46 protein-coding genes and 12 pseudogenes (1 of these 58 cut by a window edge) are annotated in these 56926 nt (G+C 70.0%); 31 read left to right on the top strand and 27 right to left on the bottom strand.

Annotated features, from left to right (window positions below):
• The 4 genes and pseudogenes from AB0N14_RS26640 to AB0N14_RS26625 form a co-directional block, all read left to right on the top strand.
• A protein-coding gene (locus AB0N14_RS26640; RefSeq protein WP_366028219.1) for a hemerythrin domain-containing protein crosses the window boundary here: on the top strand, positions 1-103 show its end. Its footprint begins 488 nt before the window's first position; only the last 103 of its 591 coding nucleotides appear in the window; its start codon lies beyond the left edge, outside the window; its stop codon occupies positions 101-103.
• 413 nt (positions 104-516) lie between these two features.
• Positions 517-1038: a DUF2243 domain-containing protein gene (locus AB0N14_RS26635; protein ID WP_366028218.1), complete on the top strand. Its 522-nt coding sequence runs from the start codon at positions 517-519 to the stop codon at positions 1036-1038.
• A gap of 17 nt (positions 1039-1055) precedes the next feature.
• A pseudogene (locus AB0N14_RS26630) lies at positions 1056-1811 on the top strand (cytochrome c oxidase assembly protein); the annotation flags it as partial.
• Between the two features lie 307 nt (positions 1812-2118).
• Positions 2119-2475 carry a hypothetical protein gene (locus tag AB0N14_RS26625; protein WP_366028217.1) on the top strand — a complete coding sequence of 119 codons (357 nt, stop codon included), beginning with the start codon at positions 2119-2121 and terminating at the stop codon, positions 2473-2475.
• Positions 2476-3033: 558 nt separating this feature from the next.
• Here AB0N14_RS26625 and AB0N14_RS26620 read toward each other — a convergent pair.
• Entirely contained in the window at positions 3034-4203 is a 1170-nt protein-coding gene (locus tag AB0N14_RS26620; RefSeq protein ID WP_366028216.1) for a glutamate--cysteine ligase, read from the bottom strand.
• Between the two features lie 359 nt (positions 4204-4562).
• On the opposite strand from AB0N14_RS26620, the gene AB0N14_RS26615 reads away from it, so the two are divergent.
• Positions 4563-4868, top strand: a complete 306-nt coding sequence (locus AB0N14_RS26615) for a hypothetical protein (protein ID WP_366028215.1) — start codon at positions 4563-4565, stop codon at positions 4866-4868.
• Between the two features lie 309 nt (positions 4869-5177).
• A complete protein-coding gene (locus tag AB0N14_RS26610; protein WP_366028268.1) occupies positions 5178-6845 on the top strand; it encodes a SpoIIE family protein phosphatase in 1668 nt (555 codons plus the stop codon).
• 17 nt (positions 6846-6862) lie between these two features.
• Here AB0N14_RS26610 and AB0N14_RS26605 read toward each other — a convergent pair whose 3' ends face one another.
• From AB0N14_RS26605 to AB0N14_RS26590, 4 genes are all read right to left on the bottom strand, one after another.
• Positions 6863-7768 carry an NAD(P)H-binding protein gene (locus AB0N14_RS26605; protein WP_366028214.1) on the bottom strand — a complete coding sequence of 302 codons (906 nt, stop codon included), beginning with the start codon at positions 7766-7768 and terminating at the stop codon, positions 6863-6865.
• A gap of 108 nt (positions 7769-7876) precedes the next feature.
• Positions 7877-8290, bottom strand: a complete 414-nt coding sequence (locus tag AB0N14_RS26600; protein WP_366028213.1) for a hypothetical protein — start codon at positions 8288-8290, stop codon at positions 7877-7879.
• 155 nt (positions 8291-8445) lie between these two features.
• Complete coding sequence (locus AB0N14_RS26595; protein WP_366028212.1) at positions 8446-9003, bottom strand: hypothetical protein; 558 nt, start codon at positions 9001-9003, stop codon at positions 8446-8448.
• A 233-nt stretch (positions 9004-9236) separates the two neighbouring features.
• Positions 9237-9902 (bottom strand): hemerythrin domain-containing protein, encoded by a 666-nt coding sequence (locus AB0N14_RS26590; RefSeq protein ID WP_366028211.1) that lies wholly within the window; start codon positions 9900-9902, stop codon positions 9237-9239.
• Between the two features lie 275 nt (positions 9903-10177).
• Here AB0N14_RS26590 and AB0N14_RS26585 point away from each other — a divergent pair, with 275 nt between their 5' ends.
• The 3 genes from AB0N14_RS26585 (at position 10178) to AB0N14_RS26575 (ending at position 12197) form a co-directional block, all read left to right on the top strand.
• Positions 10178-11239 (top strand): 3-oxoacyl-[acyl-carrier-protein] synthase III C-terminal domain-containing protein, encoded by a 1062-nt coding sequence (locus AB0N14_RS26585; protein ID WP_366028210.1) that lies wholly within the window; start codon positions 10178-10180, stop codon positions 11237-11239.
• 21 nt (positions 11240-11260) lie between these two features.
• Positions 11261-11839: an isoprenylcysteine carboxyl methyltransferase family protein gene (locus AB0N14_RS26580; protein ID WP_366028209.1), complete on the top strand. Its 579-nt coding sequence runs from the start codon at positions 11261-11263 to the stop codon at positions 11837-11839.
• Between the two features lie 127 nt (positions 11840-11966).
• Positions 11967-12197 carry a DUF3072 domain-containing protein gene (locus AB0N14_RS26575; RefSeq protein ID WP_366028208.1) on the top strand — a complete coding sequence of 77 codons (231 nt, stop codon included), beginning with the start codon at positions 11967-11969 and terminating at the stop codon, positions 12195-12197.
• A 38-nt stretch (positions 12198-12235) separates the two neighbouring features.
• On the opposite strand, the gene AB0N14_RS26570 is transcribed toward AB0N14_RS26575, so the two are convergent.
• The 4 genes from AB0N14_RS26570 to AB0N14_RS26555 form a co-directional block, all read right to left on the bottom strand.
• Entirely contained in the window at positions 12236-12484 is a 249-nt protein-coding gene (locus tag AB0N14_RS26570; RefSeq protein ID WP_366028207.1) for a hypothetical protein, read from the bottom strand.
• A gap of 92 nt (positions 12485-12576) precedes the next feature.
• Complete coding sequence (locus tag AB0N14_RS26565; RefSeq protein WP_366028267.1) at positions 12577-12792, bottom strand: DUF6158 family protein; 216 nt, start codon at positions 12790-12792, stop codon at positions 12577-12579.
• 184 nt (positions 12793-12976) lie between these two features.
• A complete protein-coding gene (locus AB0N14_RS26560) occupies positions 12977-13516 on the bottom strand; it encodes a hypothetical protein (protein ID WP_366028206.1) in 540 nt (179 codons plus the stop codon).
• 191 nt (positions 13517-13707) lie between these two features.
• The gene (locus tag AB0N14_RS26555) at positions 13708-14688 is read right to left on the bottom strand and encodes an alpha/beta hydrolase (RefSeq protein ID WP_366028205.1); all 981 of its coding nucleotides are present in this window, start codon (positions 14686-14688) and stop codon (positions 13708-13710) included.
• Positions 14689-14984: 296 nt separating this feature from the next.
• On the opposite strand from AB0N14_RS26555, the pseudogene AB0N14_RS26550 reads away from it, so the two are divergent.
• Positions 14985-15968 (top strand): annotated as a pseudogene (locus AB0N14_RS26550) (beta-galactosidase); the annotation flags it as partial.
• 318 nt (positions 15969-16286) lie between these two features.
• Here AB0N14_RS26550 and AB0N14_RS26545 read toward each other — a convergent pair.
• Together AB0N14_RS26545 and AB0N14_RS26540 are read right to left on the bottom strand one after the other, a co-directional pair.
• Positions 16287-16468 (bottom strand): annotated as a pseudogene (locus tag AB0N14_RS26545) (RidA family protein); the annotation flags it as partial.
• 191 nt (positions 16469-16659) lie between these two features.
• Positions 16660-18438 (bottom strand): histidinol-phosphate transaminase, encoded by a 1779-nt coding sequence (locus AB0N14_RS26540; RefSeq protein WP_366028204.1) that lies wholly within the window; start codon positions 18436-18438, stop codon positions 16660-16662.
• Positions 18439-18741: 303 nt separating this feature from the next.
• Between AB0N14_RS26540 and AB0N14_RS26535 the strand changes: the two genes are divergently transcribed.
• The gene (locus tag AB0N14_RS26535) at positions 18742-19479 is read left to right on the top strand and encodes a flavodoxin family protein (RefSeq protein WP_366028203.1); all 738 of its coding nucleotides are present in this window, start codon (positions 18742-18744) and stop codon (positions 19477-19479) included.
• Between the two features lie 256 nt (positions 19480-19735).
• Positions 19736-20893: a low temperature requirement protein A gene (locus AB0N14_RS26530; RefSeq protein ID WP_366028266.1), complete on the top strand. Its 1158-nt coding sequence runs from the start codon at positions 19736-19738 to the stop codon at positions 20891-20893.
• Between the two features lie 96 nt (positions 20894-20989).
• Here AB0N14_RS26530 and AB0N14_RS26525 read toward each other — a convergent pair whose 3' ends face one another.
• The gene (locus tag AB0N14_RS26525) at positions 20990-21760 is read right to left on the bottom strand and encodes an AraC family transcriptional regulator (protein WP_366028202.1); all 771 of its coding nucleotides are present in this window, start codon (positions 21758-21760) and stop codon (positions 20990-20992) included.
• A 70-nt stretch (positions 21761-21830) separates the two neighbouring features.
• Between AB0N14_RS26525 and AB0N14_RS26520 the strand changes: the two are divergent.
• The 3 genes and pseudogenes from AB0N14_RS26520 to AB0N14_RS26510 all read left to right on the top strand — a co-directional run.
• Positions 21831-22639: pseudogene (locus AB0N14_RS26520) on the top strand (phytanoyl-CoA dioxygenase family protein).
• Positions 22636-22947: a hypothetical protein gene (locus AB0N14_RS26515; protein ID WP_366028201.1), complete on the top strand. Its 312-nt coding sequence runs from the start codon at positions 22636-22638 to the stop codon at positions 22945-22947. Before AB0N14_RS26520 ends, AB0N14_RS26515 begins: the two are co-directional and overlap by 4 nt.
• 240 nt (positions 22948-23187) lie before the next feature.
• Positions 23188-23361: pseudogene (locus AB0N14_RS26510) on the top strand (oxidoreductase); the annotation flags it as partial.
• Between the two features lie 166 nt (positions 23362-23527).
• Here AB0N14_RS26510 and AB0N14_RS26505 read toward each other — a convergent pair.
• Both AB0N14_RS26505 and AB0N14_RS26500 read right to left on the bottom strand, forming a co-directional pair.
• Positions 23528-24528 (bottom strand): annotated as a pseudogene (locus AB0N14_RS26505) (cyclase family protein).
• On the bottom strand, positions 24525-25202 hold the full coding sequence (locus AB0N14_RS26500; RefSeq protein WP_366028200.1) for a CGNR zinc finger domain-containing protein: 678 nt from the start codon (positions 25200-25202) through the stop codon (positions 24525-24527). Before AB0N14_RS26500 ends, AB0N14_RS26505 begins: the two are co-directional and overlap by 4 nt.
• Before the next feature lie 410 nt (positions 25203-25612).
• Here AB0N14_RS26500 and AB0N14_RS26495 point away from each other — a divergent pair, with 410 nt between their 5' ends.
• Positions 25613-26545: a 2-dehydropantoate 2-reductase gene (locus AB0N14_RS26495; protein WP_366028199.1), complete on the top strand. Its 933-nt coding sequence runs from the start codon at positions 25613-25615 to the stop codon at positions 26543-26545.
• Between the two features lie 143 nt (positions 26546-26688).
• Here AB0N14_RS26495 and AB0N14_RS26490 read toward each other — a convergent pair.
• Positions 26689-30787: pseudogene (locus tag AB0N14_RS26490) on the bottom strand (discoidin domain-containing protein).
• 945 nt (positions 30788-31732) lie between these two features.
• Between AB0N14_RS26490 and AB0N14_RS26485 the strand changes: the two are divergent.
• The 10 genes from AB0N14_RS26485 to AB0N14_RS26440 all read left to right on the top strand — a co-directional run bounded on the left by AB0N14_RS26485 (position 31733) and on the right by AB0N14_RS26440 (position 43319).
• A complete protein-coding gene (locus tag AB0N14_RS26485; protein ID WP_366028198.1) occupies positions 31733-33769 on the top strand; it encodes a glycoside hydrolase family 27 protein in 2037 nt (678 codons plus the stop codon).
• Positions 33770-33881: 112 nt separating this feature from the next.
• Complete coding sequence (locus AB0N14_RS26480; RefSeq protein ID WP_366028197.1) at positions 33882-35171, top strand: extracellular solute-binding protein; 1290 nt, start codon at positions 33882-33884, stop codon at positions 35169-35171.
• Between the two features lies 1 nt (position 35172).
• A complete protein-coding gene (locus AB0N14_RS26475) occupies positions 35173-36108 on the top strand; it encodes a sugar ABC transporter permease (protein ID WP_366028196.1) in 936 nt (311 codons plus the stop codon).
• Positions 36108-36992, top strand: a complete 885-nt coding sequence (locus tag AB0N14_RS26470) for a carbohydrate ABC transporter permease (RefSeq protein WP_366028195.1) — start codon at positions 36108-36110, stop codon at positions 36990-36992. Before AB0N14_RS26475 ends, AB0N14_RS26470 begins: the two co-directional genes overlap by 1 nt.
• On the top strand, positions 36989-39088 hold the full coding sequence (locus AB0N14_RS26465) for an alpha-galactosidase (protein WP_366028194.1): 2100 nt from the start codon (positions 36989-36991) through the stop codon (positions 39086-39088). Before AB0N14_RS26470 ends, AB0N14_RS26465 begins: the two co-directional genes overlap by 4 nt.
• Before the next feature lie 71 nt (positions 39089-39159).
• On the top strand, positions 39160-39933 hold the full coding sequence (locus AB0N14_RS26460) for an SDR family NAD(P)-dependent oxidoreductase (RefSeq protein WP_366028193.1): 774 nt from the start codon (positions 39160-39162) through the stop codon (positions 39931-39933).
• A 36-nt stretch (positions 39934-39969) separates the two neighbouring features.
• Positions 39970-40704: an FCD domain-containing protein gene (locus AB0N14_RS26455; RefSeq protein WP_366028192.1), complete on the top strand. Its 735-nt coding sequence runs from the start codon at positions 39970-39972 to the stop codon at positions 40702-40704.
• Entirely contained in the window at positions 40701-41846 is a 1146-nt protein-coding gene (gene dgoD / locus AB0N14_RS26450; RefSeq protein WP_366028191.1) for a galactonate dehydratase, read from the top strand. Before AB0N14_RS26455 ends, dgoD begins: the two co-directional genes overlap by 4 nt.
• 4 nt (positions 41847-41850) lie before the next feature.
• Entirely contained in the window at positions 41851-42663 is an 813-nt protein-coding gene (locus AB0N14_RS26445) for a hypothetical protein (protein WP_366028190.1), read from the top strand.
• 23 nt (positions 42664-42686) lie between these two features.
• Positions 42687-43319, top strand: coding sequence for a bifunctional 4-hydroxy-2-oxoglutarate aldolase/2-dehydro-3-deoxy-phosphogluconate aldolase (locus tag AB0N14_RS26440; RefSeq protein ID WP_366028189.1), 633 nt, complete (start codon positions 42687-42689; stop codon positions 43317-43319).
• A 147-nt stretch (positions 43320-43466) separates the two neighbouring features.
• On the opposite strand, the pseudogene AB0N14_RS26435 reads toward AB0N14_RS26440, so the two are convergent.
• The 3 genes and pseudogenes from AB0N14_RS26435 to AB0N14_RS26425 form a co-directional block, all read right to left on the bottom strand.
• Positions 43467-43910 (bottom strand): annotated as a pseudogene (locus AB0N14_RS26435) (glycosyl hydrolase-related protein); the annotation flags it as partial.
• 4 nt (positions 43911-43914) lie between these two features.
• Positions 43915-44493 (bottom strand): annotated as a pseudogene (locus tag AB0N14_RS26430) (glycosyl hydrolase); the annotation flags it as partial.
• 226 nt (positions 44494-44719) lie between these two features.
• The gene (locus AB0N14_RS26425) at positions 44720-46048 is read right to left on the bottom strand and encodes a glycoside hydrolase family 3 N-terminal domain-containing protein (RefSeq protein ID WP_366028188.1); all 1329 of its coding nucleotides are present in this window, start codon (positions 46046-46048) and stop codon (positions 44720-44722) included.
• A gap of 255 nt (positions 46049-46303) precedes the next feature.
• Between AB0N14_RS26425 and phoU the strand changes: the two genes are divergently transcribed.
• Positions 46304-46975, top strand: coding sequence for a phosphate signaling complex protein PhoU (gene phoU / locus AB0N14_RS26420; protein WP_366028187.1), 672 nt, complete (start codon positions 46304-46306; stop codon positions 46973-46975).
• A 141-nt stretch (positions 46976-47116) separates the two neighbouring features.
• Here the strand turns inward: phoU and AB0N14_RS26415 are convergent, their stop codons facing one another.
• A complete protein-coding gene (locus AB0N14_RS26415) occupies positions 47117-47245 on the bottom strand; it encodes a winged helix-turn-helix domain-containing protein (protein ID WP_366028186.1) in 129 nt (42 codons plus the stop codon).
• A gap of 126 nt (positions 47246-47371) precedes the next feature.
• On the opposite strand from AB0N14_RS26415, the gene AB0N14_RS26410 reads away from it, so the two are divergent.
• Positions 47372-47830: a PPOX class F420-dependent oxidoreductase gene (locus AB0N14_RS26410; RefSeq protein ID WP_366028185.1), complete on the top strand. Its 459-nt coding sequence runs from the start codon at positions 47372-47374 to the stop codon at positions 47828-47830.
• Here the strand turns inward: AB0N14_RS26410 and AB0N14_RS26405 are convergent.
• The 3 genes from AB0N14_RS26405 to AB0N14_RS26395 all read right to left on the bottom strand — a co-directional run bounded on the left by AB0N14_RS26405 (position 47827) and on the right by AB0N14_RS26395 (position 50246).
• A complete protein-coding gene (locus AB0N14_RS26405) occupies positions 47827-48801 on the bottom strand; it encodes a restriction endonuclease (RefSeq protein ID WP_366028184.1) in 975 nt (324 codons plus the stop codon). The two genes, AB0N14_RS26410 and AB0N14_RS26405, sit on opposite strands and share 4 nt — an antisense overlap.
• Positions 48802-49219: 418 nt before the next feature.
• Positions 49220-49783 (bottom strand): dihydrofolate reductase family protein, encoded by a 564-nt coding sequence (locus AB0N14_RS26400; RefSeq protein ID WP_366028183.1) that lies wholly within the window; start codon positions 49781-49783, stop codon positions 49220-49222.
• A gap of 310 nt (positions 49784-50093) precedes the next feature.
• A complete protein-coding gene (locus tag AB0N14_RS26395) occupies positions 50094-50246 on the bottom strand; it encodes a hypothetical protein (RefSeq protein ID WP_366028182.1) in 153 nt (50 codons plus the stop codon).
• A gap of 999 nt (positions 50247-51245) precedes the next feature.
• On the opposite strand from AB0N14_RS26395, the gene AB0N14_RS26390 reads away from it, so the two are divergent.
• The gene (locus AB0N14_RS26390; protein ID WP_366028265.1) at positions 51246-51530 is read left to right on the top strand and encodes a trypco2 family protein; all 285 of its coding nucleotides are present in this window, start codon (positions 51246-51248) and stop codon (positions 51528-51530) included.
• Positions 51531-51940: 410 nt separating this feature from the next.
• A complete protein-coding gene (locus AB0N14_RS26385; protein ID WP_366028181.1) occupies positions 51941-52411 on the top strand; it encodes an ATP-binding protein in 471 nt (156 codons plus the stop codon).
• Between the two features lie 805 nt (positions 52412-53216).
• On the opposite strand, the gene AB0N14_RS26380 is transcribed toward AB0N14_RS26385, so the two are convergent.
• The 5 genes and pseudogenes from AB0N14_RS26380 to AB0N14_RS26360 all read right to left on the bottom strand — a co-directional run.
• Entirely contained in the window at positions 53217-53390 is a 174-nt protein-coding gene (locus tag AB0N14_RS26380) for a hypothetical protein (RefSeq protein WP_366028180.1), read from the bottom strand.
• A 377-nt stretch (positions 53391-53767) separates the two neighbouring features.
• Positions 53768-54280, bottom strand: a complete 513-nt coding sequence (locus AB0N14_RS26375; RefSeq protein ID WP_366028179.1) for a hypothetical protein — start codon at positions 54278-54280, stop codon at positions 53768-53770.
• 189 nt (positions 54281-54469) lie between these two features.
• Positions 54470-55201, bottom strand: a complete 732-nt coding sequence (locus tag AB0N14_RS26370) for a FadR/GntR family transcriptional regulator (RefSeq protein WP_366028178.1) — start codon at positions 55199-55201, stop codon at positions 54470-54472.
• A pseudogene (locus AB0N14_RS26365) lies at positions 55176-56196 on the bottom strand (aldo/keto reductase). The gene AB0N14_RS26370 and the pseudogene AB0N14_RS26365 overlap by 26 nt, the downstream one beginning before the upstream one ends.
• Before the next feature lie 59 nt (positions 56197-56255).
• Positions 56256-56789, bottom strand: a pseudogene (locus AB0N14_RS26360) (hypothetical protein); the annotation flags it as partial.
• On the opposite strand from AB0N14_RS26360, the pseudogene AB0N14_RS26355 reads away from it, so the two are divergent.
• Positions 56740-56926, top strand: a pseudogene (locus AB0N14_RS26355) (transposase); the annotation flags it as partial. The pseudogenes AB0N14_RS26360 and AB0N14_RS26355 sit on opposite strands and share 50 nt — an antisense overlap.

Genomic DNA, 56926 nt, shown 5'->3' with positions numbered 1-56926 from the left:
TCCAGGAGTCGAGTCCGCCGTGGCCAACGTGGCCCTCGGACCGGTCGCGGCTCTCGTGGACCGCACCAAAGACGCCGTGCGCAAAGCCATGAGCAAGGACTGAGTCCCCGGGGCCCGGCCTCGCACGGGGCGGTGCAACAGGACCAGAGGTACTGACGCAGGACACAGTTCGGTGAATTTCGGTACATCGGCGTCGTCGGTCGGGTCCCCGGATTGGGGACCCGATGTCCAGCGGTGGGCGGGCAGGGTATGAGGACCCGCACTGCCGCCGAACAGCGGGCCCGAGCGGCGATGTCCTCATGCGGAAGCGCCGCTCGACCCTGACTCAGCGACAGGGCATGCCGTCCGTTGCGGGCAGCTGGGCACAGCGGTTTCAGGCCGAACCGGCCAGTGGTCTGCTGTCGGGCGCTCAGTGGGGAACGCGTGTGGTCCGGGGTCGAGGACCCGAAAGTGCGCCGACGACGGAGGAATACTGTGGCCACCACCACTGGAGAGACCCGGTTGGGCACGCCCCCCATGAGTCTTCAGCTGCCGGGCATCGTGCTCGGCGTGGGGATGGGCGGCTTCGTCGACGGCATCCTGCTGCACCAGCTCCTGCAGTGGCACCACATGCTCAGCAGCACCGACGACGACCGCATCGGCGTGAAGTACTACAACCCCCACACCGTCTCCGGCCTTGAGATGAACACCGTGTGGGACGGCATTTTCCACACCGTCTGCTGGCTGGCAGTCCTGCTGGGCCTGGCCATCCTGTACTCCCGCATCACGTACAACCGGCGCCGAGTGTGGACCTCCCGTGTCCTGTGGGGCTGGATGCTGGCCGGCTGGGGCCTGTTCAACATCGTCGAAGGACTCCTCGACCACCAGATCCTCGGCATTCACCACGTCCACGGGGGCCCTTACCGGATCTGGTGGGACATGGGCTTCCTCCTCCTGGGCCTGCTCCTGCTCATCGGCGGCTACGTCCTGCAGCGCAGCGGTCAGCCCTTCGACCCCGATCCCCCCGCCACCGGCGCCCATGAACCGCGGAGGACCTGATGGACCCCGCCATGCCGATGGACGGCCAGGCCACCGGTGCCGGCCTGCTGGAGACGGCGGTGCCCGTCCTCGCACTGCTGCTCGCCGCCGGTCTCTATCTGCATCTGGCTGACCGAGCCCGCCGCCGCAATCCGGTCCAGGGCTGGGGGTGGTGGCGGACGGCCGTCTTCCTGGCCGGCATGGTTCTGCTCGGGGTGGCATGGGTGCCGCCGCTCGCCCCGTTCGCCCACGCCGACTTCCGCGGCCACATGGCCCAGCACATGCTCGTCGGCATGTACGCGCCGCTGGGCCTCGTCCTCGGCGCTCCCGTCACCCTGCTGCTGCGCACCCTGCCCGCCGCGCGGGGCAGGCAGCTGACGGCTGTACTCCACAGCCGGCCCGCCCGGGTACTCGCTCACCCGGCCGTGGCGCTGCTGCTGTCCAGCGGCAGTCCGGCAGTGCTCTACTTCACCCCGCTGTACAACGCGGCCGCGGGCAACCCTGCGGACCACTGGGTGCTGCACGCCCACTTCCTGCTGTCCGGGTGCCTGTTCGCCCATGTCATCGCCGGGCCGGATCCCGCGCCCGCACGCCCGGGGGTACGGGCCCGCCTGGTCTGCCTGGGTGCGGCGATCGCCGTGCACGCGGTGATCGCCCAGCTGATGTACGGCGGCTTCCGGGTCGACATCCAGGCGCCCGTCGACCAGGTCCGGGGCGGCGCGGAAATCATGTACTACGGCGGTGACATCGCCGAGCTGCTGCTGGCCGCCGCCCTGGTCGCCACCTGGCGGCCCGCCCCGCGACCACGGCACCGCACGCTCGTCGCCGACCGTGGTCTTCGGCAAGCGTCGGTTCCCCGACCATCCGGGGGGTTGTGCGTGACGCGTGGTGCAGGACCGGACGTGGACGGGTACCTGTTGCGACGTGATGAAGCGCGCGCTGTGGCAGGGCCTTCTTGCTGGAACGGTCGGCGGCCTGGCGATGACGTTGGGGGAGAAGATCGAGCAACGCGTCACGGGCCGTCCTGACTCCCATGTTCCGGCGCGGGTCCTCGAACGCCTGACCGGCAGGGCTGAACGGCCGGGTCGGCAGCCGCTGGCGATGAACTGGACCATGCACTACGGGCAGGCAGCGGTGCTGGGCATCCTGCGCTCCGTGATGGCACACGCCGGCCTCCGAGGTCCGCTGTCCTCGGCGAAGTTCGCCGTCGTACGGCTCACCAACGACCAGATCCTGGAGAACGCCACCGGAGTGGGTGCCCCACCGCAGACCTGGCTCCGCAAGGAACTGTTGGTGGATGTCCTGCACAAGACCGTCTACGCCTTCGTGACCGGAGCCGTCGCCGACTCCCTGGCCGCCCGCACCGGTCTGGGCCCCGGCGAAAGCCACGCAGCCGTGCGACCCGGGCGGCACGCCGATGTCGGCCCCCTGCCACGAAAGGAATCCCCCCTCCCGTAGCCGCCTCGGCCCTGCAAAGGGTCCGGCGAGCCGCCGGTCTCAGCATCACTGTGGGAACGAGGCTGGATGCCTTGCCTCATCGGCCGCTGACTTACCCCTGTGTGGATTCCTCGGAGTCGCCCCCCGGTTCGGTGTCTGCCTCAGCGCGCCTCTCGGCGCCCGTCTCCAGGTAGCCGGGGTCGTCACCGGCGATCCGGCCCACGAAGATTTCGTTGGGTGTGGTTCCCGTCGTGCTGTGTTGGTCCGCTGCCGCGTCCTGCGACCTTCCGCCCGTGTCCTCCGACCTACCCGAATGGACCTCTGCGGTACCGGCAGGCGCGGAGAGCTCGGTCGAGGTGGCCCCGAGGCGTTCGCGGACCCACGACCACAAAGACATCGTGCCTCCCGATAAGGAGGTGAGTATCGAGGAAGTACGTACCGACGTCGACGGCGTACTCCTCAGTGCCGTCGGCATTCACCATTCAGTCTCCCACCCGGTTCGTGAGCGTGACGGGGCCGGCATGCCGCGCCGGTGGCGACTGCCGTATGTCTGCCGACTCGGGGCCGTGCTTTCGGTGTTCATCGGTCAGCCGCCCATGCCTCCCGGGACCGGGCTGGGGCGGCCGGTGCCGTGGGCCGGGGCCGGTGCGGACGCCGTGGGCCGACCGCGCCGCGGGTCTCCACGACCATGAGGTCGATGCTGGCGAGCAGGTCCTCGGCCTCCGCCGCCCGCCGCAGCCGGTGCGCTGCGCTGCCGGCGGCCAGGATCTCTGCCAGGAGCTCTTGCACGACTGCCCAGTCACCGGACGCTTCCAGCGCCGGGCGCAGCCGGACCAGCATTCGTTGCAGGGCCGTGCGGGCCGGGACTGCGCGGCGGGTGACCGGGTCGACCAGGGTTCCCTCGAGGCCGGAGCGGGCGGCCCGCCAGGCTGCGGCGCGCAGCCACTCATGGTGGCCGTCGCAGGCCCGGTCGCCCTCGCGGGCCCGCCGGTCGCAGGCATCCTGAACCAGCGCCCGGAAGAGCCCGCTGATCAACACGACCGTCTCCGCACGGGGGCAGGCGTCGCAGATCCGCAACTCAAGCGTCTGCTGGTGTGCGGAGGGGCGAACGTCGTGGTAGACCATTCCGGCGTCACTGATGACGCCCGAGCGGATGAGGTCCTCGATCGCGGCGTCGTATGCGGCGGCGTCCGGATAGCAACCGGCCGGGCCTGCGGTGGGCCAGCGCTGCCACAGCATGGTCCGCCAGCTCGCGTAACCGGTGTCCGTGCCGAGCCAGAACGGTGAGCTGGCCGACAGCGCGAGCAGCGGTGGCAGCCACGGCGAGACCAGGCACATGGCACGCACGGCGGTGTCCCGGTCCGGTACGTCGACGTGCACCTGCGCGCTGCAGATGAGCTGTTCGTCGGCGACTCTGCGGTATTCCTCCGCCATGCGCCGGTAACGGGGATCGGCGGTGACGCCTCCCGAAGTGATCCGTGCCAGGGGGACCGTACCGGCCGCCACCACCGCGAGGCCCAGTGAGGAGGCCGCCGCGTCCAGACGGCGCCGGGCTCCGGTCAGGTCCTTGTACAGGTCGTCCAGCGTGTGGTGCACCCGACTGTTGCTCTCCACCGCCGACCGATGGAGCTCGGTCGTGAACCCGCGTCGGCCGAGCCGCTCGAGTATGTCCCGGGCGCGCGGCACCAGTCGGCCGCTCTCCACGTTGACCACGTGGAATTCTTCCTCTGCCCCGATGCGCAATGCCACGGCTCTTCCCTCGCCCTGAGGCTTGTCCGATCGCCGCTGTTCCCATTCCTGTGGGTCGTGTGGTCTCTGGACACTCTCCAAGTGCCCCGTTGTCGCTTCCGCACGCCTCCTGACTGCACTCTCGTGGTGCGGAGTGCTCAAACGAGCAATCCGGGCCTCCAGTAGAAGGAGGCGCGCGAGGGAGTGCCCGGATGTGGAGGAGTGGGGGCGGTGTGTCAGTCGCGAACGCCCCCGGCATGCGCCTCTGATGAGGCGTTGCCGAAAGGGTCATCAGGGGCATTTTATGCCGTTCTGTACGATTATCGGTGGTTTCCGCCGGTTCGAGGTATGGCGCCCATCGCGAGGGGCACTCGTGCCGGGTGGCAAGGGCACGGCGTTACCGGGTGGCGGCTTCCGATCGCTGGTGGGACGAGGACGACGGCCGTTGGCTGCCCGGAGGCGAGGTGCACGCTTGGGAACCCGGAGCCAACCAGACGGTATGCGGCCGTTCCCTCCACCGGTCGCGGCTCGCCTCCTTCCACGGCGTCGACTGGCTCGACATCCTCCCGGAGACAGGCGGCGCCGCGGACGCCGTCCGCCGGGTCTGTCCCCGCTGCGCCTCCGTAGCGGGACGGCGTGACGTCGGCGCCGGCCGGGGCTGGCGGCGCACGAACCCCCGGCCGTGAGACCAGCGGGTCCTGTCCACGACGTCCCGCGCCACCCGTATGCCGTCCACGGAAGACGCGCCCAGGTTCGGCTCTACCGCCGTCCCGCTGACCCGTCGCATGACTGGCTGTGGTGATGCGGCTGGTTCACCTGCGGAGGGGGTATTCGGGGGAAGAATGCAGGAACGGGGTAGCACACCGCGTGCGGACGGCCGCGGGCGAGTGGCGCGCACGCAGATGACCAAGGAGGCGCAAGTGGCGGGGCCAGAGGTGACCGAGAGCGTCGATGAGCGGTACCCGCGGGGTGCTGAGTCGGCGTCGGCCGGGACGCTGGCCGCCATCGGCACCGCGGTGTATGTGGTGGACGACAAGGGCTGCATCATCGCGGTCAACGCCCGAGCCGAGCAGTTGCTGAACCGGCCCGCCGAGGATCTTGTCGGCCGTGACGCGCACGATCTGCTGCACAGGGACGCCCATGGCCAGCCGCTGCCGACCAGCCGATGCCGTATGCGGCAGCCCTTCCACGCCGGGCGCACCGCCCAGGTCGAAGAGGACTGGTTCGAGCGAGGAGACGGCTCCCTGCTGCCCGTCTCGTGGCTGATCACCCCGTACTACCTCGGCGACGACGAGGTGGGCACCCTCGTTCTCTTTCACACCCCCCACCACCTGGCAGAAACCGGTTCGTGGCCGGAGCAGGCCGCCGCGCCGCTGCCGGAGCTCGAACGGCTGGCCCTGCTCGCGGAGACCACCACACAGCTGACATCCACCCTTGATGTCGACGAGGCGCTGCGTCGGCTCGTCGCGCTGGTAGTGCCGCGGCTGGCGGACTGGGTGGTCATCGATTTGATCACGGAGCGCGACGAGGTGTGGCGCACCGCCGTGGTCCACGCCGAAGGCGACACTCTGGTGCACCGTGAGGACCTTCAGGGCCCGATGCCGCCGGTCCCGGCGGAATCCCCTATGCCGCTGTCCCGAGCCCTTCGCGGGGTCGCCTCCACCCTGGCCGGCCCGCAGACCTACCAACGGCCACCGGATTCCGGCATAGCGCTCGAACAGCGCCGCCTGTTCGAGGTCACCGGCATCCGCTCCGCGGCCATCGCCCCCATCCGCAGTACCCGAGAGGTCCTGGGTGCCCTGACACTGGGCCGCGCCGACCGGGCGGGGGACTTCACCACGGCGGACCTCCCGCTGATTGAGGACATCGCACGCCGCGCCGCGGTCGCCCTGGACAACGCCCGCCTCTACCAGCGTCAGCGCAAGGTCGCCGAGACCATGCAGAACCACCTGCTGCCCCAGCTGCCGCGCGTACCCGGGTTGCAGATGATCGCCCGCTATATGCCCGCACCCGACGCTTCACAGGTCGGTGGTGACTGGTACGACGCCTTCCGTCTGTCCGACCGCTCCACCGCCCTGGCCGTCGGGGACGTCGTCGGCCATGACCTGGAGGCGGCGGCCGGCATGGCACAGGTGCGCAACATGCTCCGCGCCTACGCCTGGTCGCAGCAAGAACCTCCCAGCCGGATCGTCGAACGGCTCGACGAGGCGGTCACGCACATCGCCGACGTGACCATGGCCACCATGATCTTCGCCCGGCTCGAAGAGGCGGAAGGCGGCCACTGGGAACTCTCCTGGACCAACGCCGGCCACCCTCCGCCCCTGCTGATCAGCCACGACGGACTGGCCCACTACCTCACCGACGGCCACGGCATTCTCCTGGGCGCCGGAGCCGGCAAACCCCGCCCCGACGCCACCGCGGTGCTGCCGCCCGGATCCACCCTTCTGCTGTACACCGACGGCCTCATCGAAGCACCCGGCCACTCTCTCGACGAGGGCCTGAACCGACTGCGCCAACACGCAGCCGCCCTCGCCCATCGCCCCCTCGCCTCCTTCACCGACCAGCTCCTGCGCCGGGTCCGCCCCGCCGAGAACGACGACGACGTCGCCCTGCTCGCCCTGCGGACTCCCACCCGAACGCCCGGACAGGGACGCAGCCGGTAGGTGACGGTCGGTGCGGTTCAGCCCAGGTAGAAGTCCTTGCGCGCGGCCACGAACGCCTCGATTGTCTGCGCGGGTGTGCCCGTCACGCGTTCTACGTCGTCGGACGCGCGGTCGTAGCGGTTCTCGCGGTGCAGTCGGGCCATGGTGGCGATGTGCTGTTCGGTGTGCGACGGCAGGCCCACCTTGGCGAGCACTTCCGTACGCCACTGCTCCAGTGGCACGTCCACATAGGACACCGGACGCCCCAGCGCTCGTGCGTACTCCTCGGCCATCTCGTCCATGTCGACCGTGCGTGGCCCCGTCAGCTCATAGATCTGCCCTATGTGCGGGGCCGGCTCGCGGAGCACCGTGGAGACCACTCGGGCGACGTCCCGCACGGCGACCGGTGATGTGCGCCCGGTCCCGAACGGCAGCTCGATCGTTCCGTTCTTCCGAATCGACTGCGCCGCCAGCGAGGTGAACAGCGGGTTGTCCAGGAACGATGTCGGGCGGATGTGCACCACCGGCAGAGCCGACCAGTTCAGGACCTGCTCCGCCAGCCAGTGCAGCCGCTGCTGGCGGGACTCGGCGGTGCTGGTGGCGGTCATCTGCGACACCGTCATCTGCGACATGTCCACCAAAGCGTCCAGCTCTCCGTGCTCGCGCGCCACGCTGGCCACCACGGCCGTTGCCAGCAGATGGTCCGGCGACACGGGCATGGCGAAGTACATGCGCCGGACTCCGGCCAGTGCGGGCGCGACTGTCTCAGGTCGGGTCAGATCGCCGATGACCACTTCCGCGCCGAGCGCACGCAGCTCGACAGCACGGTCGTCGTCGCGGCGAAGCATGACGCGCACCGGCACGTCCAGCGCGCACAGCTCCTCGAGGACCGTTCGGCCGACACCACCGGCGTTGGCGATGAGGACAAGGTCGCTGGCAAGCATGGTCGATCTCCTCATGTGTGACTGAGTAGCTGAATAGCGGTGCAGCTGAGTAGCTGAGTAGTGAGTGCCTGAGCAGGGCATGAGCAGCTGGTGGAGGTCGGCGTCGAGTCAGGCGGCGGTCGCCGTGCGCCGCCGCGTCAGGCGAGCGCGCAGGCCGAGCAGCAGCGCGGCGACGACGGCCCATAGAGCGAGTGTGACGACGGGTGCTGCCGCGTGCGAGCCGTCGAAGTAACTCAGGTCGGTGATCGCGCGGACGGCCGCGCCGGGCGGCAGCAGTGCGGAGACGGCTCGGGCCGCGGGGGGGGGCAGCAGGTCGGCGCCGATGGTGGCGCCACTGGTGGCGTTGCCGACGATGAGGAGCAGGAGGGTGGCGACGGGAAGCCCGATGGGGCAGAGGCAGGTGCCGAGCAGCTTGGTGGTGAAGGCGGCCGCACGGCTGCTCCGTGATGTCGCCGCACGACACCAGGGAAGGGTGCAGATCGCCGACGTGGCTCGCCGCCTGTGCCCCCACGGTGCCTTCACCTGGCAAGTGGACGGCGTACAGGTGCGCAGCGACGGCGTCCACCTCACCCCGGAGGGAGCGCGCCGACTGGAACCCTGGCTGACCTCCCAGGTCAAGCAGGCCGCAGGCCGCTGAGTGTCCGCGGGTTCACCGCACGGCGACACGCCTGGTCCGCTCAGTTCCCGGTGGGGCGTGGCTGCCCGCCGTCGGTGAGCAGGTCCTCCAACAGTGCGCGGTAGTGGACCATGGCGTTGCGCAACTGCTCGGTGTCGGCCTTGTGGCGGGTGCTGAGCTCGTCGATCGCGTGGGCGGCGCGGTAGCGCTCCAGCGTGCGGCCGTGCTCGACCGAGAGGTCCCTCAGCTGTTCCTCGAACTTCTCCGTCGGGTAGCCGCGCTCGTGCATGAGCGAGGTCACCAGGCGGTCCGCGTCATGAACGGCGTCCTCGGGACGGTCCACGAACTCTTCCTGCACGGTGGCCCACTCCCGGGTGTAGCGGTCCCGGATGCTGGTGGGCAGCGGTTTGACATCCAGTGCGTCGTGCCGCTGCTCACGCTCGATCAGTTCGCGCTCGGCGGCCCGCCGACTGCCGGCCTCCTCGACCGTCCGCTGGTACTCCGGGCCGAAACGCTCGCGAAGGCGGCGACGGCGCATGAGAAGAGATGAGCCGATCGTGATCAGGGCGATGACCACCACGACCGGGATGATGATCGCCAGAAGTGTCCCAGTTGTCATCGGGCCCACGTCCTTGCCAAGCGCCCGAATGGTTTCATTGATGCCATTTTCGGCGGTTTTCTATGAAACGGAAGGCGTCGGCCACGGTGACGTGACCCGCGTCCGGGGGTGCCGGTGGCGGGGGGTGACCTCCCGGCGCCGTACGCGCTGGGCAGGGCGATCCCGCCACGGTCGCGTGACTGAGAGGAACGTGCCGCGCACTGGTGCCGATGCGCGACCGCTCCTGCTGATCGTCAGGAGGCCATGCGGTGGCGGACGGCGTCCAGGGTTCGGTCGAGGGGGCCGAGGACTGGTGCGACCAGCTTGTTCGCGGCCTCGGTGTTGACCCAGCGGTGCGGCCGGGTCGGTGCGTACGCCTGGGTGAGCTTGACCTCGGCGCCGAGCATGCGCAGCCGGGCCGGGCTCACCGCCTTGCGCAGCGCGGCGAATTCCTCCCGTTCCTCACGTGCCGCGTGCCGGGCGACGGCGCGCCGGACCTGGTTCAGCCGCCGCAGATACCCGGCCCCGTTCGGACCGGTACGCCACAGCGCGACCAGCAGCTGCTTTGCTTCCTTCTCCTCGGTGAGGCGGCGCTGGGCCAGCTCGCCGCCGTGGCGCAGGGCCCGGCGCGCGACCGGGTGGACGTGCGCCTCTTCGGCGGCTTCGTGCACGGCGAGCAGGCGCATCAGCCGGTCGAAGTTCCGGCGGCGCCACGGCCCGGGCAGCGCGGCCTGCAGGAAGCCGAGCCTGATCTGCCGATGCTGACGTGTGAGCACGTCGACGACGTTCTCGCCGCCCAGGGTGCGCACCATCTGCAGGGACCGGGCGGGAACGGTCTTCGCGGCCTTCGCCGTGGCCTTTGCGGTGAGCAGTGGCTTCGTCACCGTGCTCATCCCCGCCGTCTTCCTGAGCATGCCCATGATCCCTCCTCACTCCTGATGTCAGAAGTGGCGGGTACCCCCCACGCTGTGACCCTCACGCGCTCCCGTGCGGACCGGCTGACGGTGAACTCGCCCCCGCACCGCATCGGCATCGAGGCTGCGCGCCGCAGCCGCCGAACCGCGGCGATCCAGACGCTGGGCTGGGTACTCGTGTTCCTGGGGCTGAGGTCACCAGTCCGCCCGCGCCCGCGACAACCATGTCTCTGGGCCAACCCAGCAGCCGGATTGCCGTCACACGTCGATCGGAACCTTGTATGAGCCACATCGTCGCCGTACAGAAGGTCCTGGCACCCCACCGGTACCGTCAGCGCGACATCACCGATCAGGTGCGCTCGAGCCTGCCGGGGGCGGACCGGTCCTTGCTCGACCGAGTGCACGCCGCGGCGGGAGTCCGGTTCCGTCATACCGTGCTGCCCCTGGATGCCTATGCCGATCTGGACGGCTTCGGTGCGGCCAACGACGCTTTCATCGATGCCGCGGAGCGGATGGGGGCCGAAGCGGTCAGGGGCGCCCTCGGCTCCGCGGGGCTGGCATCGGGCGCGGTGGATCTGATCGCCGTCGTCTCCACCACCGGCCTGGCCGCTCCCTCGGTGGACGCCCGGCTGATGGGTCCCCTGGGACTGCGAGCGGACGTCAAACGGCTACCGCTGTTCGGACTCGGGTGCGCCGCGGGGGCGGCCGGGCTCGCCCGTGTACACGACTACCTGCGGGGCTGGCCCACGCACACCGCCGTCCTGCTGTCCGTCGAGCTGTGTTCGCTGACATTCCAGCGGTCCGATCCCTCGCCGGCCAATCTGGTGGGCAGCGCCCTGTTCAGCGACGGTGCCGCCGCTCTGGTGGCCCAGGGGAGCAGAGCTCCGGACGGACCTAGGCCCCCGCTCGGCCCCGAGGTGGTGGCGAGCCGCAGCCGCTTCTATCCGGCCACCGAGCGCGCCATGGGCTGGGACGTCACCGACAGCGGGTTCCGTATCGTGCTGGACCCCGGAATCCCGGGCATCGTCCGCGCACACCTCGCGGACGACATCGACTCCTTCCTCTCCGGCCACGGCCTGGCCCGGCACGACATCGGAACCTGGGTGTGCCATCCCGGCGGCCCCAAGGTGCTGGACGCCATCGCGGACACGCTGAACCTGCCGTCCGGGGCACTGGACGCCACCTGGGACTCGCTCGCGGAGGTCGGAAACCTGTCGTCCGCCTCCGTCCTGCATGTACTCCAGGACACCCAGCGACGCAGGCGGCCCCCGCCCGGCACCTGGGGCCTGCTGCTCGCCCTTGGCCCGGGCTTCTGCGCCGAACTTGTCCTGCTCCGCTGGTGAAACGGAGGGAGGAATGACCGGGTGATCTGGTACACGCTGTTGATCGCGGCCATCGCCGCCGAGCGGCTGGCCGAGCTGACCGTCGCCCGCCGCAACACCCGCTGGAGCATGGCCCACGGTGGCGTCGAGACGGGCCGAGGGCACTACCCGGCACTCGTCGTACTGCACACCGGTCTGCTCATGGGCTGCCTGGTGGAAGCACGGGTTGCCGGACGGCCATTCCTTCCGGGTGTCGGCTGGCCGATGCTGGGCCTGGTCGTGGCCACCCAGGGACTGCGCTGGTGGTGCATCGGCACGTTGGGACGGCAGTGGAACACCCGGGTGATCGTCGTGCCCGACCTGCCCAGGGTGACGAAGGGCCCCTACCGCCTGCTGCGCCATCCCAATTACCTCGCCGTGGTCGTCGAGGGAGCCGCGCTGCCGCTCGTGCACGGTGCCTGGCTGACTGCGACGGCGTTCACGGTGTGCAACGCCGGGCTGCTGGCCGTACGCGTCCGCTGCGAGGAAGCCGGCCTCTCGGCAGCCGCTCGGTCGGCGCACCCCCCGGACGAGCGCCACGTTGTCCGACAGCGCGCCGGGGGCCGGGCCTCGCCGCGGTGACAGACCCACGGACGCGAGGCCTGGACGCAGCGTGCTCAGGACGGGGACGGAGTCGGACCAGCGCGCTCTCTTTCTGTCGACGTACGCGGGACTTTCATCGCACCGGTCAAAGGGGTAGTCGCACCTTATGAGCGACGAGAACCCGAAGAAGGACGTGAACGACTGGGTGACCGGGGACGAACCGGCCACCGGCCCCCAGCTGAGCTATCTGCAGACCCTGGCCCGGGAGACGGGTGAGGAGGTCCCACGGAATCTCACGAAGGCGGAGGCTTCGCGCATGATCGAGCGCTTGCAGCAGGCATCCCCGCGGACGGCCCGGCCAGGAGCTTCGCGAGAGGGCCCAGCTGACGGCCCCTGAGCCCCAGGGGGCGCCCTGCCCGGCTGCTGCGCTGGGGGTCAGGCGCCCAGTTTCCCGACCATGTCCCTGAGCGCTTGCGCGACGAGGACCAGATCGCGCTCGGTCGGCGCCGAGGTGCCCAGACGGTCCAGGAGCTCGCCCTTCGTCATGAGCACCGCCGCTCCCGCGTCACGCCATTCGGCATGTTTGGTGGCATTGACGACCTCGGCGCTGCCCTGTACCAGGATCAGCGCCGCATCAACGTCCTGCGCGCCGAGAAGCTCCCGGATATGCCTCTCTTCGATCACGTGTCAGCCTTTCCGGTCGTTTGCGGGTGTTTGGGCTCGCGGTCAGGGGCGTGCCCCGACCAGCGCCTATGCCGAGCAGCGGCACAGAGCGGTCATTCTTCGCGCGCCCGGGCCCCGGCACGGGTCCGATCCGCCGTCACGAGCCGCTGGGGATGGCGGCGGAGATACTCCTCCTCCAGTTCGGCCATCCGGCGGGTGTGAGCGTCCAGCGCGTCCTCGGAGCCGTGCAGGAAGGTGTCGTGGCGGGTGCGGTGCACGGTCTCGAGTTCCCGCATCAGGTGGTGATGGTCCAACGCCGAGGGGTCCAGGCCTGCCCGGTCGCCCTCGTCCCCTCCCTCGGCCTGAGAGGGCGTGGCACGCGGCGGTTCCCGGGGATCCGACCGGTGGGGTGTGCCGTGGCTCAAGGCCGCATCGTCGGTCGCGGAGCTCTCGCCCTCAGCCTGGGAGGGGGTGGTCTCACTCATCGGCTGCCTCCGACGAGAACCCATGTCCTCACCTTGTCTGCAACGCTTTCTCGGCATGCTGAAGACGCAGTTCCTCCAGCGTCCGCAGCTGCCGCTGGGCTCGTTCGATCAGGTCGTCGAGCTGCTGCCGGTCAAGACGCCCGTCACTCTCCGCCAGTCGGCGCAGCATCCGCCATCCGGCGGCCTTTCCCTCGACTCCGAGCTGGAGGAACTCGAGTTCGACCACCGAGGTCAGCGGAGAGCGGCGTAGGAGGCGGCCATTCGGCTTCAGGCGTCCGGCCCTCTCGGCCGTCTCCGCTGCCAAGATCTTGTATCGGCGTGCCGGAACGCCCAGTCGGCTCATGATGTCCAGCAAGCTCGCCCGGTCCTGGGCGATCTCGCCGGCGATCGGCCGCAACGCTTCGGCCAGCGGAGAGTCGCGCAGTGCCCGGACCATGTAGTGGATGCGCCGGCTCCCGATGGTCGACCCTGCCAGGTGGTCGTTGAGGTAGATACCGAGCAGGTCGATCCGGGCCCCCCTGTCGGCGTTCCGCGTGCCGATCCCGCCGCCCTGGCCGACGTCACTCATCCCGGCCCTCCAAGGGCGACCGATCCGGTCGGCGGCCGTAGCGACAAGAACTGTGCATGGCTGGTTTCTCCCCGGCTGTCGTGCCCGCTGATGGCCATGGAAGCGGACGAGTACCCGCATCACGGCAGCCCACGTATGACGCCTGCGCATCCGTCGCGTGTTTCGACAGCGGTGGGCGGCGCGCGAGTGCGTCAGGCGGGCAGAGCGGTGAGCCAGTCGGTCAGGAGTCGGTTGACCTCCCCGGGGCGCTCTTGCTGGATCCAGTGGCCGCAGCCGTCGAGGAGGTGGGAGGAGACCAGGCCCGGCAGCGTGACCGGGTACGCGTCGATCGCGTCCGCCAGCCATGTCGTGGAAGCGTCCAGGCCGCCGCCGATGAACAGGGACGGCTGGGTGATGGGGGCACCGTCGAGGGCGGCGAGGTCCTCCCAGTCGCGGTCCATGTTCCGGTAGCGGTTGAGCGCTGCGGTCAGGCCGGTCCGTTCGAACTCCCCGGCGTAGACGTCGAGGTCCCGCTCACTGAGCCAGGCGGGCAGTCGGCCGATGGTGAACCGTTCACGCAGCGTCCCGTCCCTGCTGACGAAGTGGGGATCGGGAGCACCGGGTGCGGGCATGGTGTCGGCGGACAGGGCCGCGTAGATCCCCGCGAGCCAGCCGCGAACATCGGGTTCGATCTCGGCCTCGGCGCGGCCCGGCTCCTGAAAGTAGGAGACGTAGAACTCCTCATCCCCGCCCATCCGAGCGAAGACGTCGCTGGGGCGGGGGCCGCCGCGCGGGGTGTAGGGAACGCTCAGCAGCCCCACTGCGCGGAAGACCTCCGGCCTGAGCAGGGCGGAGTTCGCGGCGATGGTCGCGCCCCAGTCGTGGCCGACGACCACCGCCGACTCCTCGCCCAGGGCGTGCACCACCGAGACGTTGTCCTCCACCAGGTCGACCATCCGGTACGCATCCGTCGCGGCCGGCTTGGAGGACCGGCCGTAGCCGCGGACATCGATGGCGACCGCTCGGTATCCCGCCGCCGCGAGCATCGGCAGCTGGTGGCGCCAGGAATACCAGGATTCGGGGAAGCCGTGCACGAGCAGCACCAGCGGCCCGGTTCCCTGCTCCGCGAGGTGGATCCGGCCTCCCGGCGAGGAGATCAACCGGTGGGTGACCTCCGCGGCGTGCTGCGACATGCGTCTCCTCCAGGACCGTTGGTCTGCTGTACGCCACCGATCATGCGCAAGACGCTGCCCGGAAGGCGAGTTCGTTTGCCGATTCGGCAAGCCCGGTCCCCGGCGGTGCCTCCGTGTCCTGTGACGAGTGGTCAGTAGCCGAGACAGTGCCCTGACATGGGGCTTCCAAGCCGCCCCCGGGTCCACCTCGACCGCGTTGCCCCCGCCCCATTGTGCTGTGCCTCGCGCCCCCCTTAATGTTCGACTTTGCCTGAATCTGTTTGATGTTGATTGCTCAGGCGGTATTGGAGGCCGCAGTGCGGAGTAATCGGATCGGTTCAGAGGCTGCGAGACCCGGCCGCCGTCGATGGTGGAGGGCGGTCCTCGCGGCGGCCGCGACCATCGCCCTGGCCACGGGCATGGCCGCGCCCGCCGCGGCGCAGGACGACGGCGGGCAGGCACCCGCCGCCGTGCCCGCCACCGGCCCGGGGGCGCACACGGTGAGTCTCGACGGCTACTCGTTCCTCGTCGACGGCAAGCGCACCTACCTGTGGTCCGGCGAGTTCCACTACTTCCGGCTCCCGAGCCCGGACCTGTGGCGCGACATCTTCCAGAAGATGAAGGCCGCCGGATTCAACGCCACCTCGCTGTACTTCGACTGGGGATACCACTCGCCGAAGCCGGGTGTGTACGACTTCAGCGGGGTGCGCGACGTCGACAAGCTGCTCGACATGGCCCAGGAGGCCGGGCTCTACGTGATCGCGCGCCCGGCGCCCTACATCAACGCGGAGGTCGACAGTGGCGGCCTGCCCGGCTGGATGACCACCAAGGCCGGGCACAACCGCAGTGACGACCCGCAGTTCCTGAAGTACGCGGACGAGTGGCTGACCCGGATCGACCGGATCATCGCCCAACACCAGCTGACCAACGGCACCGGGTCGGTCATCGCCTACCAGGTCGAGAACGAGTACTACAACGGCTCGGCCGCGGGCCGCTCCTACATGCAGCACCTGGAGGACAAGGCCCGCGCCGACGGCATCACGGTACCCCTGACCGGCAACAACAACGGCACCTTCAACTCCGGCGCGGCCGCCCTCGACGTCGACGGCCCGGACTCCTACCCGCAGGGCTTCAACTGCTCGAATCCCTCCATGTGGAACGGCGTCCCCGACATCAGCTACGACCACCCGGCCGGCAAGCCGCTGTACTCGCCGGAGTTCCAGGGTGGCGCCTTCGACCCCTGGGGCGGGCCGGGCTACGACAAGTGCGCCCAACTGATCAACGACCAGTTCGCCAACGTGTGCGTCAGGTTCTTGACGCCGCTGATCATGTCGTACGCCTTCTTCTGCAGCGCCGTGTAGGAGGAGGTCGGTGCGTTGCTGGAGGCGGCGACGACGCTCGGGTCGGACGCGGTGGACGCTGACCAGCGCAGGCGGCGGCTATCACAAGCTCAACAACGGGGGCAGCGGTCTGCTCGCCGGAGTCGCCCAGTATCCGTGTGGTGTGTCGTCGTGGCCAGCGCCCAACCGCTCTACCGGCCAGCGGGAATACACGGACCGCAGTCGGCAGCAAACGAGCGGTTACCGCCCCTCCGAACCGGCACAGGCGCGGCCGGACGGCGTGCTGGCCGGGCGGTGGTCGCCGAAGTACGCCAGATTGCCCTCCGCCGTCGCCGCGGCGTTCTGCCGCAGGTTCCCACGTACAGGGTCTGCGAGACGACCTGGTTCGGGGTGACGCCGTAGTGCAGCAGAACCTTGTCCATGTCGGCGTAGGTCTGCTTGAGCTGGCCGGCGAAGTCGTCCCGCAGTCACCCCGACCGCGATGGCGATGGCCGCGGCGCCCGGGCGGCCCAGCCAGAACGCACCGGTGACCAGGGGAACTCCGGCCGCCCGCACCACCGGACCATCAGCTCACGCCGCCGGGACGCGGCCACCGCGATGCCGCCCAGCGCCAGTGCCCCACCGAGGTAGGGCGCCAGGGATGCCACGGTGATCACCGAGCGGACCCGCTGGCGGGAGCGGCCGGAGGCATCGCGGCGAGCAAGGCCGGACCCGGCCGCAGAACCTGCAGGGCGGCCTGGCACGCGGCCACGATGCGCGCGTTCTCGGCGGTGTCCCTGACCGCGATGCGCACGGTGCGCCCCTGGTACTCCGCCGACAACGGCGACAGGTCCCGCAGGTATACGTCGCGGCGGCGGCACTCGTTGACGAGTTGAGCGGCGCTCGGCCCGCCGCGCGGCAGGGTCACGGTGAGGAAGTTCGCCACGGCCTCCTCGACCACCACGGTCTCGTCCAGCCCCGCCAGGGCGGCGGCCAGTTGCCGGCGCAGCGCGTGGGTGCGAAGCCAGCAGTCGCCGTAGTACGCCGGGTCGCGCAAGGCTGCCACCGCGGCCAGCTGTGCCGGGAGGCTGACCGGCCAGGGTGGCGTCCATCGGCGTAGCTGCGCCGCGGTGACCGGCTCGGCAACCAAGTACGCGGCCCGCAAACCGGACAGCGCGTACATCTTGGACAACGAGCTGCAGACCACCACCCGCGGGTCCGTCGCGGCGAGGCCGGCGAGTGACTCGGTCAGGCCGGCATAGCCCAGGTACGCCTCGTCGATCCACCAGCGGGTTCGGACCGGTGCGGCGACGATCAGCGAGCGCAGCTCTGCGGCCGTCGCGTGGCGTCCCGTCGGGTTGTTCGGGTTGACCACCACCACGAGGTCGTATCGGCCGGCCTCGACGGCGGCGGACAGCCGGGCCGGATCGATCCGCCAGCCGTCTTCGCGACGCAACCGGAACCGGTCCACCCGGCATCCGATCACCCTTTCCGTGACATGGGCGTACTCGCCGTAGCTCGGGTCCGTGAGAAGCACCCTGCTTCCCGGGGTCAGCCACTGGCCGAACGCCCTGTAGATCAAGTCGGACGAACCGGCGCCGACCGCGAGCGTCTGAGCCGGCAGCGCCCGAGCCGTGGCGATTTCCGCCAGCAGGCCCTCGGCGCCGGTCGGCGGCGAGGTCCGGGCGGCCCAGGCCGGATCCTCCGCGAGCACCGCCCGTACACCCGGTGCCGGCGGGAACCACGCGTCCAGTACGTCGGCCGCGACCACCTGGCGGCGCCGGTGCAGCGTACGGAAGTCCGTGCCGACGGCGGTGAACGAGGCGCCGCCGTGTTCGCAGCCGTCCGGCCGAGGTGCGAACGGCATGTCCAGCTGCCAGTCCACTGCGGACCGCAGACGCTCCAGCAGGGTGCGGTGACGATCCATCGTGACCTTCGTCAGCTCGGTCACGCTGCCGGTCAGCACCTCGAACGTCACCGCACCGCTGTGCACGGTACGGCCGACCGGACGGAGGCCGGTGGCCAGGTACATGGTGAGCAGCTCGGTCCGCCCCATCGCCACCACCCGGCGACCGCCCCGGGCGGCGATCCAGCGCAGCGCCGCGTACATCAGCAGCGGCGCCGCTGCCGTGGCCCGCCAGCGCGGCTCAACGGTGAGGATGCGCACCTCGAACAGATCGCTCTCGGTCAGCAGCGGCAGCTCGTCACGGGTCAGGTACTTGTCCAGCGCGTACCGCCCCAACCAGGGCGGAGTCAGGCTGACAAAGCCGATACGGGCTGTCCCTCGCGCCGCGACCAGGTAGACGTTGTCACCGTCCAGCCCGTCGCGGAGCCGCCCGGCCGGATCCGGCTCATGCTGGCCCAACTCCTGTGCATACACTCGGTGACGCAGTTCGTGGATCCACTCGAGATCCTCCGAAGTAGCAACACGCAGCTGCAGGTCACGGCCCATAGGCACCTCTCTCGCGGTGGCACTCCATCGTGGGGAACACAGACCGGCCGCGTCAGGGGCCAAGTGACGCAATCAGCTGAGTACGCGTACTCAGGCGCAGGCGTGCCCCGCGTGCAGACGTACTCCACGCCCTCGGCGCGCTTCGGTACCCAAGACGCGAACGCAGGTGATGCGGCGCTCCGTCGGCCACTCGTCCCACGGACCATTCGGACGCCTGATGGTGGCGCCGCACTCCGCCGGTCCGCACGCTGGATGTGGACACGCCGCCATGCACAGCGTGGCGGCAGGACTCCGGGAGGACCTGTGACCGCTTCTTCGCCCGCCACCGACACACCGCCCGCCCGCTACGACGATCTGCGGGCCCTGGTGATCAACTGCACCCTCAAGCGGTCGCCGGAGCCCAGCAACACCCAGGGCCTCATCGACCGCAGCACCGCCATCATGGAAGCGCAGGGCGTGCGGACCGATGTCGTACGGGCCATCGATCAGGACATCGCCACCGGCGTGTGGCCCGACATGACCGAGCACGGCTGGGAGACGGACGTCTGGCCCGACCTATACCAGCAGGTCCTCGCAGCCGACATTCTCATCCTGGCCGGTCCCATCTGGCTGGGTGACAACAGCTCCGTGATGAAGCAGGTGATCGAACGCCTTTACGCATGCTCCAGCTTGCTCAACGAAGCCGGCCAGTACGCCTACTACGGGCGAGTCGGCGGCTGCCTGATCACCGGCAATGAGGACGGCGTCAAGCACTGCGCCATGAACGTCCTCTACAGCCTGCAGCACCTGGGCTACACCATCCCTCCCCAGGCTGACGCCGGCTGGATCGGCGAGGCGGGCCCCGGTCCCTCCTACCTCGATCCCGGCTCGGGCGGTCCGGAGAACGACTTCACCAATCGCAACACGACCTTCATGACCTGGAACCTGCTGCACCTGGCGCGGGCGCTGAAAGACCTCGGCGGCATCCCCGCCTATGGCAACCAGCGCACCGCCTGGGACGCGGGCTGCCGCCGCGACTACGAAAACCCCGAGCACCGGTAGGACGCTCCTGAACGGACCGGCGGCCCATGCCGCCCGGCATCAGCATGTCCGACCGGCCGCACGCACGGCTGTCGACGCCCGGCGATGGGCGGGAGCAGCCGGAGCTGTCGGCTGGCTGCTGCTGTGGATTGCCTCCGACGGCGGGCTGGGGACCTTCAGCTCGTGGACAGGAGAACGGGAAGGAGCACGGGCGGTGAGTGAGCGCGCCGACGGCCCGTCGGGCGGCAGGGTTCCGGTCGGGCCCTTGCTGCGGACGATGGTCCGGCGGGACCCGACGGAAGCGCACCGCGTCGCGACACCGCTGGAGCTCTTGTTCGATCTCTGTTTCGTGGTGGCCGTCGCGCAGGCCGGTGGCAGGCTGGTGCACGCCGTGGCGGCGGGCCACGCCGGGCAGGGTGTGGCCGGCTACGCCATGATCTTCTTTGCCGTCTGGTGGGCCTGGATGAACTTCACCTGGTTCGCCTCCGCGTACGACACGGACGACGTGCCCTACCGGCTCACCACGTTGGTGCAGATCGCGGGTGTCCTCATCCTGGCTGCCGGGGTGCCGCGCGCCTTCGACCGCACGGACTACTCCATCGTCGTGATCGGCTACGTGGTGATGCGGCTGGCCATGACGACTCAGTGGGTCAGAGCGGCCCGCAGTGAGCGGGGCGACGCCCGAATCACCGCCCTGCGGTACGCCGCCGGCGTCGTCCTCGTGCAGATCGGCTGGGTGGCGTTCGGGTTCCTGCCGCACACAGCCGTGAAGGTGTGGGTGTTCGTTCTCCTCGCGGCCGCTGAACTCGCCGTGCCCGTGGTGGCCGAGCGTCACAGGCCCACTCCCTGGCATCCCCACCACATCGCCGAGCGCTACGGACTGTTCACCCTGATCGTCCTGGGTGAGACGGTCGCCGCCGCGACGGTGGCCGTGCAGGGGGCTCTGGACAGGGGCGGTTCGACGCAGCTGCTTCCGATCGCCGCGGGGGGCCTGCTGATCGTGTTCGCCGCCTACTGGATCTACTTCGTCGTGCCCATCCACGAGCACCTGCGGACGGGCAGACGTGCTTTCCTGTGGGGATACGGGCACTACCTGGTCTTCTCCACGGCCGCCGCCATCGGCGCCGGACTCGAAGTGGCGATCGAGCAGGTCGCCGGCCAGGCCCACGTCGGCGCCACCAGCGCCGCCGCCTCGGTCACCGTCCCGACGGCCGGATTCGTCTTCTTCACCTGGCTCCTGCACGCACGCCACTACAAGCCGTCACTGCGGCAGCAGGCTGTCCTGCCGCTGACCGCGGTCGCGATCCTGGCCTGCACGTTCGCGGGCTTGTGGGCGGTGCTGCTCGCCGGATGCGTCGCGGCACTCAGCGTGGCCCTCTCCTTGATCCAGCACCACCGCATCACCCGGTCATCAGACGCTGCAGCCATTCCCTGAGCTCGTTCGAAGTGGCGTGACAGAGATCCGCCAGGTCCTCCCGCCGCTGCCACCGAGCCGCCCGAGCGGGCCGCCCGCCGGTGGCCGGTGCAAACGTCAGGCGTCGAACCCTCGTAGGGCACGCGGAGAGGCTCCGAGCTCGCGTCGGCACGCCTTGTTGAACGCTTGGAGGTCGGGGATGCCGACGGATGCGGCGACCGCGGAGATGGAGAGAGTCGAGGCGCGCAGCAGGTGATGGGCGCGGTCGAGTCTCCGGCTGCGGATGTAGCCGACGACCGTGTCGCCGATCGCGGCGCGGAACAGCCGTGTCAGGTGGTTGTGCGAGACCCCCGCGGCCCGTGCGACATCCGGCACGGTGAGCGACGTGGCCAGGTGCGACTCGATGTAGGCGATGGCGGTGCTGACCGCCGGGTGCGGACCGGGCCGCTCGGCGGTCGGAGCCAGGTGGGCGATGCGCCACAGCGCGGTCCAGATCTCGGCTCTGGTGCGCTGTGGATCGCGGGGGAGGGCGGTGACCGCCTTCCGCAACAGGGAGTCGAGGACGGAGAGTTCGGGGCCGGCGTCCTGGACGACGGGCACGGTGCGGGAAGGTCCGGCGGCCGCGATGCGCAGGTGTGCGTAAAGATGCTCGGAGCGGCCCTGATAGCGGTAGCGGACCGTGACCCCGGGCGGTACGAGACTCACGCGGTCGGGTCGGATGACGTACGGGGCGCCGTCGACGTCGAGTTCGGCGTCGTACTGGTACAGGTGCAGCTGCCACAGCTCAGGGAGCCGGAAGACGTCGGTACGGCTCACGACACCGTGGACGCCGACGCCGGCGTTCGCCACGACGGACGGTTCACCGAGCTGGAGTTCCGTCTCGAGCATGGTGAAAAATTACCAGTAGTGGTGAACCGCGCCCACGCGCCGAGCGGTGCTTGCTCCCTACGGTGGCCGCATGGCAGACATCCCATTGCTGAGCTCGGTCGAGATGGCCCGCTTCGTCGCGCACGGCGCGTTGCGCCTCGACGCCGTCGTACCCCCGGACATGAGGAGGGGCTCGAGGTCCTGCGCAACGGCATCCCCGGTGCGCCCTACGGCAGCAGCGTCCAGGACGCCTATCCGGACGGATCGTTCGTCCGGCGCCTGATCGAACTTCCCGCTGTGGCAAGCTCGTTGCACTCCCTCGTCGGTCCGGGGCCGAGCGTCGACCACCACGCCGTGCACGTGCGCGAGCCCCATGAAGGGCGGGCTCAGCCGCTTCACGGAGACGCGATCATCGATGTGCGCACGGACGCCTTCGACGTCCAGTTGATGTACTACCCGCAGGACGTGACGCCCGACATGGGCGGCACCCTCAGCGTGCCCGGCAGTCATCTGCGGCGGACGAACGAGTCGGACACCGGCCGCTACCAGAACCTGCGTGGTCAATCCAGGCTCGTCTGTCCGGCCGGCACTGTGGTGTTTTTGCACCACGGACTCTGGCACGGTGGGCGGCGCAACGACAGCGACGTGGAGCGCTACATGTTCAAGATCCGTTTCAATCCGACGGTGCGGCAGCGGCGCCTGTGGGACACCTCCGACCTCGACGATCCACGTGTCACCGAGAACCTCAGCGCCCACTTCCCCTGGTACGAGCACGCCACCGCACGCCTGGAGTTCTACAACCGCGTCCTGCTGTGGCGCGCACTCACCGGGGACGACTCCTTCGACCTGGAGCACTGGGTGACCCGGGTCTCCAACCGCCCTGAGGAGGAGGCCGCATGAGCGTACGTCAGCAGGTCCTGGTGCTCTACCTGGCCACCTCCGCGCTGGATTCCGAGACCGTGGGCTGGTCGCGGTACGACGGCACGACACGCACCTCGCCGACGACCGGGGACGGCGACGAACCGCCGTACAAGTCCGGGGTCCATGCCCTGGAGGACGGCTGGCGGCTGTTCCAGGCCGCCCAGTTGATCCCGCCCTATCCGGGACACGAGTACGACGTGTCGTTTCTCAAGCACGAGTTCTTCTTCGAGAAGCTCGTGGAAGTGGACGCGGGAGACGGGACCGCGCGGACAGAGTCCTCCCGGTAGTGTCCGCCTGTCGTGCCATGAGACATGAGGACCCGGTGTGCCTCGGTCCCTGGCAGACACCGAGGCAGGCCATGGCCGGCCGCAGGGGCGCGTTCCGCACGGTCGTACCTGATCGGTGCTGCAGTCGCCCGGGCGCGACCGCAGCACCGATCAGCTGGTGACCCCCGGCATGGGGCCGCCCTCGGATCCGCCTGCGGTGGAGGAAAGGCGAGCGGGAAGGAAGATCACTACTCTGCATGAGTGCTCTCATACGACGAGTTGACTTCGCCAGAGCGTGAGCTGTGCAACGGGTTCCCCGAGGGACGCCGCGTGGATCTGCGCACGGGCGTGCCCGAGGACGACCGTGTCGCCGAGGGTGGGCAGTGGGGTCCCGGGCGGACGGTGCGGGCTGTCCTGGCGCCGACCCTGCTGGGCGCGCTGTCCTTCGGCAGTCACGAGTTCGACGGTGGTGCGCGGCGGACAGCGCCACTCGACGCCGGGTGCCTCGGCCGGCTCGCCGAGCCGGATGTCGCCCAGGCGTTGCGGCCTTCCGCGTCGCGGAAGTCGCGGCTGACTCCGGCGGCGAAGCGGTCCCCGGCCATCACAGCACCGCCACCGGGGTGACGGGTGAGCCGGTGCCACCGGGGATGTTCAGGGGCGCCACGAGCAGGAGGAACTCGTAGCGACCGGCCTGCGCGCAGGCAGCGGAGAGCGCTTCGGGATCGAGGTTGTCCAGCAGGGGGACGCCCATGGCGGTGATGGCGAGGGCGTGCACGGGGGAGTGCAGCCCGTCGACGGGTGAGGGCCGCACGTCGCTGTCGCGCCGTCGCCGCCGAGCAGGGCGATCCCGCGTTCGGCCAGCAGGGGCATCGCGTCCACGTGGAGTCCGGCGCTGGCGGCGTCGGGGTTCCAGGCGCCGAGTTCGGCGCGGCGGCGGAAGTGACCGGAACGCAGCAGGACCGCGTCCCCGTCGCCGACGGTCACCCCGAGAGCCTTCTCGGCGGCGCGTACGTCCGCGGCGTGGACAGCCGTGCCCGGATCCAGCCAGTCGATGCCGACCACGGCAGGCAGGTCCAGCAGGACTCCCTTGGTGACCAGGGGGCCGAGGGCCGCGACCGACCCGAAGCGGGCGCCGGCGGCGCCGACGACCTCCCGGGCGGTGTGCCCGTCGTAGAGCTGCCCGCGGTAGGCGATGTGGGAGAGCGCGTCGAGGTGGCTGACGCCCTTGCCGTGGTAGTCGGTGGCGATGAAGTCCTTGTGGCAGGACGGCTCGGGGGCCTCGACATCCCCCAGGTCGGACATGTAGTGCAGGGCCGGCTTGCCGTTGTCCGGGCCCGGCACCGTGTTCCACGGCAGCGCCATCGCGACGGTGGTGCCGGTGCGCACGAAGCCCGTGGCCCGCCGGGCGTGCTCCGGGGTGACCCGGTTCCACGCGCCGCGGCCGGCGTCCTCCGGGGACCAACGGCCCCAGGCGCGCACGGTGTCGAAGAGGGTGTCGAACTCCTCCCTGATGAGGGCAGGACCGTTGTCCGGAGCGGAATTCCGGAGGGAGTCCGGGGCGGGATCGGATGCGGAGGGGGAATCGTGCGGGCTGCTGGTCATTGCTCAGCGCTCCAAGGCTCGGAGGGTGTCGTCGGCCTGCCCGGCGGGCGCGGGAGGTCACCGGCCTTCTCGCGGTGGCGGCGGTGCCTGGCCGCCTTGGTGCTGTTGCCGCAGCGCTGCATCGAGCACCATTTCCGGGGTCTTCCCTGCGCGGCGTCGAGATAGAGCATCCTGCATATTTGGGAGTCGCACTCGCGCAGCGTCTGTCGTCGCATCGGATCCGAGAGCAGCGTGATCAGGTCTCGGGCGATCAGCGAGAGCAGTGCGGGAGCCGACAGCCCGGGACTGCTCGCTGCGGCGGGAAGGCCATCGGCGTCCACCTCGAGCCGGGGGGCCGGCGGGTGCACCCGGGCCAGTTGGTTCAGGAGCCGCACCGACTCCTCCCGCGGGGCGTGGCGGTGGAGGTATCCGACCGTGACGTCGTACGCGCAGGCCCGCAGGTCATGGAGGGCCTTGAGTAGCCCCGCCAAGTCTTCGTCCGGGTGAACGGCGAGCCGTACCCCCTCGCACCAGGCCCTGAGCCGGTCAATGTCGCCCATCCGTTCGACCGGCGTGATCGGGCGCCGCCCGACCGTGGCGATGAGGTTCAACGACAGGGATCCGGCGTCGAAGCGCAGTTCGCGGAGTTGTGCCGTAACCCGGGTACGTCGGACGTCCTGTGCTCCTTCGACCATGCGGCTATAGTAACCGTGCAAGAGGTTACTAAGGGGGGAACCGTGGATACGCGTCGCCCCGCTCTCCGCTTTTTCCGGTCCACCGCGCGGGGGAGCGGTCTCGGAGTCCATGGTGGCCATGGCCTTCGCGCTGCAGCAGGCTCCGACGGCCCGCGGCACCCGGGATTCGCGGGTCCGATCCCTTGCGACCGCCGTGCAGAGCAGGCTGCCGCACGCTGTCCTCTTCCTCTGTGCAGCCGGTGCCGGCGCCGCGCTGATCCCGGCCGCAGCCCTGGTACGCGCTCCGCAAACCCGCGAAAGGTCGACGACAAGAGGCGCGGCCGCGCCAGTCGGCGAGCAGTGAGCAGTCCTGCCGGGGACGGGAGCCCAGCCCGATTCACGTCATGTCCCGTAGCGGAAAGGAACACGTCATGCGCATAGCCGTAGTGGGGGCAGGCGGTGTCGGGGGCTACTTCGGCGCCCGGCTTGCCGCAGCGGGCCACGAAGTCACCTTCGTCGCCCGGGGCCGTCATCTGGAGGCCATACGGGAACGCGGACTGCTGGTACGCAGCCCGCTCGGCGACCTCAAGGTCCCGGCGACGTCGGTAGTCGCCACCATCGCGGAACTGGAACCCGCCGATGTAGTGCTCGTCGCCGTGAAACTGTGGGACACCGAGGACGTCGCGGCCCAGCTGGGCGGTGTCGTGGACGAAGGGACTCGCGTCATCTCCCTGCAGAACGGAGTCCGCAAAGACGCGGTCCTGCGCCGGCACCTGCCGACGCAGGCCGTGTGGGGCGGCGTCTGCTACATCTCCGCCGTCATCGAGGAGCCGGGCATCGTCTCCCACCGCGGCGCCATGCAAAAGGTGGTGTTCGGCCCCTACGACGACATGGACACCCCTCGCGCCCGCGACTTCCTCGACGCGTGCGTCTCCTCCGGCATCGAGGCAGAACTCAGCTCGGACATCGAACGGGTCATCTGGGAAAAGTTCGTCTTCCTGGTAGGGCTCTCGGCGACGACCACCGCCGTACGTCAGCCCATAGGGGTGATCCGGTCCGACGTTCACTGCCGGGAACTGCTGCGCGATGTGATGGCGGAGGCCGTGCGGGTTGGCCGTGCCGCCGGAGTGAGGCTCGATCCGGAGTTCGCCGACGAGTGGCTGGCGTTCTGTGACACCCTGCCGGCCGCGATGACGTCCTCGATGCACAACGATCTGATGCAGGGGAACCGTCTGGAACTGCCCTGGCTCAGTGGCAGTGTCGTCACCCTCGGCCGCGAGTTCGGGATCCCCACACCGCGCAACCGGACGATCGCTGACGTCCTGGTCCCCTACGAACTGGGACGACCCGATCGGGACCGCTGACCCGCACAGCGCAAGGAGTCGCTCCGGCGCCCACTCGGTCTGGTCGACCACTGACGCGCCACCGTCGGACGACGGAGCAGCCGCCGCCCGGCGGGTGACTCCGTGCCCCCGGGCCCGGGCGGCGGCCGGGGGCACGGAGTGCCTCAGCCGCGCAGCGTCGCGACCGGGCTGTTGTACGCCTCCGCCGTCAGCACCGGGTGCCGTGTCGAGCAGGCGCCCGTCGGCCAGGACAGGCGGACCGTCCGGGACTCGCCGGGCAGCAGCCACAGGTAGTTGTCGCTGTACAGCGTCGGCAGCACACGGCGGCCGTGCGGGTCCTCCAGCAGCGAGAGCCGGACCATGGCGGCCACCGCCGAGCCCTGGTTGCGGATCACCGCCGTCAGCTCCTGGCGGTCACTGGAGGGCTTCCCGGCCGACACCCCGGTGATCGCACCTGTCAGCCTCACCTGCTTCACCTTGTTCAGAGCCCGCAGCGCGGCGACCTCGCGGTAGCGCCAGTAGGTGTTCCGTGACAGCTCCCTGCCCCGGGAGTCCTCCAGGGTCAGCCGCAGCAGGTGCAGGTCCGGAAGGCCAGCCGTCCACGCCGCGGTGAACACCTCAGCGGTGGCGGCCCGTTCCACGTCCACCCGGGCCGTCCTGCTCTTGCCGAGCTCCCGGCCGGACAGGTCGTGGAGCCGGGCGGTGACGGTGGCGCCGCGCAGGTCGGCCGAGGTGTGGTTCACCGCGATGACCTGCCACTTCACCGGATCGGCCTGCACATGCAGCGGCTCACAGGCCGAACGGGCGCCGTAGTAGGTGCCGTTGACGTCGAAGTCGTAGTCGTACGTCTGCCAGACCGTGCTGTGCCAGGCCGGGTGGGACATCCACAGCATCAGACCGGAGGCGTTGTCCCACAGGTTGGCGTTCCACGCCTCGAACATGGCGCGGGTGTTCTCATAGTTGACGAACTGCACCTTGCGGGCGAAGTCGTCCAGGCCGCCGGACTCGCCCAGGCGGGCCTCGACGGCCGCCTTGTAGTTCTGCGGCGCCTGGTTCCCGTGCTCGCTCCAGTCGTGGTAGTACCACGCGCCCCGTATGGGCCACTCCGGCTCGTCGCCCGTCATGTTGCGGGTACTCGCCGCGGTGGAGACGACGGGCATGCCGATCTCGGTGTGGAAGCCGAAGTCTCGGCTGCCGTAGGTCATCGGGTCGAAGTACTTCTCCGGCTCCACCCAGCCGTAGGGGCCGCCGCCCGTGACGATGCCGCCCGCCGAGTTGTTCTGGTAGAGCAGGCCGGGCACCTGCTGCTCCACCGCCTCGCGCATCCCCTTGTCGATGGCGGCCGGTGGGTTGCCCTCGTTCGCTCCGCACCAGACCACCACGCAGGGGTGGATGCGGTAGCGCAGCACGGTGTCGCGGGCGAGCGAGTTGAACGCCTCGTGGTCCGGCGGGTCCATGCCCCACGCGTTGGGGAAGTCGTTCCACACCAGGATGCCGTGCCGGTCGCAGGCGGCGAAGAACTCCTCCCGGTCGCTGCTGCCGACCCAGTTGCGGATCATGGTGAAGTTCATGTCGCGGTGCATGCGCACCGCCGCGTCCATGCGCTCCGCCGGCATCCGGCGCAGCAGTTCGTCCCAGCCCCAGTTGCCGCCGCGAGCCAGCACGCGCACACCGTTGACGTTGATCTTCAGCGGGTCGGGCGTGTTCGACACGGACTTGACGTCGGTCCACTTCTCGCCGTCGTCGGACACCTGGATCGTGTACGACTTCGGGTACGCGGTCTCCCAGACGACGGCGACGCGGTCGAACGTCCGCGAGGATCCGAGGTCCACCTGGATCCACTGGTGGTCCTCGTAGGCGGAGGACCAGCGGGTGTTCGGGTCTCCGTCGGTGGCGTGCGACGCAGGGTGGTCGGACTCCTCCGTGGAGGCGGTGGCCTTCTGGTGCAGGGCGAGGTCGGTGCCGGGGGCACCGCGGTCGACGACACCGAACGACCACAGGGAGTTGCCCCAACTGGTATTGCGAAGCCCACAGTTGAGGCGCACGTAGCGTGCGGTCCGCCGGTCGAAGTCCTCGACCTGCAGGCTGGCGTTGCCGTTGTTGAACGGCAGCGGCACCGCCCCGTTGTCCACCGACTTCACGTCGGTCCAGTCCGAGCCGTTGGAGGAGACCTGGATGATGAAGGTCTTCGCGTACGCCTGCTCCCAGGTGAGGTCGACCCGGTCGAAGGACTGGACGGAGCCGAGGTCGACGCTGATCCACTGGTCGTCCTCGTAGGCGGAGGACCAGCGGGTGCCGGCGTCACCGTCGGTGGCATTGGCCGCGCCGTTGCTGTCCTGATCGGTGCTCGATGCGTCGGCGTGGGCGTGCAGCGCGAGGTCGCTGCCCGGCCGGGTGCTGTCCCCGACGGACACGCTCCACAGGGAGCAGCCCCAGGACGTGGCCCGGGTCAGGCACCTGATGCGGACGTGCTGGGCCCGCTGCCGGTCGAAGGTCACGGTCTGCGTGTAGGCGTCGCCGGACGCGGTGAACGCGAGCGGTACCTCGTACTCGTAGCCGAACTGCCGGATGCCGAAACGGGTGGTGCGCCGGTCGCTCTCCTGACCGCCCACCGAGGCGGTGAGGGTGAGGTCGTGAAGACTGGCCTCGCCCAGACCGTTCGGCCACCACAGTTCGGGGTCGCGCAGCCTCAACTGCCGGAAGGCCTCCGGGGCGAAGACGACGTCCAAGCTCTCGCCTGCCTTCACGGTGACGGTCTTCGACACCCGCACCCCGTCGAAGGCAGCCGTGACCGTCGCCTGCTGCGCGGCGGTGTCCGCGTTGCGTACAGGAATGACGATGGTCAGCTCGGCCACCGACACATCCGGCAGCGCGGGCAGCAGGGTGTCCACGCGTGGGTCGCCGATGACGACGTGTCCGGTCGATCTCAGCCGGACGTGGTTCCAGATGCCCGCCGCGCGGTCGCGCACAGCCGGCATCCAGTCCCAGCCCGAGGACGCCAGGTACGTCGGGGAGTTGAGGTTCATCTGCTGCGCGCCGGCGTCCACCCAGGACTCGCCCAGCGGACCCTTGTCACCGGGGCTGCCGGGGACCGGCATCGGCGTGATCCTCACCGCGAGCGCGTTCTCGCCGCTCTCGGTGAGCTGCCGGGTGACGTCGAAAGCGGCACGGGCGAACGGGTACGTCAGGTCGCCCACCTGCTTGCCGTTGAGCCACACATCGGCCTTGTGGTTGACGCCGTCGAACTCCAGCCAGATGTGCCGGCCGGCATTGGTGCGCAGGCCGCGCGGCAGCGCGAAGTCCCGCTTGTACCACCAGGAGTGGCGCGACAAGGCCTCCGGGATGTGCAGGTTGTTCAAACCCGCCACCGGGTCGGGCAGCTTGCCCTGCTCCACGAGTGAGCCCAGCACCGTGCCGGGAACGGTCGCGGGCAGCCAGGTGCTGGGTGTCGACGGACGTCCTCGACAGACCGGCACCGTCCGCGCCGGCCCGGTCGTCCATGGTGAGCCGCCAGCCCGACTCCACGGGCACGGTCCCGTCGTCGGCGACCGTGAGCCCCGGTGCCTCGCCGTGCCGGGTGCCCCAGTCGGTCCAACCGGTGACCGAGGGGCGGTGGCCCTCGGCGGTGCCGTACACCTCGAAGCCGTTGAGGCCGAGGGGCAGCGGACTGGAGCGCTTCTGAGAGGTCATGCGCACCCATCGCGCGGACACCGGGCGGGGAAGCTGGATGTCCACGACGCCACCGGTTCCCGCCGTGGTGCTGTACACCGTGGTCCAGGACTTGTGGTCCACGGATGTCTCGACCACGAAGACCAGGGAGAAGCTCGACTGGATCTCCTTGCCAGTGGTGCCGCTGTGCACATTGCCGGTGGTGGGCGGCGTGTACACCGGGTCGGAGGCGTCCGCCTCGAAGGTCAGGCGGACCTGAGTGACCTCGCAGTTCGCCTGCAGGTCGACGGCTATCCACTGCGGATCGCCGCCCTCGGCACGCCAGCCGCTGCCCCGGACACCGGGAGAGGAGAAGCGGTCGACCACGAAGGAGCCGGGGGTGGCGGCGTAGGCAGTCGAAGAGACCGAGACCGGCCGGTAGAGCGCCAGCTCACCGGGGGTGGCGGCGGAGTTGACCGGCGCGCTGTCGGGTGCGGCAACGGCAGTCGTCACTGGAAGCACGGAGCTGAGGCCGAATCCGGCCAGCAGGGTGGTACCCGTGGTGACGATGGCCCGTCGCGACGGATGGCGCGACGGATCCGACTGATCTGTCATGAGCGTGACGTCCCATCAAAAAGCGGTGCAGGCCGGAGCGACTCCGCGCCCGCCGCAGCAGGAATGACAACGTTGCCAAAGGCTGGGTTGCGCAGCGCCTCATGTCAACCCCTGGTACGTGGATCGGTGTGTGACCGCTTCCGCCGTCTGCTGACAGGTTCCGGTGGACCGTGGCCATAGCGAACGAGGGAACCGCGCGGCCGTGGGTCCGTGTGAGGTGTCCCCTCGGCGCAGACCGGACGGGAAGAGTGCGCACACCGGGAACTCACCTCTGTTGGGGACGGCGGGCAGAGACCTGCAACTGTGCAAGCCGCGGCCACCGTTCGGGTCATGGCCGCCGGCCTTGCGACGATGTCCGCCAGGCGCAGGCCCAGATACTGCTCGACCGCGACGAGGCGGAGCCGACGCCTGCCACGGCCCCGCTGGGCAGTTGCAGATGCGACTGGCGGCGAACGGCGATCTGGAACTGCAACGCATCTTCACACGGGTATCTACGGCAACTCCGGAATCGACCCTTCAGGGGCCCACTGCCCGCCCGCCGGTATGGGCGCTTACCGGCATCGGCTCCGCCGTCTCGACGCCCGACCACGTCGTCGGCGGACCCGGCAACGGCGAGGCGGCGGTGGTCTCAGCCGTCCTCGCGCACCTGGGAGTTGAGCGTCGAGAGTCGCGTGCGCGGCGATCACGTCTGGAACGTCACCGGCAGCGATAATAAATTAGGAATTAATATTGACAGGCTCCCGGCCGCAGGCCACAGTCTTCGCCGTGGCGCCGGGCCTCACCTCTCGGGTGCAGTCCGCCTCACGTCTTCCCGCTTCCAACTACCGGGAGAGGCACTTGACTTCCCAGTTGTCGACACAGAGACCCCTGCAGCACCGGTCCTCTAGGTTGGTTGTCGGGGCTGCGACAGCGGTGGTACTGGCCGCGTCCGCAGCCTCCCCGGTCATGGCGGACCCTGCCGTCGACCAGGGGGCGCCCGCCTTCTACGACAGCGGTCTGGCCCCGACGCCCTACATGGGCTGGAACACCTACTACGGGCTCGGCGCGCCCACCGAGAAGGAGGTGCGCGCCGTCGCCGACAAGATCGTCAGCAGCGGACTGCGGGACAGCGGCTATGACATCGTCTGGCTGGACGGCGGCTGGCAGGCCGACAACCCCCGCGACGCGCAGGGCCGGCTGGTCGCCAATCCGGAGCGCTTCCCCTCCGGCATTCCCGCCCTGGTCTCCTACCTCCACAAGCGGGGCATGCGGGCGGGCATCTACACCGACGCCGGCACCTACGACGGCGGCAAGAGCTGCGGACTGGGCAGCAGAGGCCACTACGACGAGGACGCACGGCAGTTCGCCGACTGGAAGATCGACGCCATCAAGGTCGACTTCCTGTGCGGGATCGGCGCCAAGCTTGATCCGGGGCCCGCGTTCAAGGAGTTCAGCGACGCCGTCGCCAAGTCCGGCCGCAAGATGCTGTTGAACCTGTGCAACCCGCTCACCGATGACTGGGGGCTGCCGCACACGCCTGAGCAGGACGCGCACAACACCTACGCCTACGCCCCGACGATCGCGGACTCCTGGCGCACCGGCACGGACATCGCCTGGGGCACCCCGAGCCCGGGGGAGTGGCCCGACATCCTGCGCAACATGGACGCCAACGCCTGGCACCCCGAGGCACAGGGGCCCGGCCACTACAACGACCCCGACTACCTCATCCCCATGCGCCGCATGGCCGACGGGAACCTGGAACTGACCCAGGAGGAGTCCACCACCCAGTTCGTGATGTGGGCCGAGATGGCCTCCCCGCTCATCCTGGGTTCCGACCCGCGCACCCTGTCCCCGTCCATGATCGACACCCTGCGCAACCCGGAGATCATCGCCGTCGACCAGGACCCGCTCGGAATCCAGGGGGTCCGGGTCGCCACGGATTCCGTCGGCGACGTCTACAGCAAGGTGCTCGCCGGTCAGGGCCGGCGCGCGGTGGTCCTGCTCAACCGCTCCGACCGGCCGGCCGAGCGCACCGTGAACTTCGCCGACGTCGCCCTCGGCGGGCCCGTCAAGGTGCGTGATCTGCGGGCACGTGCCGACCGCGGTGCACACACCGGTTCGTACACCGTCGAGGTTCCCGCCCACGGCACCGCGTTCCTCGGGCTCACCGGGCAGGACGCGCTGCCCGGCACGAGCCTGGGGGAGAAGTCCTCGGCAAGCCCGGCCGTGGTGCGCGCCGGCGACACGCTGACCACCTTCTTCCGTGGACCGCGCGGAACACTCGTCCAGCACACGGCGGAGGGCATGCGTCCGGCGCGGACCAGGGACCTCGCAGGCCCGGTCGCGGGACGGATCCTCGGCCAGCCCGCCGCCTACGCCTCCGCCGGGGGCCGTATCGACGTCTTCGTCCGCGGAGCCGACAACCACGCGTACCGGAGGGTCTTCTCCAGCGGGCGCTGGGGTGGCTGGCAGGACCTGGGCGGGCGGTTGACCGACGCGCCGACCGTGGCCTTCACCGACCCCGCGCACTGGACGCTCGTCGCCCGCGGTGCCGACGGACGCATCGTGCAGCGCGGACCGTCGTCCGGCTGGTCGTCGCTCGGCGCGCCCGGTGACCGGCCGGCATACGGCAGGCCGTCCGCGGCCGTCGACAGCGACGGGCGCGTCCATGTCGCCGTACGCACCGCCGCCGACGACGTATGGACCATGTCGCGCGACGCGTCGGGACAGTGGTCGGGCTGGACCTCGCTCGGCGGCACGGTGAGCGGTAGCCCGACGCTCGTCGCCGTGGGCGACCGCGTTGTGCTGTACGCGCGGGCGGCCGACTACACACTGTGGCAGCAGCGGTACGACGGCGGGGCGTGGCAGGGCTGGACCAAGCGGCAGGAGTTCCCCAGTGCGGCCTTCGACGGCGCGCTCGGTGCGGTCGCCGGCCCGGACGGCTCGGTCGACGCGGTGTTCCGTGGCGTCGACGGCTATGTCCACAGAACCCAGTTCAAATAAATTACTAATAGATCTTGACGTGGCGAGTTCGCCACGCGACTCTGGTTCCGCCGCGAGTGGGCCCGGCCGTCAGGAGGGCCGCGCCCGCCGGGCGGAGCCGCAGGGAGCCTCCATGACGAACCACCTGCCCAGCCGCCGGCGCTTGCTCGCCGGACTCGGAGCCGCCGGGGCGACGGCACTGCTCAGCAGCTGTGTCACCTCCACCTCCTCCGCCAAGTCCTCCTCCAAGGGCGCGGTGACCCTCCAGTCCAACCTGTCCGCACCGCAGGCCAAGACCGCGATGGAGGACCTGGTCGCCGCCTACGGCAAGAAGGGATCCGGGCGCGTCAGCCTGAACACCGTAGCCGCGGAGACCTTCCGCACCCAGCTGCCGACCTACCTGACCTCCGCCAACCCGCCGGACGTCTACACCTGGTACCCCGGCTCGGTGGCGGATGCCTACGCGAAGAAGAACCTGCTGCTCGACCTCGACGACGTCTGGAGCTCGTCGCCCGACCTCAAGCGGTACCCGAAGGCGCTGAACAGCCTGTGCACCGCGAGCTCCGGCAAGAAGGTCTTCGTGCCCGCCACCTACTACTGGTGGGGCATGTTCTACCGGAAGTCGAACTTCGCCAAGTGGGGCGTGAGCGAGCCCACCAACTGGGACGAATTCCTGGACCTGTGCGACAAGCTGAAGGCCAAGGGCGTGGCACCGATCGGGCTCGGCGCGGGCGGCGGCACGGCGTGGGTTGCCTCGGCCTGGTTCGACTACCTCGACCTCCGCATCAACGGCGCCACCTACCACCGCGAACTCCTCGCGGGCAAGCACCGCTTCGACGACCCCGAGGTGCGCAAGGTCTTCGACCGCTGGCAGGAGGTACTGCCGTACTTCGATCCCAACGGCACCGCCGTAGCCTTCCAGGACGCCACGACCGCCCTGCTCAACGGCCGCAGCGGCATGATGCTCATCGGCACCTTCTTCGCCGATGCCGCTCCCAGGAGCGCCCTGGACGACATCGACTTCTTCCGCTTCCCCGTCGTCGACAGCGAGATTCCGCTCGCCGAAGAGGCCCCGACCGACGGCTACTTCGCCGGCGCTCGCACCGGGCACCGCGACCAGGTCTTCGACCTGATGCGCTACCTCGCCACCGCCGAGGCGCAGGAGATCTACATCAAGGGCTCGTCCGGGACCGTCCTGCCCTGCAACCCCGACGCGAAGGACGCCGGCACCGCGCTGGTGAAGAAGGGACGCGAGCACATCGAGCAGGCTGCCGAGGTCACCCAGTTCTTCAACCGCGACTCCAGCGACGCCCTCCAGCCCACCGCCGACACCGCGCTCACCAAGTTCATCGCCAAGCCGAAGGACGTCGCCGGCATCCTCACCGACTGGCAGCACGACGCAGAGAAGATCTGGAACGCCTGACATGGCCGTCCTGACCGCCTCGCACCGCAAGTCCCCGGTCCCGGCGCGCTCACGGGGCGGCACGGCCCGGGGTCCCCGTCGCACACCCCCGCTGGTCCTCGCCTTCGTCCTCGTTCCCCTGCTCGCCGAGGCCCTGTGGGTCTTCTGGCCCGCGCTGCAGGGCTTCTACCTCGCCCTGACCAGCTGGGACGGCGTCGCGGCACCGAAGTTCGTCGGATTGGGCAACTTCCGCGAGATGACGGGCGACGACATCTTCCTCGGCGCGGCCGGCCACACCGTCCTGTGGCTGCTGCTTTTCGGCGGCCTGTCCGCCCTGCTCGGCCTGGCCGCCGCGCTCCTGCTCCAACAGGAGCGCCGGGGCGTCGGCTTGTACCGCGCGGCTCTCTTCCTGCCCGTCGTCTTCTCCCTCGTCGCCACCGCCCTGGTCTGGCAGGCCATCTACCAGCCGGACGGTGTGCTCAACCGCCTCCTGGAGTCGGTAGGTCTGGACAGCCTGCGCCACGCCTGGCTCGCCGACCAGGACACCGCCCTGTACGCGGTGATCGTGCCCGCCCTGTGGCGGCAGATCGGCTATGTGATGGTCCTGTATCTCGCGGGCCTGAAGGGCATCGACCCGGCACTGTACGAGGCGGCCAAGGTCGACGGCGCCGGACGCCGGCAGCGCTTCCGCCATGTGACGCTTCCCCAGCTCCGCAGTGTCAACGCCGTCGTGCTGTCCGTCATCGTCATCGATTCGCTGCGCTCCTTCGACGTGGTCTGGTCGCTGACCCGCGGCGGCCCCTACCACTCCTCCGAGCTGCTGAGCACCTACATGTACTCCACCGCGTTCCAGTCGCTGCGCCTGGGATACGGCTCCGCCCTGGCCGTCGTCATCTTCCTGCTGGCCTTCGGAGTCATCGCCTCCTACCTGGTCCGGGCCTTCCGGGAGGCCGACTGATGTCCGCCGTCCACGCGCCCGTGTCCGCCACCCACCGCCCCACGTCCGCCGGCGCGCTGCGCCGCCGGCGGGCCGCCACCGCCGGTTTCCACCTCGGCGCCGGAGCACTGGCCTTCCTGTGGCTGCTGCCCATCCTCCTGGTCCTCGTCACCAGCGTGCGGTCCTTCAACGACATCGCCGCCCACGGCCTGGGCAGCCCGCCCCGCTCCTTCACACTGGACAACTTCCGCCAGGCCTGGGTCGACGGCGGCCAGCAACGCGCCCTGATCAACAGCCTGACCGTCACCGTCCCCTGCGTCCTGCTGACCCTCGCGCAGGCGGCCATGGCGGCGTTCGCCCTCAGCCGCTACGAGATGCCCTTCCGCCGCTTCCTGCTGCTGCTCATGCTCGGCGGCAACCTGCTGCCACCGCAGATCCTGCTCATCCCGGTGTCCAAGCTCAGCGAGATGATGGGCATTTACGACACCCTGCCGGCCCTGATCGGCGTGCAGATCGGCTTCGGCGTCGGCTTCTACGTCTTCGTCCTGCACGGCTTCATGCGCGCGATCCCCGCCGAGATCCAGCAGGCGGCGGTCGTGGACGGCGCCGGCCCCTGGCAGATCTTCTGGCGCATCATCCTCCCGCTCACCCGGCCCGCGCTCGCCGCGCTCAGCGCACTGTCCTTCACCTGGATCTTCAACGACCTGCTGTGGGCCATCACCGTGCTGCGCAGCGACACCAAGATGCCGATCACCGCCGCGCTCATCGGACTTCAGGGGCAGTACGTTTCCATGTGGAACGTGATCGCCGCCGGATCCGTCATCGCCGCCGCCCCCACCGTGGCCGTCTTCCTCCGCTTCCAGCGCCACTTCGTGGCCGGCCTCAACATCGGAGCGGTGAAGTGACGTCGCAGCAGCGCTGGACCCTGCGCACCGATCACAGCAGCTACACTGTCCGGCTCTCCAAGGACGGCCCCTGGGCCGAACTCGAGGCCTGGGGACCGCACGGCGTCGAGGAGGGACCGTCGGCGCTGGACTGGTCCCACCGCACCCACTTCATCACGCCCGCCGACGCCGCCCCCGCGGAATACCTGCCCCACGGGCTGCGCCCCTTCGCCGGCGCCGACCTCGTCGCCGCACGGCCCGGCTCCGAACGTGGCGTGTGGTGGACCTTCGAGGGAGCACAGCAGGAGACCCACACCCTCCGGCTCACCTTCACCGACGACGTCCTCGGCCTGCGCACCACCCTGTGCTACGCCACCGTGCCGGGCACCGATGTCCTGCACCGCTGGACGGAACTGACCTGCACGGGCGAGGAGGAACTACGCCTGGAGCGGCTGGACTCGGCCGCCGTGAACGTCCCGGTCACCACCGCGGCCCGGCTGACATACCTGACCGGCCAGTGGTCCCAGGAGTTCCAGCGCACTCAACTCGACCTGGCAAGGGGCACTTTCACCATCGGCAGCAGCCAGGGGGTGGCCGGCCACGCGTACGCGCCCTGGCTCGCCGTCCAGGACCGCCAAGCACCCGAGCAGGCTCCGGGACCGACCTACGGTGTGGCACTCGAATGGCCCGGCAACTGGCACATCACCGCCGAGGCCCAGCCCGGCGGGGCGCTGCGGGTGCGGGCCGGCCGGGTGCCGCACGAAGGCGCGGTGCACCTGGCACCGGGAGAGACCCTGACCACACCCCGCCTCGCCTGCGCGTTCAGCCCCGACGGGCTCGACGGACTCACCCGCGTCTGGCACCGCTACGAGCGGCACCTGAGCGGGAACCGCCTGCGGCGGCGTCGGAAGGTGCTCTACAACTCATGGGAGGCCACCGGCTTCGACGTCGACGCCGCGAACCAACTGGAACTGGCCAAGGCAGCCCTGGACATCGGCGCCGAGCTGTTCGTCGTGGACGACGGCTGGTTCACCGGCCGCGCCGACGACACCGGGGGACTGGGGGACTGGTACCCCGACCCGGCGGCCTTTCCCCAGGGCTTCGACCGGTTCGTCGACGACATCCGCGCCCTCGGGCTCGACTTCGGGCTGTGGGTGGAACCTGAGGCCGTCAGCCCCACCAGCCGCCTGTATGCCGAACACCCGGACTGGGTCTACCGCATCGATCACCGTCCGGCCCGGCTCGTCCGCAACCAGCTGCTGCTGGACCTCGGCCGCGCCGACGTCCAGGACTTCGTGATCGCCACTCTCGACCGGCTGCTCACCGACCATGCCGTCAGCTACCTGAAGTGGGACATGAACCGGCCGCCCACCGAGCGTGGCCGACCTGGAGCCGGCCCCGCCGAGCGCCTCGACCTGGACGCCGGACACGTCGCCGGCTACCTCCGTGTCCTGGACCACCTACGCACCACCCACCCCGATGTCACCGTCGAGGGCTGTGCGGGCGGCGGTGGGAGGATCGACCACGCCACGCTCGCTCGCACTGACGTCGTCTGGCCCAGCGACAACACAGCCCCCCTGGACCGGTTGCGCATCCAGTTCGGCTTCCTGCACGCCCACGCGCCCCACGTCATGAGCTCCTGGGTCACCGACGCCCCCGGCGTCTTCGACCCCCGCCCCCGCAGCCTCGCCTTCCGCTTCGTCACCGCCCTGTGCGGCGTCCTGGGCATCGGAGCCGACCTGCGAGCATGGGAACCGGAACAGCGCGCCGAGGCCGCCCGGTGGATCACGCGTTACAAGGAGGTCCGCGACGTGATCCACCACGGCGAGGCACATCTGCTGGGCACGCCCGAGGACCCCACCTGCGGCGTCCAGTACGACGCGCCGGACGGCCACCGCACCGTCGTCGCCGCCTTCAGCACCGGACGCCTGGACGGAGCCCCGCTCGTTCCCGGTCGCGCCGCCCGACTCCGGTTGCGGGGCCTGGATCCGGCCGCGCGCTATCACGACGCCGCGAGCGGCACCACGTACGCCGGAGCCCATCTGCTTCACTACGGGCTGCCGTTCGCCTGGAGCGCCGGTGACGACGCCGACTTGGTGGTGCTGACCCGGCACTAGGATCCCCGACCCGCATCTGTTCCCACCGCGGCCGACGAGGCGCCGCAGCCGGAAAGGAGCCCAACCCCACGATGTACCAGTCCGCACCACGCCACGGCGCCCGTTTCGCCGGCCGCACGGCCGTGGTCACCGGCGCGGCCTCCGGCATCGGAGCCGCCACGGCCCAACGCCTCGCGCAGGAGGGAGCCGCCGTCGTGCTCGCCGACATCGACGGCGAACGGGGAGCGACCGTCGCCCAGAGCATCAACCGGGACGGCGGTAAGGCCCGGTCCGTCACCGCCGACGTCGCCGCCGAGCAGGACTGGGCAGAGATCGCGGCTGCCGCCCACGCGTTCGGACCAGTGGACGTCCTGGTCAGCAACGCCTACACCGTCGACGTCGCGCCCGCACACGCGATGTCCCTCGACTCGTGGCAGCGGCAGCTCAACGTCAACCTCACCGGCAGCTTCCTCGGCTTCCGCGCGGTCCTGCCCGACCTGCGCGAGCGCCGCGGCTCGGTCGTGCTGACCTCGTCCGTGCACGCCCACAAGGGGATTCCCGGACACCCTGCCTACGCCGCCTCCAAGGGCGCCCTGCTGTCCCTGTGCGGGCAGTTGGCCGTCGAGTACGGCAGCGACGTCCGCGTCAACGCCGTCCTTCCCGGCCCGATCCTGACCGCCGCCTGGGACAGGGTTCCGCCCGAGGAACGCGAGCGCAGCATCGCCGAGACGGCCGCCCGCCGCTTCGGCACCCCCGAGGAGGTGGCCGCCGCCATCGCCTTCCTCGCCTCCGAGGAGGCCTCCTACATCACAGGCTCGCACCTCCTGGTCGACGGCGGCTGGAGCGTCGTGAAGGCCTCCGCATGACCAAGCCCCCACTCAGCAGCAGAAAGGCAGCACGACATGACTCCCTATGCCCGCCGCGGCGTGCACGGCCAGACCGTGGAAGCCCTGGCCCGCCGCATCCTGGGCGGGGACATCCCGGAAGGGGCGACACTCGACCTGGTCGCCCTGCAGAGCGAACTCGACGTGAGTCTCACAGCCCTGCGCGAGTCGCTGAAGGTGCTCGCCGCCAAGGGCATGGTCGACGCCCGGCAGAAACGCGGCACCTTCGTGCGCGCCCGTTCCGACTGGAACCTGCTGGACGCCGACGTGCTGCGCTGGCAGTTCGAAGGTGGCGGGGCCGATGAAGCCGACCGGGCACTGCTGCGCAACCTCGCCGAAGTCCGCGCCATCATCGAACCGGCCGCCGTCCGCCTCGCCGCCGAGCGGCGCACCGACGCCGACGTGGCCGCCCTGGACGCCGCCCTTGAGGCCATGGACCAGGACACCGGCGCCACGCACGCGGTCGAGGCGGACCTCGCCTTCCACCGCGCCCTGCTCGCAGCCACCCACAACGAACTGCTCGAACGCATGGAGATGGTCATCGAGTCGGGCCTGGCCCACCGCGACCGCATCGTGCACAGTGCTCCGCACAGCGAGGACCCCGTACCGGCCCACCGCTCCGTCCTGGACGCCGTGCGCGATCAGGACCCCGACGCCGCCGAGGCCGCCATGCGTGCCCTGCTCGACCAGGCCGGCCGCGACCTGGAACGGCTCAACGGCGACGACGAGACGAAAGGCTCCCGCCACAAGTGAAGATCGCCCGCATCGAAACCTTCCTGGTCCCGCCGCGCTGGCTGTTCTGCCGCATCGAAACCGACGACGGCCTCGTCGGCTGGGGAGAACCGGTCGTCGAGGGGCGCGCCGAAGTGGTGCGCAGCGCCGTCGACGTGCTCGGCGAGCACCTCCTCGGCCAGGACCCGCTGCGCATCCAGGACCACTGGCAGGTTCTCACCAAGGGCGGCTTCTACCGCGGCGGCCCCGTGCTGTCCAGCGCCGTCGCCGGCCTCGACCAGGCATTGTGGGACCTAGCGGGCCAGGCCTACGGCGCACCCGTACATGCCCTGCTGGGCGGCCCGGTGCGCGACCGGGTGCGGGTCTACGCCTGGGTCGGCGGCGACGAGCCGAGCAGGCTGCGCGAGCAGATCGCCGCCCAGGTGGAGGCGGGTTTCACGGCGGTGAAGATGAACGCGGCCGGCGCGACCTCGCCGGTTCCCACCGCCGCTGAGACCGCGGCGGTCGTCGACCGCGTCGCCGTGGCACGCGAGAGCCTGGGCCCCGATCGCGATGTCGCGATCGACTTCCACGGCCGTTTCTCCGCTGCCGGTGCCCGCCGTGTCCTCGCCGAGATCGCTCCGCTGCACCCGCTGTTCGTGGAGGAACCCGTACTCCCCGAGCAGAGCCACCTGCTGGCGGGTCTCGTCACCGCCGGCCCCATCCCGCTCGCCGCAGGGGAACGACTGTACTCACGCGCAGAGTTCCTGCCCGTGCTCACCGCCGGAGTCGCCGTCGTCCAGCCGGACCTGTCCCACGCCGGCGGCATCTCGGAGGTGCACCGCATCGCCTCGCTCGCCGAGACGTACGGTGCCCTCCTCGCCCCGCACTGCCCGCTCGGCCCCATCGCCCTGGCGGCCAGTCTGCAGATCGCGTTCGCGACACCGAACTTCCTGATCCAGGAGCAAAGCCGCGGCATCCACTACAACAAGGACGCCGACCTGCTGTCTTACGTCGTCGACCCCGAGCCGTTCCGCTTCATCGCAGGGCACGCGCAGCGCGGTGACCGGCCCGGCCTGGGCATCACCGTCGATGAGGCCGCCGTACGCGCCGCCGACCGTGACGGGCACGCGTGGCGCAACCCAGTGTGGCGGCACCCCGACGGCTCCTTCGCCGAGTGGTGAGCCGGTGCCGACGGAGATCGTCACCGACCTGAGCCACGGCGGCCGCTGGACCTCGCTCAAGGCGGGAGGGCGGGAATGGCTCTGGCACCGTGACGCACCCGAACGTACCCGCGTCTCACCCGGCGACGCCTTCGTGGACGCCGGCGGGCTGGAGGAGTGCGTCCCGACCGTGCGCGGCACCCCAGACCATGGAGACACCTGGTCACGCCCCTGGAGCCGCGACGGGGACGCGGAACGGGTGCGCTGCGAGCACTTCGCACTCGCCCGCACGATGCGCACAACCGACGACGGCGTCGAGGTCGACTACACCCTCGCCGCCGATCCCGGCTTCCGCTTCGTCTGGGCCGCCCACGCCCTGCTCGACCTGTCCGAGTACGCCACGCTCCACGCCCGCCGGGGTGCCCGCACCCGCCTCTTCCCGGAGGCTGCCCCGCTGCTGCCCCACCCCTGGCCCGGGGACGCCCCCTGGGTAGAGGGCCGTTGGCCCACCCCCCGCGGACTGAGCCTGGACCGGTTCGGCCCGGACGACGGCACCGCCGTCGGAGCGGTCGTGGACACCGCCCGCTGCTGCGTCCACGACGGCCCCGACCGGCTGGCCCTGGCCCTGGAGACGGACGGACAACCGACGTCGATCGCCCTGTGGCGCAACCGCGGTGGCTTCCCCGCGCCGGCTCCCTACCGCAGCACAGGCGTCGAACCCATGCTCGGCCGCGTCTTCGACCTCGCCGACGCGGACCATGGCGACGCCGCATGTGTCCCGGCCACCGGCGAGGTCCGCTGGCGGCTCACCGTCATCGCCGACTGCCATTGCCCCTGAGCCCTGCTGGAAGGAGCTCCCCTGTGGACCTGCAGGCCGCCCTGGCCGCTCACCGCCTGGTCGCCATCGTGCGCGGAACCGACGCCGACGCCGCGCTGCGCACCGTGCTGACACTGGCCGAAGAGGACATCGAGCTGATCGAGGTCTCGCTCACCGGGGCGGACGCCCTGACCGTCATCGAGCGGGCACGGAAGGCCCTCGGCCCCGACCGGCCGCTTGGCGCCGGAACGGTCCTGACCGCTGACGGCGCCCGCGCCGCCCACCGCGCGGGCGCCGACTTCGCGGTCACCCCCGCTCTGGGCGAAGGCGTCCGCACGGCAACCGAGTTGGGCATGCCGGTGCCGGCCGGCGTGCTGACGCCCACCGAGATCGTGACCGCGCGCACCCTCAGGGCGGCCGCGCTCAAGATCTTCCCGGCAGCCCAGGCCGGCGGACCCGACTACCTGAAGGCACTGCGCGGCCCCTTCCCGCACGAGCTTTTCGTGCCGGTGGGCGGCGTCGACGCACAGGCCGCCCGCTCTTACCTGGCGGCCGGAGCCGCGGCGGTCGGAGTCGGCTCGCCCCTCGTCGGTGATGCCGCCGACGGCGGAAGCATCACCGCGCTGCGGGAACGCGCCCGCACCTTCCGCACCGTCGTCCAGGAGACCGCGCCGTGACCACCCCGCTCCGTCCAGTCGTACTCGGCCTGGATCAGACGCTCCCTCAGAGGACCACACGTCGGCCCGACACGCCGGTGCACCGATGCCGCACGGCACCGGTGCACCGGCCGCAGTGGGCCGGGTGGGGGGAGCCCACCGGCGTGGTCAGGCCCTGCTCAGCCGCAGCGTGACCAGCTGGAACGGGCGCAGCCGCACGGTGATCCGCTCACCCTCGACCGCCGGCGCCGTATCGTCGTCCAACGGGCGCTCCAGCAGGTCGGTGACCGTGACGCCCGCGACCTCGAAGCCTGCCGTCAGCGTTGCGCGGGCCCGGCCGCCGTGGGCCTCGTGGAAGCGGACCACCACGTCGCCGCTGCCGTCGTCGGCCAGCTTGACCGCCGTGACCGCGACGGCCTCCTGATCGACCGTCACCAGCGGGGCGACCTGACCGGAGCCGGTGACGTGCCGCTCCGGCAGGTTCAGACGCCAGCCTTCGCGCACCGCATCCCCGATCGTGGCGCCCGGCACCAGGGCATGCCGGAAGCGGTGGACGCCCTGGTCGGTCTCCGGGTCCGGGAAGCGCGGGGCGCGTAGGAGCGGGACGCGGAGGGCACCAGGTGGCGTCGTACTCGGCGTGCAGGTGCAGCCGGCCCGGCGCGCCCTCCTCGCAGGCGGCGAGCATCCGCCGCAGCCAGGCGTCGATCTGATCGGGGGTGGCCCGGTCGGGATCGGGGTGGGGACCGGCGGAGAACTGGTTGATCTCGTTGCCGAGGGTCATGCCGATGAAGTTGGGCCGGTCGGCGAGGGCGGCGGCGAGGGTGCGCAGGTAGGCGGCCTGGCCGTCGATCACCTCGGCGTCGGTGAAGAGGTTTCGCCGGTGCCAGGTCCGCGTCCAGGCCGGCAGGAAGTCGAAGCTGGACAGGTGACCCTGCAGGCCGTCCACGTTCACGTCGAGGCCGCGTTCGGCCGCCGCGTCGGCGAGCGCCACGAGTTGTTCGACGGCGCGTGGCCGGATCAGGGTGCGGTTGGGCTGGAAGTACGGCCACAGCGGGAAGACCCGGATGTGGTCCAGGCCCAGCGCGGCGATCGAGTCGAGGTCGGCGCGTACGGAGTCCAGGTCGAAGTCGAGCCAGTGGTGGAACCACCCTTCGCTCGGTGTGTAGTTGACGCCGAAGCGCACGGCAGAAGGCATGCGGAGTCCTAGTGAGGCGGTGGTGGGGGTTTCGGCTCGGGTGCTGTACCCCAGGGCCGTACCGCTTGCCGGACCGCACCACCGACACCCGTCCCAAGGGCCGGGGCCGTTCTCGCCGGCTCAGCAGTGCCTGGCCTCCGCCACACTCCGGTGACCACCCCTGCGGCAGGCTCCCCGGTTGCGCGGGCGGCGCTTCGTCCTTGTCCCACAGCGGACGAATACGGGCTCAGCGGCAGACGAGCAACCCCGCACCGTGCTTCGCGGCGAGGATCCGATGCACGCTGTCGTCCACCTTGGCTCGGAAGGAGGCGTCCTGCTGCATCCGGGTCCGGATCGCCTGCGCCATCGCCGGTACCGTGCTCGGCCGCACGGTCAGGATCATGTCTCCGCCTGCCGAAAGGAAGTTCAGCGCCCGCTGCGCCGGGGTGAAGGACCGTACCGCGACCGCGTTCCCGAGGTCGTCCGAGATCACCACGCCTTTGAAGCCCATGTCACGGCGCAGCAGTTGACCGATGACAGTCGGTGAGAAGGCCGCCAGGTGCTTGGAGTCGATCTTGGTGTATGTGGCCGATGAGACCATGACGAACGGCGAACCGGCCCGGATCCCCGCCCGGAAGGGCATGAGACCGGAGCTGCCGGCGGTTGTCACCGAGTCCACGACGTTCGCGCTGACGTCGGTGTTGCCGATCACCTGGCCGAGTCCCGGAAAGTGCTTGAGTGTCGTCATCACGCCCGACTGCGCGAAGCCGGCAGCGAAGGCGTTGCTGTGGGAGGTCACGGTGCCGGCGGTGTGGCCGTACTCACGGTCGAAGGAGCCGATGGGGGCGTTGCGGGTGCCCAGGCCTGCCGGGACCACGTCGGCGACCGGGGCCAGATCGAGGTCGACTCCGGCTGCCTTCAGCTGCTCGGCCCAGCCTGCGGCCCGCGTACGCAGTGTTGTGACCGGCCAGCTGCCCTGGGTCAGCCCGCTGGGAATGGCCGAGAATCCCGGGCCGCTCAGCACCTGCACCCGGCCGCCCTCCTGGTCGGTGGCGACCATCAGCCCGACCCGCTTACCGGCGACCTGGTCCGCCTGACCGCGGAAACCGTCGACCAGCCTTCTGGTGACCGTTGTGCCGGCGCTGCTGCGCCCGGTGAGCATGATGGATCCCACGTGATGGTCACGCAGAGTGCGCAGCTGGGCCTCGTCCGGGTGGGCCGCGGAGACTCCACCCATGAAAAGCTGCCCAACCCGCTGAGCCGGAGTCATGCCGGAGAAGTACCGGTCCGTGCAGCTGGCAGCGGGTGCCGGCGGTGCGGTACTCGTGGCGGCCGAGGAGGTGGCCCCGGGGGTGGCCGAGGCGGCAGTGGTCGCGGTGCCGCTGGGGAGGGGACCGGCGGTACCGGGGGATTCCGTGCCAGGGCTGGTGGCGAGGGGCCGGGGGGAGACGGCCGGTCCCCCTTGCGTGGCCGATTGGCCGCAGGCGGCGGCGGTCAGTGCCAGGATGATCAGCGGGGTCATGGTGCGCAGGGATGGGGAGCGGCGCCTTCCCGGCCGGCGGACACGGGTGGTCATGGATCTCTCTCCTGAGCTTGTTGCTCGGATCGCTTCGGTCTGCGGGGCTGGAAGCCGCTTCCGGCACGGCGAGCTTCGGCCGACTGTTTCCATCACACCGTACGTCGATTCGCGTCCGCATCTGGCCGGGCCAACGGGCGCTGGCCCAGGCCCGCCGCATCTGAGGCGGGGGTGCCATGCCCGGTGTGTGCGAGTCTGACAACGGGACAACGGGGCGAAAGGCCGGCGAACACACAATCGGACGGTGAGGACGCGATGCGGGACGCCTATCAAGAGGAGCTGGGTATGATCAGTGATGGGCTGGTGGAGATGGCGAACCTGGTCGGCTCGGCCATCGGTCTGGCCACCACTGCGCTCCTGGACGCCGATCTCCAGCTTGCCGAGAGCGTGATCTCCGCCGACCGGAAGGTCGATGATCTGCAGCGTGACCTGGAGAACCGGGCGATCGCGGTGCTGGCCCGACAGCAGCCGGTCGCCACCGACCTACGGACCGTGGTCACCTCGCTGCGCATGAGCGCGGACTTGGAACGCTCCGGAGACCTTGCCCAGCATGTGGCCAAGCTGGCCCGGATGCGTTATCCCGAACGCGCCGTGCCCCGCGATCTGCGCCGCACGATCCTGGAGATGGGCCAGCTCGCGCAGCGCCTGATGGCGCAGGCGGCCGAAGTGATCCTCACCCAGGACGTCAGGGCGGCCCTCCAGCTGGAACAGGACGACGACCGTATGGACGAGCTCCACCGCACGACCTTCCAGCACCTGATGGACGAACGCTGGCAGCACGGAGTGGAGACAGCCGTGGACGTCGCGCTCGTCGGCCGCTACTACGAGCGGTTCGCCGACCACGCTGTGTCAGTGGCTCAGCGCGTCGTCTACTTGGTCACGGGTGAGCACGCGGACCAGCTGCCCACCGACCGGCCTGTGGCCTGACGCGCCTAGTGCGTGATCTTGGAGTTGCGTCCTGGTGGCGCGATCGTTCAACGCGGCGAGGCTCTGCCTGCCCTCAGGGAGTACTCAGCTGTCAGTTCAACCGGTGCGTGCTGGGTCCGACTGTCTCCATGCCCGGCTCCCTCACTCCACCGCGTCGTCGTGACGCTCGATTGCCCGCCGTGCGGGCTGCTGCCACGACCAGCCATGCCGCTTCAGCAGCCGCCAAGTCCCCTCGACGGTGTAGGAGACGTGGAACAGCCGACCGATCAAAGTGCCCAGCGTTGGGTACTGAGGCCGGAACCGTGCTCGGTGCCGCGGCGGGCGGTGCAGTCCAACTCGTGGTTGGACTCACAGCGTTCATGAAATTGCCGGGCAGCCACGGGCGTTGATCAGGTCATGACTCAAGGACCAGCGCCTCGCCCACTGTCCGACGAAGCCCTCTCCGAGCTGCTTGGCAAGCAGCAGTTCGGTACGCTCGCCACCGTCAAGCGCAGTGGCCATCCTCACCTGACCACCATGCTGTACAGCTGGGACTCCAAGGCCCGCATTGTGCGGTTCTCGACGACGGCCGACCGCGTCAAGGTCGGGCACCTGCGGCGCGACCCACGTGCCGCGCTGCATGTGCAGGGCGGTGACATGTGGTCGTTCGCCGTCGCAGAAGGTGAGGCCGAGGTCTCCGAGATCACGACGGTTCCTGGCGACGAGGTTGGTCGGGAACTGCTCGGGATGATCCCGCAGGATGCAAAGCCCGAGGACGAGGATGCGTTCCTGGAACGGTTGGTTGCCGAGCGGCGACTGGTCATCCGGTTGAAGGTGGACCGGCTGTATGGAACGGCGCTCGACATCGACGGCTAGGACAGGTCGGGCTGCCACTGCTGGTCGTGGCCATCGTGGCCGTGTGCCTGGCGCCACCGCGCGGTCGTCCCGCCGTGTGGCGGGTGCGTACGGCGGTTGCTGGTCAAAGCCACTCGTTGAGGATCAGCGTACGCCGTTTCGGGCGTCCGTGGCCGCCAGGGTTCCGGCCCGGTGCCGTCGCTCCACGCCTGCAGGTCCTCCCGGTCCCAGCACACGATCCCGCATTGCTCGGCGTACTCCAGCGCTGGGGCGGTGAAACCGCTGGTGGTGACGACGATCGCGACATCCGCCCCGTGGACGGTGAAGCACGTGCCGCCGAAGCGCTGGAGGTCCTGGGAACCGACCCGATTGGTATCGCCGTAGCGCTTGCACTGGATGACAACACGCCTTCCGTCCGGAGCCGTGGCCATGACGTCGGCGCCGAGGTCCCCGGCTCCGCCGACGACCTCGACCTCCGTGCATCCGTCGCGCTCGCACAGGGCGGCTGTGACCTGCTCGAACTCATCGGGATCCAGGGTCTCGAGGTCGACGGGCCCGGTCGGAGGGGCGGTCGCCACGTCGGGTGTGGGCGTGACGGCCTCCTCGGCGCTACGGGAGGCGGCGGGTGCCTCCTGGGGATCCGTCCGCCCGGCGGATACGACGAGCGGTCCGTCGGCCGTGGCGGATGCGGCGGGGGCCGGGCCGGGAGAAGGCTCGTGATCCAGCACGTCGAGTGCCGTCCTGGTCGCCTCGTCCAGCGCGGCGGTGGCCTTGCGCGCGGTCCGTGCCACGGAGAGTGGATGCCGCCGACGCCGCTGCAGGAGCAGGGCGGCTGTCAGAACGGGAACTCCGAGAACGACGGCCCAGACGGGGCGCTGCTCGGCGACACTGATCGCCGTCCGGGCGGTCAAGCCCACAAGGCTGACGACAGCGGCCAGGAGACCGAAGAACAGGGCCGTGTAGCGCAGATCGAAGGCGCGCCGAGGGTTCATTGGTCGCCTACGGCGGACGGGCGTTGCCACGAGGTTCACTCCCCCAACGGGACCCGATACGAAGATCACTTCCCGTCTGCCCTGGATCATGAGGTTCACCACCGTTGCGGCGGCCCAGTGATCTTCGTGACCAGCTGCACACGCGCACTGCGCAGGACGCCGGCCGCGATGCCCCACAGGGAGAGCCACTTCCGCACCGATGGGCGGGCGGTAGGTTCCGGAACGGTCTGTAGGGCTGGATCCGCATGGGATTGGTGACGGGTGAGAGGACGACCGCAGTGCCCCTGCCCTGTCCCGATGATCTGACTTCGCTGATCCTGCGTACCGACTTCAGTGACGATGCGGCCTGGGACGAGGTGCGAGCTGCCCTTGATGCCGTCGATGAGCACTGTCATACCGCGTATGTCAGCGATCCTGGCTAGCGCGCCACGCGGTAGCGAAGGTACACGACTCTCGAGTTGAAGGTGCGGGTCTCGACGAGTTCGAGATCCACCCGGCGCTCGCGCTGGGGAAAGAACGGAATGCCACCGCCAACCAGCACCGGGTAGACCCTGGCCCGGTACTCGTCGATCAGACCCGACGCGGCCGCCTCGGCGGCGAGAGTCGCGCCGCCGATCGCGATGTTGCCCTCCCCCGGCTCGGCTCGCAACCGCTCGATCTCCTCCGCCAGGCCGCCAGGGACCAGGCGGGCATTGCCCTGCACGACCGACAGCGTGGTGGAAAACACCACCTTCGGGAGCGACTTCCAGATCTCGGTCCACTCGAGCATCGAGTCGTCGAGCGATGGATCCTGGTCGGCGGTCTCCCAGTACAGCATCGTCTCGTACAGCCGTCGTCCCAACAGGTGGACGTCGACCTCTCGGATCTCGTCGATCCAGGAGCGAAAGATCTCCTCGTCGTGCGCCGTCCAGTCGAAGCCGCCGTCCGGCCCGACGATGTAGCCGTCAAGTGAGACGCTCATCGAATAGGTCACGCTGCGCATCAGAAAGTCCTCCTCGGTAAGGGGCTCGACAGTACGACCGCCGGACGCCGCAGGACTCATCGCGGCTCGCGGGATCCCCTGGTCCGAGTCACCTCACGAGATCATGTCGTTGAGAGAACCTCAGTGACTCCCGCACTGACGGGCAAACGCTGCTGTTGCTCAGGTCCTGGCTCAACTTCCGTTTAGCGGCCACTTTCCGTCACTGTCCTGTGTCACTGAAGATTGCTCCTTGTCAGCGGAGTTTGTTGACCCGCAAGTTCGTGCTACCGAACGTTGGTCCAGAAATGCAGAGTGCGGCGCCGCCCACCCCTCAAGCCGAGAGCGCCGGCTCCTGCCAGTCCGGGTGGTGCGCGCACGCGGCCGCCAACTCGTCCAGAGACACGTGCAGCGCGGCGGCCAGGGGCCGCGACGGTGCCTCGGGTCCCGGGGCGATGGCGCTCACCCGTACGCTGCGCGGCGCCAACCCCCGTCCTCGCCTGCGTGGGCGACTTCCCGGCAGAGGCACTCTCGCCCGTGCTCCGCCGCGCCCGTCCGGACGACTTCACCCTGGATGCCAACGACGTCCTGCGCGACCTGGAGTTCCTTGCGGTGGACCTGCCGGAGCCTTCCGCGTTGTGCCTCTCCGACTGCGGCGGCCTCACGGACTACTCGGCGCTGCGCCGCCTCTGTATGAACACGGTCATACTCCGGAACGTGCCCAGCGGCCCCGACCTGTCCCCGTTGCAGGACGTGGAGACACTCCATGATGCGACTTTCCGATGGGACCGGGGCGGGGCGCCACGCCCGCCTCACACTGACAGACGTCCCCTTTCCGACAGGTCTCCGACGCCTCCGGCTCCTCGGCAACCTGGTCGTCGCCGATCTCCATGCCATCCGTCGCTGGCCGCACCTCACCTCGCTCGCCCTGTCCGGCGCACCGGTGCCGGCCGAAGAGCTGGCCGCGCTCAGCCGGCTCCCCTCGCTGAAGGACGTGGACCTCACCGTCGAAGACCTTTGCCCGTCTCCGGCCTCTCCCAGGTGGTCCGTCTGCCCGGTGTCACCAGCGCGCAGGTGACCACCTGTGCGACCGGAGACCTCTGCACCGCAGATCTCCTTCCCCGGATGCTTCCTTCGCTTCAGAAGCTGAGCTTTCTCGTGCAGTTCACGCACTCAGGCCACAGGTCGGCGACCGTGGACCTCTCCGCGCTCGCCGGCATTGCCGATGTCTCGGTCACTCTGAGCTGGGCATCCTCAGGCGATCTGCGGGTCACCGGAGCCGAATGCCTGCCGCCTGGTTCGGTACGCCAGGTGCTGAGGTACCACCCCACGTCCAATGCGCCGAAGCCACGGTCTCCCTGGTGGCGCCGCCTCAGCGGCCGGTGACGAAGACGGGATGGGGCGTCATGCCCTACCGTCGATCACCAGTCGACGACAGGAGGGTCAGTGCCGGACTTCCAGGACATCGAACTCGCCGCCGCGGGCGATCAGGGACGGGTTGATGCAGGCGGCAACGGCTGGGGCCGGGGAAGCGGTGCGCTTCGACGTCGGCCCGATTCAGATGGAGTTCACGGTCGAGCTGCGTCGCGAGGCCGGGGCCAAGGGCGGCGTCAAGGCATGGGTGGTCAACGCCGACGCCGATGCGAAGGCCTCCAAGAGCCGTACGCATCGAATCGCCTCCACGCTCACCCCCAAGGACGCCGCCGGGGGCAGCCTGGAGGTCGGCAACGACACCCACGGAGGCACCAGCCGCTTCGACTCCGTGGACTAATCGTCCTCTTGTGCTGCGGAATCGCCCTTCCGATTCCCTGCACGACGCCGGTCGCCCGTGCAGCACGAGCAGTTGCCGTCGGTAAGCGGTCTACCGCAGATGGGGGGCAGCGGAGCGATGGCCAACGGCACGTTGCCGGCGTACTCACGCCACTCCACCGCCGCCACCGCCTCGATCACCGGTGCGGCCACCATACAGCGACCCCTCCATGCCTGGGTCGGCCATCACTACCAGGAAAACCGCAGACACGGACGCGTCGCCGACCTCAAGCAGTCGGCTCGGAACCAGCCGTAGCGGCTGCCCGCGGCCGCTACCCTGAGTAACCTGGATCATTCGCCGGTCAGGCCTACAAGGGCGTTTTCGGGGTAATCGTTTGGCGTCAGACAGAGCGCTTGGGTACGAGGCGGCTTATGAAGCAGGCTGCAATGAGTGACGGCCAGGTGCTGCCCGGAGGGCGGACAGCGGTGTCTGCCGCATTCGAGGGCAGCGAGGAGATAGCCCAGGCCCGGCATCTTGCCCGGGCCTTTCTGACGCATCTGCGGACCCAGCACAGATTGCCGGTGTCCGACCGTGCTGTGGGCATGACGCAGCTGGTGGTGAGCGAGCTGGTGACCAACGCCCGCAAGTACGCTCCGGGCCCTGCCCTGCTGACGTTCGAACTGGACGAGGACGTCGTCGAGATCACCGTGTGGGACACCGAGCCGAGGATGCCCGTGGTCCGGCCAGCAGATCCGCAGCGTGTGGGGCAACACGGCTTGGAGATCGTCACGGCCGTCTGCCAGGACTTCGAAGTGCATCGTGAGCCGGTGGGCAAGCGCGTCAAGGCAGTCATCGCTCTCGCCGATGACCAGGTCGGTGACATGGCTGGCCGCGTCGTGTGACCAGGCGGCCAGATCACACGCCGGCAACACCCTTGCCTCGGGGCGGATCAGCTGCCTGATCATGACTCCGATGGCAGCCGGACTCCCGCTTGGTGTCGCGCCGGCGGCCACCAGGACATCACCGGCTGGACGCAGGAGGAGAACACCGGCGTCTCCCTCCGGACCGAGTTGGGGCAGTGCGGCGTCTGCGGCCATGCGCTGCACGAGCCGGGTCCCGGCGACCCGGCCCGTTGGGACCGGTCCGGCGACAGCCCCCTGATCGCCCGCACTCGGTCGGGGCAGGACACCGCACGGCAGCGCAGGCTGCGAGGGGGGAAGCGGCCACCTGGGTCCTCCTGGGCTCAGGCCCGGCGGGAGGTAGGCGGGCGGGTCAGCCGGCCCCGGCGATTTTGAGGACAGGTGCAGGTCGTGGGCGGCGGCGAAGGCGCACAGTATCCGGGAGGTTGCCCAGGAGCTGCCGCAGTAGCTGCTCGTCTCCGGCGGGGAGGTCTTCGACGAACCGCGTGAGTACTGCCTCGCGGTCCGGATCGGACTCCAGGACCTGCCGCATGCGCCGCGCTGCGAGCCCACGCATGTCGTCGACGGGCGTGCAGGCGTACGCGCGGCCCTGCTGGTGCGGGTCAGCAGGCCCTTGTCGAACATCCGGGACAGCACCGTGACCACGGTGCTGTAGGACAGGTCGTCCAGGCGCTGCAGCACGTCGCCGGGGGTCAGCGCCTGCCGGGAGGACTGCAGCGCTGATCCCCCACCCGGCATCAAGGTGGACTGGCCGCTCGCCGAGCACCTGCCCGAGCAACCACGTCTCCTAATGCGCCTTGTCGCGCCTGAGCATCCGCCTCAGCGCTCTTCGGATCAGGAAGAGGGCCCCTCCTGCGAGCATGGCCATGCCCAGGAAGATCAGGAATCCGCCGATGGCGGCCAGGAGTACGGCGACCAGGGCCAGGAGGGCGCCGAGGAAGAGTACGAGGGCGCCGACCAAGACCAAGATCGTCGCGGTGACAAAGAGAAGAAATGCGAGGACTGCCACGGCTACCTCCAGCCCCTCGCTCGCTCTTTGCTTACCGGCCGGGGAACAGGAGGCGCACGCGGACGCAGCGGGGTGACGGTGCGCTCGCCGGTGGCCTTCTCTGCTGGTCGGTAGGTCAGCGAGCCGGAGATCTGTTCCGCCTTTCCAGCCCTCGGCGAGGCTGATCATCGTGGCCGTATGGTCAGACGGACAGGCGCGGGCGGGACTGGCGATGATGAACGGCACGTCAGTGCCTTTCTTTACTCGCCTCTAGCCTCACCCCCGTGCCCCACTGACGCCAGCCTTTTCTGATCCACGCACGCTCCGTGGAGTGAGCAGAGCAGGTGAGATCACCCGTCGGCCCCTTTTAAGCCCTCGACGACCCGCTGCACCCGCAGCCCCGCGGAGAAGTCGGCAAGCAGCGTCGGCTCACCCCGCAGCGCCCTGGCGAACTCGGTCGGCCGAGTCCGCTCATCGCCCCGCGGCCCGGCCGGTGTGACCTCCCGCCAGCCGGATTCATCGCGTTTCCACAGTCGCCCCCACTCGGTGATGCGGTAGGAGGCCCGGGAGCCGTACAGCGTCCACTCGTAACTCTCCGGTCCGGCGGCCACCTGCCCGGACACCCGCACCGGCACCCCGTCGGCCGAGGTCAGCAGCCCGCTCGCCGTGGTCTCGGCGGCGGGTCCGTAGCCGATCCGGGCGTGCACGGGGTCAGCGGCCCCAGGAGACGGTCGGTCAGGAAGACGTAGTGCGAGGCGACCGCCCTGCGGCACATCGTCGTCCACGTCTCGCGGGCGCACGTGGTGGACGGTCGTATGGACCGCCGTGCTGAGCGTCATCGGGATCCGGTTCTCGATCATCATGGGTCCCGGCGCCGCAGACGCTGTGGGTACGGCTCGGGCCGGCGTGATCCGCTGCGGATGCCCCGTTCACATGCACGCCGGCTCCCCACGGATTCGGCACAGCCTCACCGAGCCTACGATCCGCCGGAACCGACGGGTGTCCCGGCCCAACCCGTGCCCCGCCGCGGCGCGAGTGGATGGGGACTGGGGTCAGCTTCGTTTCCCGGTCGCCGGAGTGACATCCTGCAGGAGGGCCGCGCTCCTGAGACGTTCTCGCAGCCACTGCTCGGTGTGACTCACGTGCATCAGTGCGGCGGCCTGGCTGAGGGCGGCGTCACGGGTGCACAGGGCATCGAAGATCGCCTCGTGTTCCGCGAGGGTTCTCCCCCCGGCCTGGTCGTCGACCAGGCCGCGCCAGATGCGGGCGCGCAGCGTACGACCCGAAATGCCCTCCAGCAGGGTGAGCAGCGTTTCGTTGCCCGTCGCCGAGACCACGGCGCGGTGGAACGCCGCGTCGTGCGCGTTCAGATGTTCGACGTCGTCGCGCGCCCCTCGCATGGCGTCCAGGTGCTGCTTCACCTCTGCCAGCTGGTCGTCGGAGATCCGGGTGGCGGCGAGAGCGGTGGCGACCGGTTCGAGGAGCCGACGACCCTCCATCAGATCCAGCAACGCCGCCGAGTCGCTCTGCAGCAGCTCCACCGCGCCGCCGAGGCCCTCGAGCAGCAGGCTCGGCTGGAGGCTGGTCACATAGGTGCCGTCGCCCCGTCGGACTTCGAGCACGCGGGCGACGGCGAGTGCTTTGACCGCCTCGCGGGCCAGGTTGCGGGACAGACCGAGCTGCGCTGCCAGCTCCGGCTCCGGCGGCAGCTTCGAGCCCGGTGGCAGCGCCCCGGTGCGGATGAGCTCACGGATCTGCTCAATGGCCTTGTCCGTCAGAGACATCGCGCGCCACCCCTTCCGTCTGCCCCGGAGTGTTCTCCGCGCTGTTCCGCGTGGGTACGTCCGGCCTGATCAGACCCTGGGTGCGAAGGTCCTCCCAGAGAGCTTTCGGCACGTGCTGACGGTGGAATTCCACGTTGCGGTGACATTGACGATACTGGGATGGCTGAAGGGAAAAGCGATCGCGGCGGCGGGCAGGGTGGTGCCGTGGCGTTCGCAGACCTCGGCGATGGCCAGGGCACGGGCGATGAGGTCCGGCGGGGCGACCCTGTAGTCGTACTTCATACCCGGCGTCGGTCGGTCCCGGGAGAGCAGACCCGAGTTGAACACGCCGACGGCGACCACGCTCTTGCCGTGCTCCCGTGTGGCGGGCAGCACGTCGTCCAGCGCCGTCTGGTCGAGGAGCGTGTAGCGTCCGGCCAGCATCACCACGTCTGCGGCGGTCTCCCGCAGGAAGCGGGCGAGCATGGTCGACTGGTTCATGCCGGCGCCGATCGCGCCGATCACCCCCTGGTCGCGCAGATCCGCGAGGGTGGGCAGGGCCTCCTCGGCGGCCTGCCGCCAGTGGTCGTCGGGGTCGTGCACGTAGACGATGTCGAGGCGGTCCAGACCCGTACGCTCCAGGGTGGCGTCGATGGAGCGGAGCACGCCGTCCCGGCTGAAGTCCCATTGGCGGCGCAGGTCGTCCCGGACGACGAATCCCTCGCTGTCGACCCCCGCGGCTGCTCGTTGGGCACGAGCAGCCGGCCCACCTTGGAGGAGACGACGTACTGCTCGCGGGGACGATCGCGCAGGGCGGCCCCCAGGCGCTGCTCCGAGAGGCCGAGCCCGTAGTGGGGCGCGCTGTCGAAGTACCGGATGCCGCTGTCCCAGGCCGCCTCGATCGCGGCCGCCGCGTCCTGGGCAGAAGTGACACGGTAGAGGTTGCCGATGACGGAGGCTCCGAAGCCCAGCTCGGTGACGTCGACGGTGGTGTTCGTGATCTTCCGGGTTCGCAAGACGTGCTCCTCGGGTCCTTTGGGCGGGACGGGTCCTACGGGTGGGAAAGGGGCGCCGTTCAGCGCCTGACGACGGCCGAGCCGCCCGCCACGAGCGCTTCGACCTCGGCGAGGGAGGCCATGGAGACGTCGCCGGGCGTGGTCATGGCCAGTGCGCCGTGCGCCGTGCCGTAGGCGAGGGCCCGCTTCAGACGGGCGACGGTGAGTGGGGCACTGGTCGGCTCGGCACCCGCGAGCGGCTCGGAGGCGGGACGCCCGAGCCATGCGTGCTCCGACCCGGCCCGGCCGAGCGGGCCGTGCCACGGCGCCTCGCCGCTCCGCCGGCCGAGATCCGCCCCGGAAACGGTCGCGAGCTCGTCCCCAGGCCCGGTGGCCGACGTCGGAATCCCGTAGATCAGCCCGGCCGCGAAGGCGTCGCCGGAGCCGATGCGGTCCAGGACGTGCGGGCCGGGCATGTCGGGGCCCGCGACGAAGCCGGTCGCCGGTGACCAGGCCGCCGAGGACCAGTCGTTCACGCCTGCCGAAGGCACGCCGCGGAGCGTCGTGGCCAGTACCTTCACCCCGGGCAGCAGGTCGGCGACCTCGGCGAACGCATCCGGCACCTATGTCCTCGATCATCTGTGGCGGCGGTTGAAGATCGACAGGATCGTCGGGCAGGTCGGGCAGCCCAAGCGGGGCCGGTGCCGGGACATGTCGGCGACCGAGCGGGTGCTGTTCTCCATGGTCGCGA

The organism is Streptomyces sp. NPDC051104, assembly GCF_040682835.1.
Lineage (GTDB): Bacteria > Actinomycetota > Actinomycetes > Streptomycetales > Streptomycetaceae > Streptomyces > Streptomyces cynarae.
This window is presented reverse-complemented; position numbering and strand designations above follow the sequence as displayed.

What these genes read in the sequence shown, in the direction of transcription:
- AB0N14_RS26555 (WP_366028205.1), bottom strand. Translation starts at nt 14,688, where the DNA reads ATGTCGCAGCACGCCGCGGAGGTCACCCACCGGTTGATCTCCTCGCCG.
- AB0N14_RS26525 (WP_366028202.1), bottom strand. Translation starts at nt 21,760, where the DNA reads ATGCTCGAGACGGAACTCCAGCTCGGTGAACCGTCCGTCGTGGCGAAC.
- phoU (WP_366028187.1), top strand. Translation starts at nt 46,304, where the DNA reads ATGCGGGACGCCTATCAAGAGGAGCTGGGTATGATCAGTGATGGGCTG.
- AB0N14_RS26605 (WP_366028214.1), bottom strand. Translation starts at nt 7,768, where the DNA reads ATGCTTGCCAGCGACCTTGTCCTCATCGCCAACGCCGGTGGTGTCGGC.
- AB0N14_RS26625 (WP_366028217.1), top strand. Translation starts at nt 2,119, where the DNA reads ATGAACTGGACCATGCACTACGGGCAGGCAGCGGTGCTGGGCATCCTG.
- AB0N14_RS26470 (WP_366028195.1), top strand. Translation starts at nt 36,108, where the DNA reads ATGTCCGCCGTCCACGCGCCCGTGTCCGCCACCCACCGCCCCACGTCC.
- AB0N14_RS26410 (WP_366028185.1), top strand. Translation starts at nt 47,372, where the DNA reads ATGACTCAAGGACCAGCGCCTCGCCCACTGTCCGACGAAGCCCTCTCC.
- AB0N14_RS26460 (WP_366028193.1), top strand. Translation starts at nt 39,160, where the DNA reads ATGTACCAGTCCGCACCACGCCACGGCGCCCGTTTCGCCGGCCGCACG.
- AB0N14_RS26515 (WP_366028201.1), top strand. Translation starts at nt 22,636, where the DNA reads ATGAGCGTACGTCAGCAGGTCCTGGTGCTCTACCTGGCCACCTCCGCG.
- AB0N14_RS26405 (WP_366028184.1), bottom strand. Translation starts at nt 48,801, where the DNA reads ATGAACCCTCGGCGCGCCTTCGATCTGCGCTACACGGCCCTGTTCTTC.
- AB0N14_RS26585 (WP_366028210.1), top strand. Translation starts at nt 10,178, where the DNA reads ATGAGCCACATCGTCGCCGTACAGAAGGTCCTGGCACCCCACCGGTAC.
- AB0N14_RS26370 (WP_366028178.1), bottom strand. Translation starts at nt 55,201, where the DNA reads ATGTCTCTGACGGACAAGGCCATTGAGCAGATCCGTGAGCTCATCCGC.
- AB0N14_RS26400 (WP_366028183.1), bottom strand. Translation starts at nt 49,783, where the DNA reads ATGCGCAGCGTGACCTATTCGATGAGCGTCTCACTTGACGGCTACATC.
- AB0N14_RS26595 (WP_366028212.1), bottom strand. Translation starts at nt 9,003, where the DNA reads ATGACAACTGGGACACTTCTGGCGATCATCATCCCGGTCGTGGTGGTC.
- AB0N14_RS26560 (WP_366028206.1), bottom strand. Translation starts at nt 13,516, where the DNA reads ATGAGTGACGTCGGCCAGGGCGGCGGGATCGGCACGCGGAACGCCGAC.
- AB0N14_RS26500 (WP_366028200.1), bottom strand. Translation starts at nt 25,202, where the DNA reads ATGGTCGAAGGAGCACAGGACGTCCGACGTACCCGGGTTACGGCACAA.
- AB0N14_RS26455 (WP_366028192.1), top strand. Translation starts at nt 39,970, where the DNA reads ATGACTCCCTATGCCCGCCGCGGCGTGCACGGCCAGACCGTGGAAGCC.
- AB0N14_RS26575 (WP_366028208.1), top strand. Translation starts at nt 11,967, where the DNA reads ATGAGCGACGAGAACCCGAAGAAGGACGTGAACGACTGGGTGACCGGG.
- AB0N14_RS26590 (WP_366028211.1), bottom strand. Translation starts at nt 9,902, where the DNA reads ATGGGCATGCTCAGGAAGACGGCGGGGATGAGCACGGTGACGAAGCCA.
- AB0N14_RS26485 (WP_366028198.1), top strand. Translation starts at nt 31,733, where the DNA reads ATGGCGGACCCTGCCGTCGACCAGGGGGCGCCCGCCTTCTACGACAGC.
- AB0N14_RS26375 (WP_366028179.1), bottom strand. Translation starts at nt 54,280, where the DNA reads ATGATGATCGAGAACCGGATCCCGATGACGCTCAGCACGGCGGTCCAT.
- AB0N14_RS26495 (WP_366028199.1), top strand. Translation starts at nt 25,613, where the DNA reads ATGCGCATAGCCGTAGTGGGGGCAGGCGGTGTCGGGGGCTACTTCGGC.
- AB0N14_RS26540 (WP_366028204.1), bottom strand. Translation starts at nt 18,438, where the DNA reads ATGGGCCGTGACCTGCAGCTGCGTGTTGCTACTTCGGAGGATCTCGAG.
- AB0N14_RS26425 (WP_366028188.1), bottom strand. Translation starts at nt 46,048, where the DNA reads ATGACCACCCGTGTCCGCCGGCCGGGAAGGCGCCGCTCCCCATCCCTG.
- AB0N14_RS26635 (WP_366028218.1), top strand. Translation starts at nt 517, where the DNA reads ATGAGTCTTCAGCTGCCGGGCATCGTGCTCGGCGTGGGGATGGGCGGC.
- AB0N14_RS26475 (WP_366028196.1), top strand. Translation starts at nt 35,173, where the DNA reads ATGGCCGTCCTGACCGCCTCGCACCGCAAGTCCCCGGTCCCGGCGCGC.
- AB0N14_RS26480 (WP_366028197.1), top strand. Translation starts at nt 33,882, where the DNA reads ATGACGAACCACCTGCCCAGCCGCCGGCGCTTGCTCGCCGGACTCGGA.
- AB0N14_RS26530 (WP_366028266.1), top strand. Translation starts at nt 19,736, where the DNA reads ATGGTCCGGCGGGACCCGACGGAAGCGCACCGCGTCGCGACACCGCTG.
- AB0N14_RS26385 (WP_366028181.1), top strand. Translation starts at nt 51,941, where the DNA reads ATGAAGCAGGCTGCAATGAGTGACGGCCAGGTGCTGCCCGGAGGGCGG.